This window comes from Nocardia pseudobrasiliensis NBRC 108224 (assembly GCF_001613105.1).
GTDB lineage: Bacteria > Actinomycetota > Actinomycetes > Mycobacteriales > Mycobacteriaceae > Nocardia > Nocardia pseudobrasiliensis.
In genome coordinates, this window is record NZ_BDBS01000019.1 from 1 (window position 1) to 54,261 (window position 54,261).

Here is a 54,261-nt window from a genome sequence, read left to right on the forward strand (position 1 = left end):
CGGCCGTCGAGCTCGAGGCCGTAGGCCCGGGCCGCGGCCACGGCCAGCGCGGCGAATCCGGAGGCCGACGAGGCCAGGCCCGCCCCGGTCGGCCCGTGATTGACGGTCCGCACCCGGGCCGCCCGCCGATCGCCCGCCAAATCCCGTACCAGGCCGAGGAATTCGATCACCTTCGCGGCGAAGGTGTCCGATGCGGAAGCCTCGCCCACGGTGACGGTATCGGCCGCGAGATCGTCGTCGACGGCTACGGTCGTGACGGTGGGAAATACGTCCAGGGTCAGCGACAGACTGCTGGTGACGGGCAGGCGCAGGCGCTCATCGCGCTTACCCCAGTATTTGATCAAGGCGATATTGGGATGCGCCGTCGCGGTGACGCCCGCGCTCATGGTCGACCCTCCGGATGCAGTGCGACGGTGCGGCATTGGCGGGCGCCCGCGTCGGTGAGGGCCGTACACAGCCGCCGCGCGGCATCGTCGCCGACGGCAAGGGCGATCACACAGCCGCCCAATCCGCCGCCGGACAGCTTGGCTCCCAGGGCCTGCGCGCGCAGGGCCGCGGCCACCAGGGTCTCGATCTCGGGGCAGCTCACCTCGAGCCGGGCGAGGATCTCGTGGGTCGCCGTCATCTTCTCGCCCAGCTCGGCGAACCGACCGGCGGCCAGATCGGCTGCGGCCGCGGTGGTTATCGCACCCGCGCGTTCCAATATGTCCGTACCGGCCGTTCCCAGCGCCTCGAGCCTGCGCCGCACCGCGGCCACCGCATCGCGGGTGCTGCCGTACACCCCGGTGTCGGCGACGACGAGGACGGGCCGGGCCGGGCCGTCGGCGACGGCCAGCGGCACGGATGTGCCGTGCTGGAACCAGATCGGGCCGCCCGCGCTGATCACGGTGCGGGCATCCACCCCGCTGGCCTTACCGTGTGCGACGGTCTCGGACCGCTGCACCAGTTCGAACATGGTGTCGCTGTCCAGTTCTCGGCCCCACAGCGACGCCACCGCCTCGATGATCGCGGCGGAACTGGCCGCGCTGGAACCGAATCCGTGTCCCGCCGGAATGCCGCTGTCGACCGCGACCAGCAGCCCGTCGTCGGGAACTCCGAGATATTCGCACACCGCCGAGACCGCCATTCGGGGCACCGCGGAGGTGTCGACCCGGGCCGGGGCGCCCGGCTGGTCGTCGACGGATGAGACCTCGATCACCACCGGGCCTTCGCGGCGGCGGGCCCTCGCGCCCACCGACAGCGACGGCACCGGCAGCGATATGGCCGGATGGCCGTACAGCACAACATGCTCGCCGAACAGGATCAGCTTCGCGCTCGCCCGCCCGCTGCCGACCGCGTCGGCGGCGGCTTCCGGCGTCCGGCTTCGCGCCGATCGGTCGGGTGAGATCAGCACACTATCCGGTAGCTGCGGCATATCCACTCTCCATCAACGTATTCACCCTCGAAGCGGCCGATCGGCCCACATCAGTACGCGTGGACCGCCTGGTAGATTCTGGAATGCTCGGCAATGCCCCGGAGCCGGAACGGATTATGTCCCTCCGCGGCCAGCACCACCTCCGAACCATCCTCCGGCAACGTCAATTCGCGCAGGGAGCGGTACTTTTCGTACGAGATCGGCTCGCGTCGGCTGATCGCGGCCTGATTCTCGGCGGTGCGCAGATGCCGACGATATCCCGGCGCCAGCGTCACCGAGAACAGCTCCGCCACACTGCCCGAGCCGTAGCTCAACAGCGCCACCGGACGACCGTCGAGATCGTCGGAATGGTCGAGCAGGGAAAGCAATCCGACGAACAGCGAGGCAGTGTAGCTGTTGCCGATAACCCGATTGTAGATCGTGGTCGGGGCGAGATCGGAGTGCACCCGCGCGGTGGTGGGCTCGATCCCCTTCATCTCCAGCAGTCGGGTGTGCGCCTTGTAGGCCATCTTGATGAATGGCTGGTGGTAGCAGAATCCGGCGAACTCGCCCACGCCGCGGCCGCCGCGGGCCTCGTAGTCCTTCCAGGCGTGTTCGACGGCCTCGAGATACGCGCCGATCGACAGTTTGCCGTCGACCAGCGGGGTGGACCGGTAATTGGGCCGCCAGAAGTCCTGGATGTTCGCGGTGTACAGCCCGGCGGTCTCCTCCAGCACCGCGATATCGGGATCCGCCGAAACCAGCATCGCCACCGCGGCCGCGCCCTGGGTGGCCTCACCGCCGGAGTCGATATCGTATTTCGCGATATCGCTGGCGATCACCAGGACGCGCTGTTCGGGGTCGCGGGCCACGATGCCCGCCGCGAGCTGCAACGCCGAGGCGCCCCCATAGCAGGCCTGCTTCAATTCCACCGCGCGACAGGCGGCGGGTAGCCCGAGCAGATCCTGTACGTAGATCGCCGCCGATTTGGACTGATCGATCCCGGTTTCGGTGGCCAGCAACACGGTTCGAATTCCGTCGACGCCGTGGCGGGCCACGATCTGCTGGGCGGCCGTGGCCGCCAAGGTGACGATGTCCTCGTCGAAGGCCGGAACCGTCTGGGCGACCTGTCCGAGGCCGATGTAGTACTTGTTGACGTCCACACCGCTGTGGCGCGCCAATTCGGCCAGGTCCATGACGTACCGTCCGGTCGCCATGGCGATATCGTGAATTCCGATGGTAGGCACCGTCACTGCCCCTTCTCTGAGACTGATCGTTCGAAGTCGAGATGGGTGCGCATCAATTCACCCGGATTCGTCTGCGCGGCCATCAGCGACAACTCTCCACACAGCACGGTGGCGGCGGTGATCACCGCGAGCCGCCGCGCATTACCACCGGGCTCCCGGTCCTCCCGGCAGCCCATGCGCGTGAGGTTCTCCTCGACGAAGTCCAAGGATTTGCCGTTGCCGACGGTACCGACGATGACGTTCGACAGCGTGCAGGAGAAATAGAGGTCCCCGTCGCGATCCTCGGCGTGCGTGATGCCCTGCGAACCCTCGACGATATTGGCCGCATCCTGCCCGGTCGCCAGGTAGACGCCCAACAGCATATTCGCGTAATGGGCGTTCGCGGTACGGATTCCGCCCGCGACGGTGGTGCCGATCAGATTCTTGCGGACATTGAGATCGGCCACCCGCGCGGCGGTCGTATGCAACCGCGCCTCGACCACCTCACGCGGAATCAGCAGCTCCGCAACGACATTCTTGCCGCGGCCCAGAATTCCGTTGACTGCGGAGACCTTTTTATCGGTGCAGAAATTTCCGGATACGGATCCGTAGCGGACGCCCGGCAGCGCCTGCACGATATGCGCGAGCAGGGTATCGGATGCGAGTGTGGTCATATTGTGACCGGCCGCGTCACCGGTGGCGAACTCGAATCGCAGGAACAGCAGATTTCCGACGATCTGATGGTGTAGCTCGAGCAGTTCGGCGTAACGGCTGCAGCCGGACACGATCTCGCGCAGCCGGGGCAGCTCGCCGACGAGCTGTCGGGCGGCGGCCAGTGCGGTCCCCGCGTCATCGGCCTCCAGCAGCACCGATCGCGTCATCCGCTCGTCCACCAGGGTGGCGACGATGCCGCGCTCGGTCAGGCGGGAGATCTTGGCGCCGCGGCCGACCGAGGGCCACAGCGGGGATTCGTAGGTGGCCAGCGGCACCTCGACCAGACCCTCGGCGACATTGCCGGAGATCTTCATCGGTCCAACCCAGCGCATCGGCACCATTGCGGCACTAAAATCATCGTTGTTCATCACAATCCGAACTACTCCTTGATACGCAGTGTCCAGTGGCTGCGCAGATCACCGTCGCGACCGTGAGCCACCCGCTGCACAGCACAGCATTGCTGTGACCTCTTTCCGATAATCGTCGGTATTCATAAAAACCACACGTACGAATCAAAGAATATTTCGATCGCGAACCCCCACGCTATAGCAGCTACTTGTCACAGCACCGATATTTCCGGCACGGAATGGCCGCCAGGACCATACACCTCGATATCGAATGTCGTCGAGACCCGACGAATTCCCGACCTCGTCGTCAGCGCACGGCGGCGACCGTCAACGTGGCGAGAACCGTGAGATGCACGGCGTATTGGGTGATCATGAATGCGCGATACGGGAGGCGACGACCGGCGCGGGTGCGGGTCCGGCGGGTCGTGGCGGCGATGACGCCGACGGCCGACGCGCCGACGGCCAGGGTGATCGCGGAGGGCAGGAGAATCGGCGCGAAGGTCGGGGTGATGGTCAGATAGCCGCCGGCGACGAGCACGGCGTTCACGATGATCAGCAGGCGCACCCGCGCGCCGCCCCAGCGGATCACGGGGGTCCGGCGGCCACCGGCCGCATCGCCCTCGACATCCGACAGATCCTTGGCAAGCGCCCCGACCCCGGCCATCCACAGTGACATCGCGCCACCGAGCAGCAGGACCGGCAGATCACCGTCGCGACCCGCGGCCTGCCAACCGGCCGCGTAGGTCAGCACTCCTCCGCCCAGTACCAGCAGCGCGGCCGTACTGCCGCGCCGTTTGCCGTAGAACGGCGCGGCCGAATAAGCGTAACCACAGGTCAGATACGCCAGGATGAGCAGCGGCAGCAACCCGTCCTCGTCGCTGATCACGCCGATGCCCAGCGCGAGCGCGGCGGTGGCCACGACCCCGCCCGCGGCGGCCGACAACGGCAGCGAACCGGCGCTGATGGGCCGGGTCGAGCCGTTCGCCCGGTCCTCGGCCACATCCATGACGCCGTTCAACACATATATGGCGAGCGTCGCGAGCAGCCAGGCCACGGCCGCGGCCCAGACCCGATCGCTCAGAATCGATGCGCCCAGTAGGGCCGCGGTGCAGAAACGCATCAGGACCATAACCTGAACCGAGGTCCTGGACTCCCGCAGAAAATCCTTCGAAAACCGTACCAATAGGGATGATGTCGCTTTATCGGCTATAAACTGGAGTGTGGAGACGCTCATCTGCATGTCGCATTATGCTATGGCCGTCAACGCCTGTCGAGGAGTCCGCGAATGCCACTGGAGGCCCAAAGGGAGTAAGGGTTTCGGACGCGGAATGCTACTTTCGCAGCATCTATTCCGCGACCGGGTCAGCTAACGTCCGCGACCGCGTAGTGTGAGCGCCACACGAGTATTTTTATGGGGAAGGGAGCATTGCCATGAGGGCTGATCAGCGCCGCGTCGCAATTGTGACCGGCGCCGGTGGGTGCCTCGGGGCGGCGGTGGTGCGCCGACTGCTGGCGCTCGGGTTCATCACCGCCGCGGTGGACCTGCGGGCCTCGTGGTGCGACACCTCACTGGACGCGGTCGGCCCCGGCGGGACCGGACTGTGGGCCTATGGCGCCGACCTGCGTTACCTGCACGAAGCCGAGGCGACGGTACTGCGCGTCGCCGAAACACTCGGCCCGCCAACGGTGATCGTGAATACGCCGTTCCCGGGACGCGCCGATTCCCTTCCGCGACTACGGGATTGGGAATCGGTGCTACAGGACCGGCTGCGAGCGCCGCTGCTGGTCAGCCGCGCCGCCGAGCCCTATCTGGCCCAATCCGGCCGGGGCCGGATAGTCAATGTGGCGCGGATCGATACCTCGACACCGCCGCGACCGGACGATCTGGTCGTTCGAGAAACCCTGCACGCGCTGACCGAGGCCCTGTCCCGTGAGCTCGGACCGCGCGAAGTACGGGTGAACACCGTTGTCGCGGAAATCAACTGCGCGACGCATGCGGCAACCTTCCGGCGAAGCTCCCGACCGGACCGGTGTATGAAAGCCGAGAGGGAGACCGCGGCCATGGTGGGATTTCTGGTGTCGGAGGCCGCCGGGAATATCTCCGGACGTTTGATCGAGACCGGCCATCCGCTGATCAGATCACCTCCGGAAGCCGGCACCCTCCTATGATTCGACGCCCGGATTCCCACTCATACGGTCGGGCGCTCCTGCGAGATCGGGATCCACAGGCTCACTCGGGTTCCACGGCCCGGAACGGAATCGATGTGCATGGTGCCGCCGATCAGATCGGAGCGTTCTTTCAGGATCAACAGGCCGTTACCGTGTCCGGCCGCGAGCACCGCCTGGGGGTCGAAACCCTTTCCGTTGTCGATGATGTCGGCATGCACCTCATGCGGTGCGATGTCGATGTGGACGACGATATTCGCCGCGCCCGCGTGGTTGTAGGTGTTGCGCAGACATTCCCGAACCATGATGAACAGTTCCTCGGCCACCGCGCCGGGAATCCAGTCGTCGCTCCCGTGCACCCAGATCTGCAACGGCGCACCCGATTGCCCCAGTGCCGCGGCGAATCCGCGCAGCGCGGTCTCCAACGATCCCGCGCCGCCGGGACGGCGCAGTTCGCTGACCAACTCGCGGCTGCGGGCGATCGTTTCCAGAATCGCGTCCTTGGCCAGCTGCACGTGTCGCGAGGGCTGCATCGGCGATTCCGAACTCTCCTCCGCCCGTTCGCATTCCAGCTCGTAGAGCTCGATCTGGCGCAGCGCCAGACTGATCGAATTACCGATGTGGTCATGTATTTCCCGAGCCAACCTGCGCTGAGCCTGCTCCTGCGCCTTGCGCATTCGCTGCAGCAGATAGCCGTCGTAGCCGATGGATCCGGCCTCCAGCCGCATTCCGATACCCTTCTGCAGGGTGCGAACGGCGGCGATCAACTCGTCTTGGGAGGCTCCCGACAGCGCGGCACAGTCGGCGAGGGCGGTCATGGCCACCTCGCCGAGAATGCCGCCGGCCCGCACCGAATGAATCGGGTGGACTCCCTGGCGAACTCGCTCGGCGCCCAGGTCGACGACATCGGTGAGATGGGTGACCTCGGAGCCACCCTCGGTGAGGCTGCGGACGCAGTCGTCGAAGATGCGCTGGGCCTGCAGTTCGCATTGCTGCCAGACTGTCTCGGCGACCAGGGGACTTCTGATCTCGGCGAGACGATCGTGGTACTGCGCGATCAGCCCGGGGATGCGTCCCACGAACAGATCCGCGAAATCGGTTGACAGGTCGGCCTCGGCACTGGACTTCCCTCCCGATCCACCTGTCGCGTCCCTGCCGATCACAGCCATGCCGCCCTTCTTGCGCCCCCCGGCCCCGGGAACCAGCATCCCGGACTCGGCGCTGAACTAGATCGAATGCTACCCGCGCGAAGTCCGTCTCCCGAAGATGAGCACCGAAAACTGGTGCGAATCAGCCAACTCCGTCTTAGATTAACTTACCAGTACGTAACACCTCGGGCCAGCCGCGAGCCCTCCGGAGCGGACACCATCTCGTGGGGGCGCGGGCCTGTCGCCGAAGCCGGCCTGCCATGCTGCACGGGTATGGATTTCCTATCGAAACCGCTGTGCCGCAAGACTGTTCGATAGTGGATGGGAAGGCATGTCGAACTATATCCCGGTGAGCGCCCAGCCGACCGGCGCGGATCGCACCGTTCTTGTCGACCAGGACGGAGTGACCTGCTGGGTGGAGCGCGTACCGCCCGATCGGTGCAGCAGCCTGCACCGTGACTCGCGCCCGTCGATCACCATAGTGTTCTCCGGCGGACCGGTCGAGGTGGTCGACGAGCGGGATCACCTGCTCACTCGCGCCGTGCTGACGAACGGACGGGTGATTCGCAGCGGCGAACTGCCCGCGCCGTACCGGCTCTGGAATCTCGCCGACCGGGCGCTGGTTCTGGTGGTCGTCGAACTGCCCGAGACGGCCCCGATGTCCTGAACCCGGATCCACGCGAACGACGCCCGGACACCGGTTCCGGCATCCGGGCGTGCGTGAATCCGCTATGCGGCGCTGTGTTCGACCGGCGCGCCGCCACCCGGCACGGCCGAGGTGTCGCGCGCGTTGATCGTGCGCAGGGCGGTCACCGCGGAGATCGCCGCGATGACGCCGCCGACCAGCAGCGCGAGTCCGAGTCCGGAGTTCAGCGCCTCCACCGGGTTACTGCCGTGCGCCAGTTGACTATTGGTGCGCGAGGTCGCCAACGCGGTCAGCACCGCGGTACCCAACGCAACGCCGATCTGCTGGAAGGTGTTCAGCAACGCCGCGGCCAGCCCGGCGCGATCCTCGGGTACGCCCGCGTTGGCCGCGGTGGTGTTGGCCACGAACACCGCGCCCGACCCGACCGCGGCTACCAGCAATCCGGGCAGCAGATCGTGTAAGTAGGAGCCGTCCACCGAGATACGCGACATCATCACCATGCCCAGCCCGACGACCAGCGCGCCCGCCACGGTTACCGCTCGGGCCCCGATCCGGGTGACGAGTTTGGAGAAGATCCCGGCCGTGATCATGATGGTGATGCTGAAGGGCAGGAAGACGAAGCCCGCCTCGAGCTGGCTGTAGCCGAGGACAGACTGGGTGTAGATCGCGAGGAAGAAAAACATCGGCATCCCGCCCGCCGACGACAGCAGCTGGGTGAGATTCGCCGCGGCCAGTCCGCGGATTCGGAAAACCGATAGCGGCATAACGGGATTCGCGACCACACGCTCGTTCACCACGAACGCGATGAGCAACACCACCGCCCCGCCCAGCTCGCCGATCGTGCGCAGACTCCCCCAGCCCTGATCCGGCGCCTCCGCCAGACCGTAGACCAGCAGCATGATCCCGCCGGTGGCCAGCGCCGTGCCGAGCAGGTCGAATCCGCCTCCGATCCGCTTGCCCCGGTCGCCGGGGATCAGCACCAGGGCGCCGACCAGAACCAGTACGCAGATGGGCACATTGATGAAGAAGACCCAGCGCCATCCGGGCCCCTCGGTGAGCAGCCCGCTGAGGATCACTCCGGACGCCGCGCCCAGACCGGCGACACCTCCCCAGGCGCCCATCGCGAGATTGCGATCGCGCCCCTCCGGGAAACTCGTGGTCAGAATCGACAGGGCCGCCGGCAACATGAGAGCGGCCCCGACGCCCTGCGCGAACCGGGCGCCGATGAGCAGCCCGCCGGTGTTCGCCATACCCGCCACAATGGCCGATACCGCGATGATTACGCTGCCTGCCATGAGAATTCGCCGCCGCCCGAGCAGATCGGCGAATCGCCCGCCCAGCAACATCAATCCGCCGTAGGTGAGCAGATAGCCGGTGATGAGCCATTGCACGGTCGACACCGACAGATGCAGCTCGCGCTGAATCGACGGGACCGCGACATTGACGATGGATATGTCAGCGAAATCGACGAACGCGCCGGTGCACAGCAATGCCAAGGTGAGCTTGCCGCGCGGGGTTGCCAAGAATCCCGAACTCTGTGGAGGTGCACTCAATGTCACTGCCCTTCTACGAGATTGCCGGTTCCCCAAAGGTACAAGCCGGAATCGACGCGCGTGAATACGCCCGATTTCATCTCTGGTTCCGCACGAGGTGGATGCCGTCGACCGCGGCGGAATGCTCGGCCACCGAGCAACCGCACAGACATGGCGAATGTCGCTGCGCCACCGCCATCAGACCGGTGACGACGACCGCATGGCTTTCGGCGGGCACATAACTCAGCAGCGGGCGCGGTCCGAGCAGTTCGGGCGGACCTGCCCAACTCCCGTCGGCGCGTTGGGTTCGGTCCAGATAGGACAGGGCGCGGGTGAGGGCGTCCTCCTCGATCAATCCGGTGTGCACCAGGCACGACAGCGCCGCCCCGGTCGCGCTGGCACAGCTGGGCTCGTCGGCGCGCTGCCCCCAGCCGCCGTCGTCGTTCTGCGCCGCGGCGACCTCTCGCGCCGCCGCCTGCACGGCGGGATGGTCGAAACCTATTGCGGCCCCGACGGTCTCCACAGTATGCGGGCGATTTCGGTACCCGCAGAGGAATTCCTCGCCGCGGGAGAAGCGCTCGGCCAACCAGCGGGTCGCCGCCGTCGTGGACGGCGCGCCGGACGCCTGATACCGATTCAGCGCGCCGACGACGCGGGCGACACAGTCGTCGGCGGGCACGTCCTTGGCGTAGTAGTAGGTGTTCCACAACCCGTCGGGTCGCTGTAGCGCCCGATACAGGCCGAGCGCCCGCTCGATTCGCTCCGGCTCGACGAGACCCTCCAGCGCGGACAGCGCGGCGGAGGTGGTGTCGAGATCCGGCTCGAGCGTCGGCGAGTAGGTGAACCCGCCGTCGTCGCGCTGCTGGGTCTGCACCCAGGCCACCGCGCGCGGCAGGCACTTCTCCCGGAACACCGGATGATCCCGCAGGGCCCAGATCGTGACGACGGTGTCCCAGCCGTGGCAGGGAATCAGCCCCCAGCCGCCGTTGTCGTGTTGCTGCGCGATCAGGAAGGCCCGGGCCCGCTGCAGCGCTTCGCCTTCGGGCTCACCGACGCCGAGTGCGAGCGCGGCCATGGCGGTGCTCACCGGCATGGCGGCGATGGAACCGTCCGGCGATTGCACGGCCTTGATCGTCGCGACGGAGTCGCGCACCGCCTCGGCATTGCCCACATGATGCTCGACCAGCAACCGCGCCGCGGCCACCTCGATCACGGTCCACTTCCGCAATCTGTCCCGCCGGGCGCTGTCGTAGCGGTCGGCCAGCTCCGCGCGCAACTGCGCCAGGCGCTCATCGGCGTCGCCGGACCAGATCGCGTCCCACTGCCCGGAGTGCAGCACCAGGGCCTGCAGCATGGCGGTGCGCCAGCGCAGCACCGGATTCTGCAGTTCGGGACGGTCCAGATTCAGTTCCACCCGTTTGTCCAGCACGATGTCGCGAATCGCGTTCTCGATCATGAGCGCCAACGGGTCATGCTGCAGCGAAACGGAATTCAGTGCCAGCCAGGTGCGCCCGGCGACGACGGCGGGGTCGGTCGCATCGGTCACGGCCAGCGCGTAGGTAGCCAGACCGGTCTCCAGGATGCGTGGATCGGGCGGAGTGATCCAGGCGCCGGACTCGTCCTGGGTGTCGATCAGATGGTCCACGGCACGGGTGAGGACCCGGTCGAGCGTTTCGTACACGGCTTTCTGCCTTTCGATCAAGGGCGCGGCGGGGTCAGTGGTCGCGTTCGAGCACCGAGCGAGCCAGTACGCGAAGGGGTTCGGCATAGTCGGCGCGCGGATACGCCCGCTCCAGGGCCGACAGCGCCGCGCGGGCGCGGGTCTCGGCCTCCGCCCTCGTCAACGACAGCCCACCGGCGGCCTCGACCAGCCGGGTGGCCTCCTCGATCTCCTTGTCGGAGAACGGTTCCGGGCGAGCGTAGAGTTCGGCGAGCTGATCGCCGGCGGCGGTGTGGGAATTGATCGCCGCGACCACGGGGAAGGACTTCTTCCGCGCGAACAGATCGGAGCCCTGACTCTTCCCGGTGACCGCGGCCGGACCCCAGATGCCCATCAGATCGTCGACGAGTTGGAACGCCAGGCCCAGCTGCCGCCCGAATTCGCGATAGTGCCGCGCGATATCCGCCTCGGCCCCGGCGGCGAGCGCGCCGAGCTCACACGCCATACCCAGCAGCGCGCCCGTCTTCCCCTCGATCATCGACAGGCACTGTGCCGGTGAGACATCCATGCGCCGCTCGAAGGCGAGATCGTCGGACTGCCCGCCGTAGAGTTCGAGGGTTCCCTCGGCGACGACGGCGGTCATCGCGCCGCACTGTGGATCATCGGAGAGCAGGCCGTGGGCGAGGGTCAGCAGCGCGTCACCCGCCAGAATGGCCTGGGCACTGCCGAATACGGCCCAGGTGGTGGGGCGGCCGCGCCGCAACTTGTCACCGTCCATCACATCGTCGTGGATGAGGGTGAAGTCGTGGATCAGCTCCACCGCCACCGCGGCCCGGCGGACGTTGTCCCATTCGGCGGTGCGCGGGCCGCCGACCGCCCGGGCGGCCGACAGTACGAACCCGGGCCGAAAGGCCTTGCCCAGCTTCTCGGTCGGCCGCTCGTCGGCGTCCCACCAGCCGATGTGATATCCGGCCATGCGCCGCAGCCGCGGGGACAGACCGTCGACCGCGCCGCGGTGCACGGGGGCGATCGCGGTGCGCACTTCGTGCACGATGGCGGTGGCGGCGCGCCGATTCGCCTCGGTGGTGAGGCTGCTGCCGAAGACATTGGCGTCGGCAGCCATCTCCAAACCGGCGAATTGCAAATCCGTCATAATGGTTCCCCTACCTTGCACAATCAGTGCGCAGATCCCAGTTGGACGAGTTCGCCCCGGTCGATTTCCGACGGCTCCCGCGGTTCGCAGATGACGACCGGGATATCCCGCTCGGTGCGGGTCTGATAGACGGCGAAGGTGTGGTGGCGCTTCACGATTTCCGGCCACAGCGCCGATTTCTCCTCGGGGGTCGCGGTGCGCGCCCGCCACGGCGAGATGGCCCCATCGATGGTGAGTCGAATATCGGGATTTGCCACCAGATTCCAGTACCACTGCGGATTGCGGTCCTCGCCCTCCTTGGAGGCCACCAGGATCACGCGGTTCTCATCGATCAGCGGTGCGGTGAGCATGCAGTCGCGCCACGCTCCGGATTTGCGGCCCTGCACGTGCAGCCGGACGAACGTCATCCCGACCTCGTGATAACCCCATCGACCGCCGCTGAGCTTCAGGCCGAGATCATGGGTGTTTCGAATACCCTTCAGGTACAGGTCGAACAGTTGATTGCGCTGCTTCTGCAGGCACGACGGCACCTTGATCAACGGTTCCCGGCGCCGCGACGTCAGCGCGACTTCGAGGGTGTCGAGCACCCGATTGAACGCGATTTCGAGCACGGGGAAACCGATCTGCCGGAAGACGAAATTCGCGGCGATCGGAATCGCGGCCTCGCCGGTGGTACGCCAGCGCACCCTAGTTCCGCCGGGCACCTCCGTGAAGGTGATCGAGCTGCCCTCGTGCCGAATGTCGGGGAAGCTGCTCTCGGCCACGTAGCTCATCCGATACGGCGGCTCGAAGGAGGTCACCCGCTCGACGCACTCGCCGAAGAGCCAGGTGACCTTGCGACGCGCGCCGACGCCGTGCTTGTCGTCCACTCCGGGATGGGTCCATTCACACCGCAACACGGCGAAGGACGCCCGGTACCGCGCCGGATCGGACATCCAGTCGAAGACGTGCTCGATCGGAGCCGCGATCGTTCGTTCCACAGTCAGTGTTTGCATGTTCGAAGTCCTGTCTCGTTGCTGTTTTCCCCGGAAGCCGTTCAGCCGAATTTCAGGAGCAGCCTTCCCAGCGCACGCTGATCGACCAGCGACAATGCCCGCAGTACCGGGACATATAGCGGTACAACTTCGGCCGGGCGCTGCCGAATCGCGTTCAATATCCATTCGGCCGCCTCGGGCGGTGTGAGGCCCGGCATTTTTCGATATTTCGCCGTCGGCGCACTCATCGCCGTATGCACCAGCGGAAAGTGCACCGCGGTCACCGCGATGCCGCGCTCGGACAGTTCCGCGTCCAGGCATTGACCGAAACCCGTGAGCGCCATTTTGGAACTGTGGTAGGCGGCGAAGCGCGGTGAGGTTCCGGTGGGCACGGTCCAGGTGCCGATATTGATCACATGTCCGTTGCCCGATGCCAGCATGGCCGGGAGCAGACCGATGGTGAGCTGCACCGGGCCGAAGTAGTTGAGCAACATCGTGCGGCGGAAATCGTGCATGCGATCCAGCGATTCGGCCACCGGCCGCCGAATGGAATGTCCGGCATTGTTCACCAGCACGTCGACGACGCCGACGTCCTCGCGCAACCAGTCCAACAGGTCCGCCACCGCGGTGTCGTCGGCCAGATCACAGGCGCGGTAGACCGCCCGCCCGCCCGCTTCGTGAATCTCCTCGCACAGTTGTTTCAATTCCGGCTCGCGCCGGGCCACCAGTACCACTCGCGCATCGGCCTCGGCCGCCGCGATCGCGGTGGCGCGGCCGATGCCGGAGGACGCACCGGTGATCAAAATCCGTTTCTCCGGCAGCCTTTCCAGATTTTTCGCGCGCAGCGAGGGCGCGGGACGACAGATCAGGGCAGCGATCTGCCCGGGCGAGGGCAGGCCGATACCGATCATGACGCACGTCCCGGGCCTCGCGTCGCTGTTTCGATCATTGATTCACCACGCTCTGGTCATGGAATTCGAAGCTGCTCCGAAATTAGCCCGAACGCCCGAATCGTGGATATAGCAGGGATTTGCATGGCAACAACTTGCTATACACCGGCGACATATTGTCACCGATGGAATCATTGCCCCGCCCCCACCCGAATATTAATCTCTGATCCGAGGCAGACCAATGCGCATTCGAAGAAGAACGCAAGAATTCGTGCATCGACTGGAATATGAGTATCGCCATGATTCTTCGCAACCACCGACTCATCTACGACCAGCTGCAGGAAACGGCGCCGCGCGCCAGGCCGTGGATTATCGATCACGCCTCGGCCGCGGTGCCGGTGATCGATGATCAGGTGGACCTGAGCGATGTCGCCGATGCCGCCGCTCGCACCGCCACCCTGTTCGAGAGCCTCGGCATCGAGCCCGGCGACTACTGCGCGGTGTGGCTGGACGCGCCCATCGATATCGCGATCATCGTCGCGGCCCTCACCGCCGTCGGGGGCATCCCGATCCTGTTGAGCCCCAAGCTCGACGCCGACACCGTGGCCAGCATGGTGGAGCCGGTGCCGGTCGAGCGCATCGTCACCACCGGTGACCGACGCGCCGCCTGCGCGGAGATCCAGCCGTTCGAGCGGATCCACGAGTGGGCCGCGCTGGCCGCCGAACTACCCGTCACCCGACCGCGCCGGACCTGCGCGGTCGCGATGCCCAGCACCTCCCCCTACGTGGTTACCCATACCTCCGGTACCACCGGTGTGCCGAAGCTGGTGCAGTACACTCGCCAGGCCACCGACAACCAGGGTTACGCCCAGGAGTTCATGGCCCCGCTCGGTGCGCCGACTCAGCCTGTCGCCGTGGCGGTTTCGCCGGTGCACTTCCGCGCCGTCTCGGGACTGCTGTGCGCGCTGCGCCGCAATGTGCGACTGATGGTGCTGGCCGACGAGTCCCCCCGTTCGGTCGGCCGCCTGGTCCGGCGCTGGAAGCCGATCTTCCTCGAGGCGCATCCCAACACGTTCATGGACTGGGAATCGTTGGCCCGCAACGGCAGTTTCGCCTCGGTGCGCTATTTCGTGAGCACCTTCGACGTCATCCACCCGCGCACCGTGCGGCGCATGCTGGCCGGGAGCAAACACCGCTTCGCCATCCTGCTCGAGGCCTACGGCCAGTCCGAACTCGGCGGCAGCGTGGGCACGGTGCACGTCAAGGGCCTGGTCGATTTGATCGGGCTGCTCCCCATACCGGTCAAGAAGCTGCTGGAAGGGCATTCGGTCGGCTGGGCCGCGCCCGGCTACGCCAGCACTCGCATCGTGGGACCCGACGGCGCCGAGGTGCCGGCGGGTACACCCGGGCGCATCCAGGTGCGCTCGGCCGGGCAGTTCCAGACCTATATCAACCGGCCGGAGGCGGCCAGTGCCAATCTGAGCTCGGACGGCTGGTGGGACACCGGCGATTACGGCAAGAAGACCCGCTTCGGCGAGCTGATCCTGATGGACCGGCAGGTGGAGCGGATGAGCCTGATCCCCAGCGGCATCGCCATGGAGGATGTGCTGCTCAGCCGACTGCCGTGGCTCGCCGAAGTGATCGTGCTGGAACACGATGATCGCGTGGTGCCCGTGGTCGCCGTGCGCGAGGGCCACCGCTTCGATGAGAAGGCCTGGCGGCGAGCTGTTTCCGGGCTGCCGAAGCTGTCGCTGCCGATCGTCTTCGACATTCACGATCTGCCCCGCACCGCTACCGGGAAGGTTCAGCGCGCCCGGCTGACCGCGCTCATCTCACGCCAGAGCCGATAGCGCCACCGCGTTTCAGGAGTTGATATGACCGCTCACATCGTTCCGCCGGCCCGAATCTCCCTCGGCGAGAAGGCCATGGCCTACGTCCGACTGGGGAAACTGAGGGTCTACCACCACTTCTATGCCTGGTTGCTGGCCGTGCTGCTGCTCGTGCACGAGGGTGTGTATCGGCCCGGCGCGGCCGTGGCGCTGGGCTTGATCCTGTTCGGCATGTACGCGATGAAGGTCGCCGGATGCGCCATCGACGATGTCGTCGGATTCCGCGACGGCTGCGACGAGCGCAACTACAGCAGCGGCGGACATCTGCCGAAGTCCAATAAGCCGCTGCTGTCGGGAATGCTCACCGAGCGGGAGGCCATCGTCTTCGGCGCCGTCACCAGCATTCTGGCCTTCGCGGCCGGAGTCGCGGTCTATCTGCCGCTGCGTGGGGATGTGCCGATCGGATTCCTGATCGGCTATCTGTTCATCGTGTCGGTGACCATCCAGTACTCCTGGCTGTTCAAGGTGAGTTACCGGCCCGGCGGACAGGAGTTCGCGGTGCTGGTCGTCTGCACGGCCGAGGTCCTCGGCCCGTATTGGCTCATCGCGCGGCACTGGACCGTCGACGCGGTCGCGGTCGCGGCACTGTTCGCGCTCGGTATGCAGCTGGTGTCGTCGTATGCGAATTACGGTGACCGCAAGGGCGATCTGGAATCCGGGCGGCGCACCATCTCCGCGCTGGCCCCCGCCCGCGTCTACTGGGGTTTGACGGCGATATTCTCGGTGCTGAGCCTGGTGGTGCTTTTCGTGCCCTTTACCGTCGGTTCCCTGAACCCGCTGCTGCTGATCTGTGTGGTGCCCGCACTCGTATTGCGCGCCATACAGATTCGCACCGGTCTGTTCCAACGTCGGATTCAGCAGGCCGTGAAGCTGGGTTTCAAGAACATCGATGCCATCGGCCTCGGCCTGGCGGTCGCACTGGTGCTGTCATGAACCTGCGACATACCGCCGAGATACTGCGATCGGTTCGAATACTCGCCGAACGAGGCATCATTCATCCGCGCCGTTTCGGAGCGGATCTTCAGGCGGCGAAGATCGCCGGACGATGCGGCCCGTTCCCCGCGATGATCAGCTATATGGTGCGCTATCACCCCGACCGCACCGCCCTCGTCGACGACCGCGGCGAGTTGAGTTTCGGTGCGCTGGACCGGCAGTCGAACGCCTTGGCCCGCGGCCTCGCCGCGGACGGGATCGGCCCCGGACAGACCGTCGGTGTGCTGTGCCGTGAACATCGCGGCCTGATCACCGCGCTGATCGCCACCGGCAAGCTCGGCCTGCGGCTGGTTATCCTGAACACCGGCTTCGCCGGACCACAGCTGCGCGATGTCGCCGCCCGCGAACAGGTCACCGTGCTGTTCCACGACGACGAATTCGCCGAGGCCGCGACCGCGCTGCCCGAGGGCGTGCGCCGGGTGCGGACCCGGGCCGACGATCCGCGCGCGAGCGGCCGGTCCGTGGACGAGTTGATCGCGGGCCAGCCGACACATCCGCTGCCCCTGCCCGACGAATTCGCGGGCCTGGTCCTGCTCACCAGCGGTACGACCGGAACGCCGAAGGGCGCGGCGCGCAAACGCATTTCGCCGCTGCAGTCGGCGCAGCTGCTCGACCGGTTCCCGATCACCGGCGGCGGCGCCACGGTGATCGCCGCGCCGCTGTTCCACGCGACCGGACTGGGCCAGTTCACCTTCGCCATGTCGCTGGGTAAGACCGCGGTGTTCGGGCACGGCAGATTCGACGCCGAGGCCACGCTCGCGGCGGTCGCCCGGCACCGCGCCGACACCCTCGCGGTGGTGCCCACCATGCTCGGGCGCATTCTCGACCTCGGGCCGGAGGTGCTTGCCCGCTACGATATTTCGTGCTTGAAGATCATTGCCAGCGGCGGCTCGGCCATCTCGCCGGGACTGTGTGAACGCACCGCCGCCGCCTTCGGCGACGTGCTCTACAACAACTACGGCGCCACCGAGGTCGCCGCGGTGTCGATGGCCACGCCGCAGGAGTTGCGCCGGGCGCCGGGCACGGTCGGCCGCCCGCCGGTCGGCGTGCGGGTGGCGCTGTTCGACGGCGACGGCGAGCCGATCACCGAACCGGACCGCCCCGGTTCCATCTACGTCGCCAACAGCCTGAGCTTCAGCGGCTACACCGACGGCCAGGACAAGCACCGCCGGGACGGTATGGTCTGCACCGGCGATATCGGCCATTTCGACGCCACGGGACTGCTTTTCGTCGACGGTCGCAGTGACGACATGATCGTGTCCGGCGGCGAGAACGTCTATCCGGCCGAGGTGGAGAATCTCCTCGCCGACCGCAGCGATATCGCCGACGCCGCGGTCGTCGGCGTGACCGATCCGGATTTCGGCCAGCGCCTGCGGGCCTTCGTGGTACCGCAGCCCGGCGTCGAACTGGATCCCGACGAGATCCGCCGACATGTGAAATCCCAATTGGCCCGCTACAAGGTCCCCCGCGACGTCATCATCCTCGCCGAGATACCCCGCAACGGGTCGGGCAAGATCGTGCGTCGACGTCTGGCCGAGCTGCCGATACCGTAGTCGCGCAGCGCATACGTAAACGCCCGATATTCCTTGTGCGACAAGGAGTATCGGGCATTTTACGCGGTCTGCATTCGAAAACTCCGGCCTGGTTGTCATCACAGACCGGAGTTCGATGAAGTCCCCCTGAACGATCGAGAACGTCCTATACGGGGAAATCAGGAAGCGATATCGACCTTGCTGCGCAGGCCCTCCGCGAAGGTGCGCGCGCCCGCCAGATCAGCGGCGTTCGGCTGCCCCTTGCGGATCCCACCGACGATCATCAGCGGCCACCAGGTGTCGTATCCGAAGCACGAGAAGGTGTCGACCACCTCGTAGCCCTTCTGCTCGAGGCGACGCACGAACTTCTGGCGGTAGCGCCGGAACGGCGGCTCCGGAAAACCACTGGTGTTGAACACGAAGGCCTTGCGGCGCTGCGCCGGGGGCAGCGTTTTGACGAATTTGCGCAGCTCTCGATAGAAATTCATACCGTATACACCCGAGCCGAATCCCACAAAATCATAGGTGGCGAGCTCGGCGGCGGTGATCTCCGCGGGATCGACGACACGAGCGCCCAGCACCTCACCGATCACATCGGCGACTTTCTTGGTGTTCCCGTGGGACCGTGACCTGCATACGATAATTGTCTTCATGCCAATGCTCCTTGCTTTCTCGAATTCATGGTCATACTGATCATATCTGGCCACGCGCTCGGGTCCACGTTGGTTCCAGCGGCTCCCGGTAGAGCTTAACGATGAGACGCGCGATATGAAATCATCCGATCGGGGTATCGCATGCGCCTTTCGAATCAATGCGCAGTTGGGCGGGGTCGCCCGGCTGGGTCGACACACCGATCGCGCCCGCCGACGTGGGCGGTTACCCCGATCCGCACGACTCACACCGACATCGATGGCACAGAGATAATTTCCTCTCGATTTGTCCATGTGATCCATATCACAATTGACTCGACCGGCGTAGAAGTGTCACGCTTTTTCTGCGGCACCGCTGTGCCCACATTCGCATCACCGATGTAAGACCGGCGCGATATCCTCTTGTCGTTCGCCCGCTCGGTATGCATTTCCGCATCCCCTCCACTGCATCGGCATACGGCTATTTCCTCGTTACTGACACGAGAATTCCGACAATCTCGAGGATTTATGGAATGAATGCTGATATCGCGATCGCCCCTGCATACGGATTGGAAGGTCGGCATACGCTCAGTATCAGCCCGCTGCCACCGCCCGCCGAGATACGCAGCGAATATCCGATCGACGAAAATATCGCCGCCGTCGTGCGCGACGGCCGCAATACCACCCAGGACATACTCACCGGCGCCGACGACCGCCTGCTGGTGATCGTGGGTCCCTGCTCGGTGCACGATCCGAGCGCCGCGCTGGACTACGCGAGCCGACTGGCCGCCAAGGCCCGGGAACTCGCCGACGACCTGCACCTGGTGATGCGGGTGTACCTCGAGAAACCGCGGACCACCCTCGGCTGGAAGGGTCTGCTCAACGACCCGCATCTCGACGGCACCTTCGACTTCGGCGCCGGGCTGCGCCTGGGCCGACGCCTGCTGATCGACATCACCGCCCTCGGCCTGCCGGTGGCCTGTGAATTCCTCGATCCGCTCACCCCGCAGTACTTCGCCGATCTGGTGACCTACGGCGCCATCGGTGCCCGCACGGCGGCCAGCCAGGTGCATCGGCAACTGGCCAGCGTGCTGCCGATGCCGGTCGGCATCAAGAACGGCACCGATGGCGATGTCCAGGTGGCCGTCGACGGCGTCCGCGCCGCCGGGGCCGGGCACGTCTTTCCGGGCATCGACCTGCAAGGCCGCTGCGCGCTGATCCACACCACCGGCAATCCCGACTGCCACGTCGTCCTGCGCGGCGGCGCGAGCGGCCCCAACTACGACGCCACCGCGGTCACACAGGCGTGCCTGCGGCTCGAGAAGGCGGACCTGCCACAGCGGCTCGTGGTGGACGCCAGTCACGGCAACAGCAACAAGGATCACAACCGTCAGGTCGACGTCGTCGCCGATATCGCCAACCGCATCGCCGCGGGCGGCGCCAGCGTCGTGGGCCTGATGCTGGAGAGCTTCCTCGTCGCGGGCCGTCAGAACCTCACCCTGGGCGACGCCGCCGCGCTCACCTACGGGCAATCCATCACCGACGCCTGTCTGGGCTGGTCCGACACCGCCGCTCAGCTCGACCGTCTCGCCGCCGCGGTCGCCACCCGCCGCGCCCTCCGCAGCGGCGCGGCAGACGCGATGTGAGGCGAATCATCAAGGAGGACACCGTGCTCAGCAGTACCTGTCTACAGTGGCCCGGCGCGGGAGATATCGACAGCTTCCGCCATCCGGCGCTGGTCGAACGTGATCGCGAGGTCGAGGAGATCCGCAATCTGGTCGAGGATCCACGGGTTCGCCTGCTCACGCTGACCGGACCCGCCGGGGTGGGCAAGAGCCGACTGGCACAGGAGGCGTTGTCGCACAGTCGATCCGCCGCCGCCCGCAGTATCGCGGTGGACCTCGCCGATATCGCCGATCCCGAGGACGCCTGGCGTTGCGTCCTCGCCGCCTTCGGGGAACGCTTCGACGACGGCTACCAGATCGCCGGTCCGACAATGATATTGGATGCCCTGCAGGCGGCCATCGGCTCCTCGCGGACCGTTCTGCTGCTGGACAACTGCGATCCGGTGGCACGGAAGATCGCCCGCGAGGTATCCCTGCTGCTGCGGCGCTGCCCGAATCTGCTGCTGGTGGCGACCAGCCGGGTCGTACTCAATCTGCAGCGCGAATACGTGCTGTCGGTGCGGCCGCTGCGGACCCGATCCGATTCGGGTCCGAGCCGCCCCGCCCTGTCGGCGGCCACCCAGCTGCTGCTGGCCGGTATCGACAGCAGCTATCGCGGCTCGGCGGCGAATCTGTTGGTACTCGACGAGATCGCGCACGAGGTCGACGGCGTGCCGCTCGCGCTGGAACTGGCCGCGGTCACGATCAACCGGATCGGCCCCGCGGCGGCGCTGCGGCTGATCCGCACCGGCGCGGGCATGACCCCGCTGCCCTATGCCGATATCCCGGCGCGACACCGGTGCACCGACGACGCGGTCGCCTGGGGGTTGCGCGATCTCGACGCCCGCGCGCTCGATGTGCTGCTGCATCTGTCACTGTGTGAATCGGCGGTCGATCCGGATACGCTGGCGACGCTGGCCGGTCTGGACGAATCCGTCGGGGGAGCAACGACTCTGACCCCTCTGATCGAGCACAGCCTGCTGCGCCGGGTCGTCTCCGACGCCGGGTCCCCCAGCTATGAGTTGATCGGCATCGTCCGCGCCTACTGCCGCCGACTGCTGGAATCCGATCGCGTTCGGCGCGAACGGATCCGGCGCGAGCATGTCGACCGCTGGCACGAACTGGCCCGCCGGATGGCCCACGACCTGGCGCGACCGGATCTGCGGGAGACCGCGCTGACGCTCGCCGAACGACATGTCGGCGACTTCCGCGCCACCGTCGCGGGTTTGATCGAGATGGGGCAGCCGCAGCGGGCCGTGGAACTCGCCGCATCGCTCGAGGAGGTGTGGATCCGATTCGGGCGGTTCACCGCGATCGAATCGTTGCTGACCGATCATCTCGGCGATCGGTCGAACCCCGAATCCATGTCCGGCGCATTGGAATTGCTCGGCGACTGGGCATTGCGGACCGGCCGACCCCAGCGGGCGATCGACATGTTCACCCGGGCCGCGACCGAATACCGCCGCCGCGCTGACGCCGAAAGCGAACATCGGATCGCCGCACGGCTGGGCCTGGCCCACCTCGAGGACGGCCGCCCCGACCTCGCGGGCGAGCAGCTGCTGTTCGCCCGGGATCACGGTGCCGAGCTCGGCGAGGTCGCCGATATCTATCTCACCGCACTCGCACTGCCCGAACCCGCCGGACAATCCGACGGCGATCACTCTCGGCTGTGGGAACGGATCGAACGACTCGATCCGCGCGACCGGCTGCGCGCGTACAACACCCTCGCCCGTGGACAGCTGGGCGCCGAAACCGCGCACCGGGCCCTCGAGCTGTTCCGCCGCGTGCTGCGGATGCCGGAGATCGAGGGGCATACCCTCGAGACACTCACCGCCCTGGACGGCTGCGCGGCCGCCTACGGCTGCGCCGGTGAGAAATTCGGCGAACTGGCCGCGCTGCTGTTCGGTTCGGTACACCGCATCCGCAGCGCGCACACGATCCCGATGCCCGAGGATATCGGCGACGACGAGATCGAGGCCGCGCGCCTGATTCGCCCGGAAACGAACCGCGATCTACCGGATATCGTCTCGTGCGCATTATCGGGGCCGCATATTCCGGCCTGTTCCGCCTCACCGCTGGACGCCTTGACGAAAAGGCAGCGGCAGATCGCGTTGCTGGTGGCCGACGGCCTGACCAATCGCATGATCGCCAGTCGGCTCGGCATAGCCGAATGGACGGTGATCAACCATCTGCGCCAGGTGATGGCCAAACTGAATTGTCCCTCCAGATTGCATGTGGCGCTGGTTGTCAAAGGCGACAAGGACTTGCCATTGCCCGACGCGAAATCGTCGGTAAGCTCGAATTTAAGGCAAATCCACTAGATATTCGAGGGAATTGTGGTGACGGACCTCAGGGTGGGATATAAGGCATCGGCGGAGCAATTCGGTCCGCGCGAACTCGTCGAGCTGACAGTGTCGGCCGAGCAGTACGGTCTGGACAGCGCCATGATCAGCGATCATTTCCAACCGTGGCGGTACAACGGCGGCCATGCCCCCTTCTCGCTGGCGTGGCTGGCCGCTGCCGGTGAGCGCACCAGCCGCATCCTGCTGGGCACCTCGGTGCTGACTCCGACCTTCCGCTACAACCCGGCCGTGATCGCCCAGGCCTTCGCGACCATGGCGTGCCTGTACCCGAATCGGGTGACGCTTGGCGTGGGCACCGGTGAGGCGCTGAACGAGATCGCGACCGGCTACAAGGGCGAATGGCCCGAGTTCAAGGAGCGATTCGCGCGGCTGCGCGAGGCCGTCGACCTCATGCGCGCGCTGTGGACCGGCGACCGCACCGATTTCGACGGGCAGTACTACCACACCGTCGGCGCGTCGATCTACGACGTGCCCAAGGGCGGCATCCCGATCTACGTCGCCGCGGGCGGGCCGCTGGTGGCCCGGTACGCCGGTCGCGCCGGTGACGGTTTCATCTGCACCTCGGGTAAGGGGATGGATCTCTACACCGAGAAGCTGATGCCCGCGGTGAAGGAGGGCGCGGACAAGGCCGGGCGCTCGGTCGAGGACATCGATCGGATGATCGAGATCAAGATCTCCTATGACACCGATCCCGAACTGGCGCTGGAGAACACGCGCTTCTGGGCGCCGCTGTCGCTGACCCCGGAGCAGAAGCACTCGATTACCGATCCGATCGAGATGGAGGCCGCCGCCGACGCGCTGCCGATCGAGCAGATCGCCAAGCGCTGGATCGTCGGCTCCGATCCCGACGAAGTCGTCGAGCAGATCCGTCCCTACGTCGACGCGGGCCTCAATCACCTTGTTTTCCACGCCCCGGGCCACGACCAGGCCCGCTTCCTCGAGCTGTTCGCCAAGGACATCGCACCCCGGCTGCGCGGACTCGGCTAGCCATCCGATCAGCGAAATCGACAGGACTCACAATGCTGACATTGACGGTAGAGCGCGTCATCGCGGCCCCGCCCGAGCAGGTCTTCGACTGGTTCGCCGACTCCGAGAACTTCGCCGCGTCGCGAGCCGTCGTGCGCCACAAGCTGGTCGAGCCCGCGGTCGATCTACCCTACGGCGTCGGTTCGGTCCGCACCGTCACCTGGTTGTTCGGCAGCTACACCGAGCGCATCACCGTTCGCGACGCACCGAAGAAGATCGGCTGGCTGGCCGAGAAGGGCATTCCCGGTGTCCGGCATCTCGGCGCCGAGCTGACCTTCACCCCGGTGCCCGAGGGCACCCGGGTGGTGCTGACCTCCGCCGTCGAGGTGACGATTCCGTTCGCCGTCGAATTGCTGACCCGCCGCCTCGGACTGCCGATGCTGGCGGCCGGATATCGCGATGTGTTGCGCACGGCCGATATCGCGCTGACCTCCCCGCGCAAGACGCCGCGGCTGGGTCGCCCGAACTGGCTCACCAAACCGCGAAACTACATCTTCGACCAACTGCTCATTCTCATCCGCACCATCCACCACTCGATCCTGAAGGCCAGCGGCGGGCGAGTGGGCAGCACATTGTTCGGTATGCCCGTCATCGAGGTCCATGTCACCGGCCGCGCGACGGGGGCGCGCCGCACCGTATTGCTGTGGGATCCGATCATGGATGGCGAGCGGGTCATTCTGGTGGCCTCCAAAGAGGGTGACGATCGCAATCCGGAATGGTATCGGAATCTGCGGGCCAACCCGACGGTAGAGGTGACCATGAACGGTGTCACCGAATCGTGGGTCGCGCGGACCGCGAATGCGAACGAAAAAGCCGAATTGTGGCCGAAGATCGTCAAGGCTTATCACGGATTCGCGGTTTGCCAGACCCGCACCGCCCGCGAGATTCCGGTCGTCATCTGCGAACGGCCCACGAATTCCGTCACGTAATTCCGCCGCGACGACGACGGGTTTTCGGTACGTGCTGTCGCGGCCGATATTCGAGAGGAACTATTCGTGAATCGCATCGCCGTCCTCGGCACGGGGGCATATCTTCCCGAGCGCGTCGTATCGAATATTGAAGTGGGCGCCGAAGCGGGGGTCGACGACGAGTGGATCGTCCGCAAGACGGCGATTCACCGGCGTCGGTGGGCCACCGCGGACCAGGCGACCTCCGATCTCGCGACGCGGGCGGGCGCGGCCGCGCTGGCCGCCGCGGGCATCGGCGCCGGTGATCTGTCGGCGATCGTGGTCGCCACCTCGACGCCCGATCATCCGCAACCGCCCACCGCGGCCTTCGTCCAGCACAACCTTTCCGCCCGCCAGGCCGCGGCGTTCGATCTGAATGCCGTGTGCTCGGGATTCATCTTCGCGCTGTCGGCCGTCGAGGCCGCCGTCGAGCGGGCGGGCGGCGGATACGGGCTGGTGCTGGGCGCCGATATCTACAGTCGCATCCTGGATCCGACCGATCGCCGCACGGTCACGCTGTTCGGCGACGGCGCGGGGGCCGTGGTGCTCGGCCCGCGCGAACAGGGCGGCATTCTGCGGGTCGCCCTGCACACCTTCGGCGAATACACCTCGATGATCCAGGTTCCCGCGGGCGGCAGTCGATACCCCCGTGATCCGTCCGGAGACATCGCGGAATCGCCGTATTTCACCATGGACGGCCGCGGTGTCCGCGAATTCGTGCACGACAATGTGCCATTGCTGGTCAAGCAGTTCCTGCACGACTCCGGCGTGGCGCCCGACGAGGTCGACCATCTGATTCCGCATCAGGGCAACGGCGTCATGCTGGCGCAGCTCGCGGAGGATCTGATGCTGCCGAACGCCACGCTGCACACCACGGTCGCGGACTACGGAAATACCGGCGCGGCAGCCATTCCCGTCACCCTCGACCAGGCCGCGCGCACCGGATCCCTCCGTCCCGGCGACAAGGTGTTGCTGATCGGATTCGGAGGCGGCATGGCGGTGGGACTCACTCTCCTCGAATGGTGATCCAATGTCCGAACTGCCTTTACGCATCGCGGTGGTCGGCGTCGGCCCGCGCGGTCTGAGTTTCTTCGAACGCCTCTGCGCCAATCTTCCGCGCGACGCCGCCGGCATCGCCGCCGAGGTCTATCTCATCGACTCGACCCAGGTCGGCCCCGGAGCGGTCTGGCGCACCGACCAGTCCCCGCAGCTGCTGATGAATACCGTTGCGGCACAAGCCACGATATTCACCGATGCCAGCGTCACGATGGAGGGACCGGTCGTGCCGGGCCCCAGCCTGTACGAGTGGGCCAATTTCCTGGCGAAGGTCGGCAATTTCGCCGACCTGCCCCCGCAGCGATACGAGCTGGCGTGCCGCTTCGAGCCCAATACCTATCCGCCCCGGGCCGTTTACGGCCACTATCTGCGCTGGGCCTTCGAACATATCCGCGATCGGTACGCCTCGCGTGTGCGGACCCATGAAATCACCGCCACGGTCACCGATCTCCGCGACGACCCGGCCGGTCTGCAGGAGCTGACGCTCAGCACCGGCGACCGAATCACCGGGCTGCATGCCGTAGTGCTCGCCCAGGGGCATGTCGCGCCGCGCCCGACCGCGGACACGTCGGTGGCGACGCCACCGCCGGGCTCGCGGGTCGTCCACATCGCGCCGGGCAATGCCGCCGATGTCGACATCGATCGAATTCCCGAGCGTGCCACCGTCATTGTGCGCGGTCTCGGCCTCACCTTCTTCGACTACATGGCCCTGTTGACCGTCGGCCGCGGCGGTTGCTTCAAGGAGACCGATACCGAGGGGATCCTGGAATACCTTCCCTCGGGACACGAGCCGCTGATCGTGGCCGGATGCCGCCGCGGCGTCCCACATCAGGCGCGCGGCGAGAATCAGAAGGGCGTCGACGAACGACACGTTCCGACCCTGCTCGGTCCGGACCGGATAGCGCAATTGCGCGACCGGGCAGCGCTTTTCGGCGATGTTCTGTTCCGCCGGGATGTGTGGCCGCTGGTGGCTCGGGAGGTGGAGTCGGTCTACTACTCGCTGCTGCTGGCCGACCGGATCAGCCCGCGAGAACTACGCTGGTTCCGCAGTCGCTACCTCGAGGCGCCCACCGATCGCGGTGCGGCCGATGTGCTGGCCGAATTCGGTATCGACGCGACGCAGCGCTGGGATTGGGCCGCCGTCGGTGATCCCGTCGGCGGCCGCCGCTTCGACAGCGCCGAACAGTTCCACGACTGGCTGCTGGATTATCTCGACGCCGATGTGCGCCATGCGCAACTCGGCAATGCGCGAGGTCCGGTGAAAGCGGCTCTGGACGTGTTGCGGGACTTGCGCAACGAGATCCGATTGATCGTCGACCACAGCGGTATCACCGGCCGATCCTATCGAGACGACCTCGACGGCTGGTACACGCCGTTGAACGCCTTCCTGTCCATCGGCCCGCCGGCGGCACGGATCGCGGAACTGTCGGCACTGATTCGGGCCGGTATCGTGCGGATCATCGGGCCGGGCATGCGGGTGAGCTACGACGCAGCCGCCGATCGCTATATCGCGCGATCGGACGCGGTCGACGGGTCGACGGTCACCGCGACCGTACTCGTGGACGCGCGACTGCCCGAACCGAATATCCAGGACACCGGCGACGAGCTGCTGCTCAACCTGCTGCGGCGCAATGAGATACGCGTATTCTCGGTGGCCGACCCGGACGGTGAGCACTATCGGACCGGTGGCGTCGAGGTGGCCCCGGAAACCCATGCGCTGCTCGACGGCACGGGGCGTCCGCATCCGCGCCGATACGCGGTGGGCGTGCCCACCGAAGCCGTGCACTGGGTCACCGCAGCGGGTCCGCGCCCGGGCGTGAATTCGGTGACCCTGTCGGACAACGACGATATCGCCCGCGCCGTGATCGCCGCCGAGCGGCTCGCTCCCGCATCGATAACCAACTGACACACAACACAAAAGTCGGGATGCCGGATATCCGGCATCCCGACTTTCGGCGTTTCACCACCCGGCTAGATACGCACCCTCGCCGGATCCCCGGCCAATGCGGGGGTGCGGTCACTGCGGTCGATCAGTCGACCGATGAGCGCGGCCAGTACCGCCGGACCGTCCTGGGACAACACCGATTCGGCGTGGAACTGCACCGAGGCGAAGCGCTCGCCGCGCAGGGCGTACACCTCGCCGGTCGCCGGATCGCGACTCACCTCGATCGTGCCGAGTACGGAATCGAAGACGTCGAGACCACTGCGGGCGACGAAGGTGTTGTAGAAGCCCGCGCGCACCGGCACACCGAACAGCGAGAACTCCCGGCCTACACCCTGATTCGGCCGCTCCAACCGGTCCACCTCCAAACCGAGTGCGACACAGAGAATCTGATGGCTCAGACAGACCGCCGCGAACGGCAGATCGGCGGCCAGCACTTCCTGTACGCGCCGACACATCGCCCGAATACGAGGATCGTGCGTGTCGGTCGGATCACCGGGGCCCGGCCCCAGCAGCACGAGATCGTAGGCATCGAGCTCGATTTCGGCGTCGTAGTCGACGATCGTCAGGTTCAACCCGAGCGAGCGCAACATTGTCGCCAGCATCGTGGTGAACTTGTCGGCCGCGTCGATCAGCACCACCGAACCGCCCGTAGCCGCGGGCCCGCCGATGCGGCGGTGTTCGGCGTCGGCGAACCAGAACTGAGAGGCGACGGTATTGCGGCTGCGCAGGGCCGACCCGATGATCGGGGTCGTCCCCAGCTGCTTCGGCGAGTCCGCGGCGGCCCGGCCGCGGAGCAGACCGGCCGCCTTGGCATGGGTTTCGTGCATCTCACCATCGGGATCCGAATTGCGCACGAGCGTCGCGCCCACCCCGATGCGGGCCCGGCCCTCGGCGTCGACCACTGCGGTGCGGATCATGATGGCCGAATCCATTCGAATGGATCCCGCGGGATCTCGATCGATGAGGGCGATCACACCGCTGTAGTAGCCGCGTCCGGTCCTCTCGTACCGGGAGATCACGTGCGTGGCGCTTTCCAACGGCGAGCCCACCACCGTGGGTGCGAACATGGTCTCCCGCAACACTTCCGCGACGCCACATTCGGTCCGGCCGCCCAGCACATATTCGGTATGCGCCAGATGGGCCATTTCCTTCAGATAGGGACCGCTCACCGTGCCGCCCGCCGGGCACAGCGCGGACATCATCTTGAGTTCCTCGTCGACGACCATGAACAGCTCGCCGTTCTCCTTGTCGTCGGCGAGGAATTCCAGCAGACCCGGCACGGTCGGACCGGTCGGCGGATATCGGTAGGTACCGCTGATCGGATTCATCGATACGGTCCGATCCTCCAGCTGCGCATGGGCTTCCGGGCTGGCGCCGACGAAGGTCCGGGTGCCGGTGTGCACCAGAAAGGTCCAGTACGCGCCCCGTTCGCCATCGAGCAGCCGACGGAACAGGCCCAGTGACGCGCGCAGATGATCGGGACCGAGGGAGCCGATCAGCGAGCGGCTGATCACGAAATTGGATCCCGCCCCGGTGCCGATCTCATCGGCCAGCACGGCCTGCACGATCCTGCGATAGTCCGCGTCGGAGACGTCGAATTGGAAATCGGCCGGATCGATGGCACGATCGCCGACCACGCCGGGGCCGAGGGCGGCCAGAACCGTTGCGCGATCGCTGGTCTCGCGCTCGCGCACCGACATGGCCAGCAGCGGCGCTCGATCGTCGTTGCACGGGTAGCCGCGCTCGACGATCTGCCGATACGGAATCAGCACCAGCAGATCGGAATCCGCCGCGGCCGAGCTCACATCGTCGAGCCCGGCCAATTCGGTGACTCCGCCGCGCATGATGTCGATTCCGCCCGGTCGCTGCACGATCGCGAAGGGCTGCCGCAGGTCGGCGAGCAGACGGTCCAGCAGCGACCCGTTGTCCGCTACCGCCATGTCACACACCCACTTCGGCATCCACACCGGCCTGGGCGGCGGCCACCAACTCGGCGGTCGTCCGCACCGCGGCACAGCGCGCGGCCGCGTATTCGAGGGTCAACCGATGGTCGTCCTCGGTGAAATCGGCGACGGCGTCGGCGGCCAGGAAGGTCTCGACATCGTGGGAGTAGGCGTCCAGCGCGGTCGTCAGCACGCCGACGTGGGCGTAGACGCCGCAGACGATGATCTGGTCGCGGCCGTGCTGTTCGAACAGCTCGCGCAGACCGTTGCCGTGGAACGCGCTGTATCGCCACTTGGTGAACACTCGATCCTGCGGCCCGGGCGTGAGCTCGGAAACGACCGCGCGATCGGCCTCGTCCGCGGTCATGCCCGGACCCCAGATATCGCGCAACAGCCCTCGTTCGGCGGGGGTCATCGAACCGGGCTGCGCGGTATAAGCCACGACCGCCCCGGCCCGCAGATACGCCGCGCGCAACGCCGCGATATTGGCGACCAACTCCGCGTACGGTGAGCCACCGGCCCGCAGCGCGCGCACGAAATAGTTCTGCATATCGTGGATCAACAGCACCGAACGCTTCGGCTCGATTTTCCAGTCGACCACATTCTTCGGCAATTCTTCCGGAATCGGCATGCGATATGAAATGGTGTCGGGAATTTCACCGAACATCATGACTCCTCTGATCTCGAGAGTTCGCGCTCAGCTGCCGAGGGTCGCACCGCCGTCGACGACGAGCTCCTGCATCGTGATGTGCTTGGCCCGATCGGACAGCAGGAATTCGACGGCGTCGACTATGTCGTCCGGATCGGCAATACGGCCGAGCGGAATTCCGAGGCGGAACTTCTCCGGAACACCGGCGATCGTCGCCGCGGTGCGATCCTCGCCCTCCCAGCTGGTCTGCAGCATCTCGGTTCGGGTGGACCCCGGCAATACGACATTGCAGCGGATTCCGTACTGCGCAGCCTCGAGTGCGGCGCATTTCGCGACCATCGTCGCGGCCGCTTTGGACGCCGCGTATGCGGACATGGCCGCGCGCGGGGTACGCGCCGCATTGGACGATACGGTCACGATCGCGCCGCGCCGACGGGGAATCATATGGGCCACAACCGCCCTGATCATCCGGAAGACTCCCGAGGCGTTGACCGCGAACATTTCCTCCCAATCGGCGTCGCGCGCTCCGACGACATCGCCGACCCGCAGAATGCCCGCCGCGTTCACCAGGTAATCGATCGGGCCCAGATCGCGCTCGACCTCACCGACGAAGCGTTCGACATCGGCGGAGTCGGTGACATCGCCCTGAACGAAGACCACGTGGCCGGGGATGGAACGCAGCGCCTTGGACGCGTCGGTCATCCGATCGACCGCGACGACGGTCATTCCCTGGGCCGCCAGCCGATGGACGATCCGGCGGCCGATGCCGCCCGCCGCGCCGGTCACCAACGCGATATCCGACGCCCCTGATTTCGAGGCCTTATCCGATCCGGGCATTCGATTCACCACTCACATAAGTCTCGGCATGATGATTCCACTGGAAGTCTCGGCGGCCGCCGAGTCGAATTCAATTTATCCGGATCGGATCGCACTGCGGTATAGCAAAAACCTGCCAGACCAAAATTTTCGACGTCACTCAATTACATCAGAATGATCGCCGGGGACGGAAAGTCCCCTAACGCTGCAGCCGATTCGTATGTCGGCGCGAAATCAAACCACGTTCCGCCGCGCGATTGACGGCGTCGATGCGGGAGACCGCCTCGAGTTTGGCGAAGATGTTGCGCAGATGTCGCTTCACCGTGGCCTCGGTGACGCCGAGCCGGGTGGAGATCTGGCGGTTGCTCAGCGCCTCGTCCACGAACATCAGCACCTCCTTCTCGCGGGCCGACAGACTGCCGGAATCGTCCGGCTCGGCGACGCGGACCCGCAGACTCTCCGGCGACACCGACAGCGTGACCGTGCGCGGGCCGTCGTCGACCGACTGCCGGATCGCGGAGAGCAGGGTGTAGCGTCCGGCGCCCTTGTGCAGGTAGCCCCGCACACCCAGGGACAGCAGCTGCTGTACCAGCTGCTGCGCGTCGTGCATGCTCAGCACGATGATCCGCAGGGTCGGATCCTGGGCCAGCAGGCGGCGCACGGTATCGGGCGGATCTCCCTCGGGCATCTCCAGATCCAGCAGCAAGACGTCCGGGCGATGCTCGGCGGCCAACTGCAGGGTTGCCGTCCCCGAACCCGCCTGCGCCACGATCTCGAAGTCGGGCTCGGCCCGTAACAGATCGCACAGCGCCTCGCGCAGCAGCGTGTGATCATCGGCCACGAGAATGCGAATCTTATCTTGACTCATACGCTGTGCGACTCCTGCTCTGTCGGGAAACCTCGCCGTCTTCGATCGGCCGTGAGCACGCCGGTGTTCCGAACGGAGAATCACCATCCCACCCCTTCTCACTGTCGAGCTTTGCCAATGAACCCCCGGACGGCATCGAGCTGTCTGGATACTAACCGACCCCACTGACAGCCCGCAGGACGATTGTCGGGAAAAACCCTGGTACCGAGGGCATTTCCGCTGGCGGGAGTCTTCCTGACCTCCTTCCGGAGCGGAAACCACTGCGCGCGTTGGCATCCACCACCATCGATGCCACGAGTTCTGGTGGCACTAACCTTGTGGTGCGTGAAAATCGTCCGAAAGTGGCAGCGGGATACCGGACCGGACGCATACGGCGAGAACGGCCGTCCCCACGTAAAACACTGCGCCGCAGCTCTTTTCGATTAGCAGCCGAAGACGCGATATCGCAGGATATTTTGCTTGACAATATCCTGTCAGACGAGGCCAACCATCTTGTCCCTCACTCACGCCGACGTGGACCGCTGGATGCGCCGACCGCCGCCGAACGCCTGCGGCCGGGCCGATCACGCGCACGCACACACCCCACGGCACTACAACTTTCAGCTCGAGGCCCTATCCCAAGACGGATTGGCGGTCCGAGCTCCATCGGGTGTGATGTAAAAGCTACAGCGACGTTGTCGAGCGAGTTCATTGAGGGGATGGATACAACATGGTTGAACTCAGAATTCTCGGTCCGCTGGAGATCGAAGGCGCTGCCGGTGTACCGAGGCTCGACTCGTACCGACAGCGCGCGGTACTGGGCCTGCTCGCTCTGAATGCCGATCGCGTGACCTCCACGGAGAGTCTGATCGAGGCGGTGTGGGACGGGCGGCCGCCGGCGACCGCGCGCGCACAAATTCAAATATGTATTTCGGCATTGCGTCGCGTACTCACCGAGAACCGTTGCCAGATGGGCATCGAGACCCGCGCGCCGGGGTATCGACTGTTCCTCGATACCGCCGTCCTGGACAGCGCTCGATTCGACGAATTACTTGTCGAGGCCGCCACACAGGAGGAACGGGAGAATCTGCCCGCCGCGCTCACCGCACTGCGAACGGCCCTGGGATTATGGCGCGGACCCGTGCTGGCGGATGTGCCCAGCGAATCGATACAACGCATCGGCTATCGGCTCGGCGAACGGCGGATGGCCGCCGAATTGTCGCGTTTCCGAATAGAACTCGCACTCGGCCGGGATTTGGAGGTCATTCCCGATCTGCAGGCTTATATCGAGGAGCATCCGCTCTGGGAGGATGCCTACGGCTATCTGATGCTGGCACTGCATCGAAGCGGCCGATCGGCCGAGGCGCTCGCGGTCTACCGCAAGGCGCGCACCACGCTGATCCAACAGGTCGGGCTGGAACCCTCCGGTCAATTGCGCGGTCTGGAACAAGCGATCCTCGAGGGCGGCCAAACACTGCCGCGCTCAGAACTGTTCGAGCCGTTCCGTCGCGCCGGTTGATCCGACCGACTCGCCCGGACCGATCAGATCGAAGATCTCGGACAGATCGTATTCGGCCCGGCCCGGCCGACCGTAGCGGGTCAGCTTGCCGCGGCTGGCCCACTTGCGGATCGTCTCCGGTTTGACGCCAGCGGCCAGCGCGGCGAGTTCGGTTGGCACCAGGCGCCGTTGCGCCGACTCGGTCATGCCACCGACTCCCCACGCCCCACCGACTCCCCACGCCCTCCGGCCCGGCGCCGCGGCCCGACCCGCTGATCCAGCGCCAACCACTGATGCGGCTGCCAGGTATGCCCCGCCGGACAACTCACCAGCCGATTACCCCGCCCGTTCGCCGACAGGTCGGCATACACGGTCTCCTCGCACCCCGCGCGATTACACGCGCCCAGCGCGATCCGCTCCGACCCCGGATCGATGGCCCGCTCGGCCAACCCGCACACCGCACCGAATTCCTCGATGGCATCGCCGATGGCCGGATGCGCCACCAGCCAATCCCGGTACGAGAGCAGAAAATTCACAAGCGTAGGCACATCCCGCCGAGGCCGCCGCGGCGGACGCACCTCATCGACCACCAGCGCCGCCCACGACGCCGCCAGCGCCAAAATCTCGGCCCGAGCCTCGACCAGAGCATCCCGCAGCGCAATCCCCTGCCGCCGCCCGCCCCGAGCCCGAGCCACCCGCCGAGTCCGCTCCCCCTGCAGCAATTCCCCACACCGCGCATGCAGCACCGGCAACCGCGCCAACAACTCGACGAACTCCCCCCGACACCCCGCGCAAACCCGACCCCCCTCCCCCGCCACCCCACGACAGTCCAAATTCTCACACAGTGCCTGCGACATACCTGCTCCCCTCGAACGCTGTCCTCAAAGGCACCCCCCACTCTCACAGACACCCGCATCCTCCGAATATCCACCGCCTTTCGCCCGGCGATAGCGCGAAACCGCTTGCAGCACAGCCTGATACCCCCACCAAACCCCACCGCCGCCAAGCCCCGAGTTTCGGTGGGCCGAGAAGGAAATAACCCAGAAAAGAACCGACTGGTCGATTTGCTAGCAGATTGCGCAACGCCTCGAACTACCGAACGAAATCATTCGACAAATGCTCGGTATGCGATAACGGACTTGGTGGGCGCAGAGGGGTTCGAACCCCCGACCGCTGGTGTGTAAAACCAGCACGGCAAAATTATCCACAATCATTAACGACCTGCGACCATTCGTCTCTCGAAAGCCGCAGAACAGCGCTTCTTTGCCGATCAAGGTCGGGACTCGGAAGACATAGAAGACCACATCAGCACACCGGCCTGCCCCACGTTCTGCCCTGCGATCAAGTTCAGATGCCCCACGGGTAATCGACATCGGCAACTCGCCCGGCCGGTGTCCGTTCACCACCAAGACGGTACAAATGACAGGCGAGGAGGTCGGCGGTGCGGTGAAACATGGTTCCCGCCAAGCGAAGCGCCGCCGTACCCCTGGCCTCAGGGCTCGAGGTCGGTCACACCGTTACCGGTGGTGATGTCGAACGGCACCGAAACCTGGTCGTGCGCGATCAGCCAGGTGTCGCCGACCCTGCGCATCCCGTAGGTGACCCGGACCCACATGCCCTGCGCCGCTTCGCCGTTCTGCAGGGTGCCGTGCAGGCGAGCGAAGGCGTGCCCGAATGCCACGTTCCCGTCCACGGTGAACGTCAGATCGCGAATCTCGTAGACCACGGTTACGAAGAACCGGAACACCTTCGCCCAGTTCTCGAGTTTCGCCTCGATCCCGGCATGCACCAGTGGCGGCTCGACATCGAAGGACACCACGTCGGTCGTGTACAGCTGCCGCAGCGCCTCGAGATCCTTGGTGCGCAGCGCTTCGACTACCTCGTCGATATGGCGGCGGAGCTCAGCTTCGGCGCGGTCGACTCGAGCTTGAAAATCGTTGGCTGTAGTCATGATTCGTTTCCTCTCAGGAATGGCTGGGGACGTCGTCGATGCCCGAAAGTGCTTTGTCGGTCGTGTCTATTGCTTTGCCGGATGGGTGATTTCGGCCCGCATGCGTTCCTGCGGCGTCCCGATATCCCAAAACCGAGCGATGCCCTGGGCATCCTGATACGCGCCGGTGCCGCCGGTGATGGCCATATCGAGTGGACTCTCGCCGGTGACGTAGAGCGATTGCAGAGTCAGCGTTCCCTGTTCGAGCCTCGCCGTGAGCACGCACTGGTTGGTGACCTTGGCGCCGTCGACCTGAATGACCTGGCACGAACCCCCGCCCTGCCCGATCCGACGGCCGTCCTCGAGCAGCCAGCTCGAATACACGGAGAGATCACCCACGCTGGTGCCGGTCGGCGGTAGGTCGGAGATCGCGTATTGGTCGCTGTTCTCGACCGCGAGTTCCAGGATCTCGGTTTGCTGCGACGGGCTCGCCGCGCTGGTCTGCGTCCCGCAGGCGCTGAGCCCGACACCGGCCAGCAGTGCTCCCGCGACCGTCACCGCGATGGATTTCCTCGGTGCTTGGATGGCGTACATAACTTCTTCCTCGTCTTCGGTTGTGACCGACAAGGAAGAAGCTATGACGCAGAAGTTATCCTGGCTAAGACCAATATCGCTATGGCGTTATAGCGCCCGGGGTATGCGACCTGTTGGCTGTCCAGTTCCAGTCGGTGATCGTGCCGCGCAAACCACGGGCGGCGGCCGAGAGATGGCTGCCGCTGCCCCAGTACAGGGTGAGCGTCCGGCGGCAGTGCGGGTCGTCGACGGCGATCCATGCGGCGGCGGTGCTGGGCATCGAGCGTTTGGCCAGGTCGGGGACGAGGCCGATGCCCAGTCCGGCCTTGACGAGTTCGCCGATGACGCTCAGCTCGTCGCCCTCATAGACGATCCTCGGGGTGAGGCCCCGGGCGGCGAAGAGCTGGTCGAGCAGCTTGCGCTGCCAGTGTCCCGCGCCGGCGGCGATGAAGGATTCCTCGCTGAGTTCTTCGACGGTCACCGAATTCCGTTCCGCGAGTGGGTGATCGAGAGGAACAGCCAGCCAGACCGCCTCGTCGAGGAGCTGCACGGCTTCGAGGCCGTCGGCGTGGATCGACTGGGAGGCGACGCAGAGGTCGACGTCCTGGGCCAACAGGCGGCGGGGCATCTCCGCGGCGGGTATCTGGTGCAGTTCGACTTCCACGCCGGGATGGGCCCGCTTGAAGACGGCGAGTGGCCCGATGAAGGTGAGGAAGGTTTCCGAGGCCAGTCGCACGGTGCCGAAGCCGCCGGTGGTTGCCTCGCCGACGGCGCGGCAGCCCGCGTCGAGTTCGCCGAGCGCGCGTTCGACGTGGTCACGGAAGAGCTTTCCGGTGTCGTTGAGCCGCAGCCGCCCGGCCCGATCGAACAACGGGGTGCGTAGCTCGCGCTCGAGCCGGGCAATGGTGCGGCTCAATGAGGGCTGGGCGACGCGGAGTTCGTCGGCCGCGTGGCTGAGATGTTCCAGGCGCGCAACCACGAGGAACTGTCTGAGCGAATTCAAATCCATGGCCTACTCCCTCGTTATACCCGAGCGATCATAACGCCATAGCGATACTGGTCTTAGCTATGAGAACAAATAGGTTATAGCTTCGGCTCGAATAACGCGATTCGAGACGGAGCGAGGAAATGCCGGTTCCAACCGTGGTGCACCTGCACGGCGGCCGGACTCCGGAGACCTCCGACGGGGTATCCGACCGACCTCGTCCTGCCCACGAGCTGGCCGGACCCCACCCACGACATGACCACCGGCCACGGCAGTGGTCATGTCGTGAGCGACATGGAGAGCATGGGTGACTCGCGGGCGGTGGTCAGCAGCATCGAGGCCCATTTCGGTTGACCGAAGATGAAACACAAGCGATCAACCGCGAAATCGCTGCTGCCGCGACGAAAACCACGTTCGAACAGATCACTGACAACATCGCAACCGAACTCGATGTGCCGGTCCGGGAGCCGATAGCCGCGCTGAGCGATCAAGACCTGGAGATCATGGACCGCGAGATCGCGCTCGCGACGATGCTCCACCAAAGCACACCGCGAAGCAGGTGGGCGACCGAACCCGCTCGTGCGTCCGATTGGCCGATATCTCGCTGGTACTCCTGACCTACCAAGTTACTGCGTATCGGTGTTCGGGTTGGGCATGCGGAATAAAGGATTACGCTGGCCGGAACGCACGGACGCAGGCACACCCGGCAGTCGAGAACCCGGGCCGGAACCGGCGTCGTTGATGCATACGAATCAATCCAAGCCGCGGGAGACCAACTCACCCGGCGCCCGCAACCGTCGATAAGTGCTATCGACTGCTCAGCGACTCGATGAAAGCGGCCCGCAAAGCGAACCTGATCATCGAGAACCCGTGCATCGACGTCACACTGCCCAAGCCGGGGCCGAGCCCCGAGCGGCACCTAGAGGACGACGAGTTCCTCGCCCTGCGTGAGCCTCTGGAGCCTTTCGACCAACTCGTGATCGATGTGCTCGTCGGTACCGACATGCGGATGGGTGAGGCCCAAGGACTCCATAAGGAACATATCGACCTCCGCCGCAAAATCATCAGTGTCGAATGGGCGTGGGATAAAGAGGCCAAGCGCCTCAAGGCACCCAAGGACCATGAGCGACGAACAATCCCTATCGGCGAAACGTTGACGGCAACTCTCATCGCGGTAATCAAGCGTGACGGCCTCGGCTCACCGGCCCCGGTGCGGTACGTGACCGGACGATCAGTTCGGAGTGGATTGTTACTGGCGCACACCGAGGGTCGGCCGTTCGATCAGGACAACTTCGGCAAGCGATTCCAAGCCGCACTACGAGTCGCATGGGTCGGCGAGGGTGACGACGAACGCCGCTTGGGCAAGGTGCGGCCGCACGATCTCCGTCATACCTACGCAGGCCGTCTCGTGCGCGCTGGCGTACCGCTACAACAAGTACAGAAGCTGCTTGGGCACGCCTCGATTCGGACGACTCAACGCTACGCAAGCCTCGCGGACAGCCAGTGGGAGAACGTCCGAAACATCCTCGGCTGAGTCGAGTGCCCCATGTTTGCCCCATGGTTTCCCTTGTGGGGCAGTCCGAGTCGGAGTTGAACAGCGTGAATGCGGTGGGCGCAGAGGGGTTCGAACCCCCGACCGCTGGTGTGTAAAACCAGTGCTCTACCACTGAGCTATACGCCCTGGGAACCTCGCCCGGCGGGCGGAGGTTGGGGCCGGTCCGGTGGACGCGGCGGTTTACGAATCTAACGCAGTGAGCGCTTTCTCCCAAGCCGCCTGGTCACGGGGCTCGCCGGGGGCGTTCTCTTCGGCGAAACGGATGATGCCGTCCTTGTCCACGACGAAGGTGCCGCGGTTGGGGTAGCCGGATTTGTCGTTGAAGACGCCGTAGGTTTGGGCGACCGCGCCGTGTGGCCAGAAGTCGGAGAGCAGGGGGAAGGTGTAGCCCTGTTCGGCCGCCCAGATCTTGTGGGTGGGCGGGGGGCCGACGGAGATGGCGAGGATCTCGGCGTTGTCGTTCTGGAACTTCGGCAGCTCGTCACGCACCTTGCACAGCTCGCCCTGGCAGATACCGGTGAACGCCAGAGGGTAGAACACGATCAGTACGTTCTTCTGTCCGCGGTAGCTGGACAGGGTGACGTCCTGGTTGTTCTGATCCTTCAGCGTGAAATCCGGCGCGACCGTGCCCACTTCCAGCGGCATGCGCTGTCCTCCCTCTGTTCGTCGCGACGACGTCCGCCGGGTGGCATCGCACGACGCCACCCCGGCGGAAACCTTAGCCAAGGCAGCGATCAGCGCTGCTTCGAGGGCGTCTTGGGCTGCGTCAGCTTCGTCCCGGTCCAGGTACCCAGGCTCACGGGCGTGGTCGCCGTCAGCCCAGCCGGGGTCGCCGACTCGCCGATCTCGCTGGGATCCACATGCCCGGGCTGGCCGGTCTTGGGAGTGAGCACCCACACCACGCCGTCATCGGCCAGGGGGGTGATGACATTGAGAAGCTCGTCGACCAGGTCGCCGTCGCCGTCTCGCCACCACAGCAGCACGACGTCGACCACCTCGTCGGTGTCCTCGTCGAGCAACTCTGCTCCGATGGCCTCCTCGACGGCCGCCCGCAGGGCATCGTCGGTGTCTTCGTCCCAGCCCAGCTCTTGAACCACCATGTCGTGCGTAATGCCAAGCTTCTGAGCGTAGTTCTGCGCGTCCGCCGCGGCGACCACGGTGGTGTCCTCCTCAACTCCCGACAGTTAGGTCATTGCAAGCGAACATGGTTATCCGCCGCAACGCAAGCCGATCCGGCCAATTATCCATGGAAATGTCGCGTGCACATGGCGAAAATCAGCGGGCCGGGCAGGCGTTGCGGACCGCGTTGAGCGCGTCGTTCACCCGTTTGCTGGCATCGTTGAGCTGGCCGACCGGCGCGGTATAGGTCATCTTGCGCGTCTCGGCGGCCAGCCCTCGTGCGGCCACGACGTAATCGGTGAACTTCTGCGCCAGATCCGGCGGCAGCGCGTCGCCCGCGGCGCTCACCCGGCCCTCGACCGTCTTCGCGGCGTTCTCGAGCGTCTCCGCCGACGCATCGCGCTTGGCGTCCTGATCGGGCGCGTTGTTGTCGTGCGCGTCGACGAATTCGTTGTATTTGCTCACCGCCACGCCGGTGGTGTCGCGGAAGGGAGTGCAGTTGTCGCTCACCGCCTGCGCCAGCGCGGCGGCCTTCCGGGAGGAGGTGGCCGCCGCCGACGAGGAGGCCATCTCGGTCCGGTACGCCGCGGCGTCGGACTGATTCACGGTGGCGGTACCGTGGACTGCGTTGGAACAACCCGCAACCACCAGTCCGGTGCCGACCGCGACGGCCGCGCACGTCAACCCGAACCCACGTGGGTTCAGCAGTTTCATCATCTCCCCGCTTCTCGATGCCTCGACGGTTTCCGATGGCGGCGCATGCGGGATCGGACGCTGGTCTACGGGCTGCCACCTCCGGGCCCGTCGCGCTCTACCCGCGCCGCCTAGCGAACGGTACTGGATTTCCGACTGACATGATGACCGGGGACGCATCATCGACAAGGATGTGAGATGCGCCCCAACCGCAATCGACGGATAGCCTCTGCCTACCACCGGAGCTACCCGGGGTCAGCGCCATCGTCCACCCCTGTACGAGGAGCATTGATTTTGACAGACCTGATGCACCCGATGTCGTCGAGTTCCGTACCCAACGGCGCTGCCGCCGAAGCGGGATCGCCCCGCACGAAGCCGGGCGCGCGTGTGCGGGTGATCCGTGAGGGTGTGGCGTCCTACCTACCGGATATCGATCCGGAAGAGACCGGCGAATGGCTGGAGTCCTTCGACGAGATGCTCGATCGCGAGGGCCCCGGCCGCGCGCGCTATCTGATGCTGCGCCTGCTCGAGCGCGCCGGTGAGCGCCATGTCGCCATTCCGGCGCTGACCTCGACCGACTACGTCAACACCATCCCCACCGAGAACGAGCCCTGGTTCCCCGGCGACGAGGAGGTCGAGCGCCGCTACCGCGCCTGGATCCGCTGGAACGCCGCGGTCATGGTGCACCGCGCGCAGCGACCCGGAATCGGTGTGGGCGGCCATATTTCGACCTACGCCTCCTCGGCGGCGCTCTACGAGGTCGGCTTCAACCACTTCTTCCGCGGCAAGGACCACTCCGGCGGCGGCGATCAGATCTTCATCCAGGGTCACGCCTCGCCCGGCGTCTACGCCCGCGCCTACCTCGAGGGCCGGCTGAGCGAGAACCAGCTCGACGGCTTCCGCCAGGAGTACAGCCACGGCGGCCCGGGCCACGGCCTGTCGTCGTATCCGCATCCGCGCCTGATGCCCGACTTCTGGGAATTCCCCACGGTCTCCATGGGTTTGGGCCCGATGAACGCGATCTACCAGGCGCGGTTCAACCACTACCTGCACGACCGCGGCATCACCGACACCTCCGATCAGCACGTGTGGGCCTTCCTCGGCGACGGCGAGATGGACGAGCCGGAATCGCGCGGCCTGGCGCATGTGGCGGCGCTCGAGGGTCTGGACAATCTGACCTTCGTCATCAACTGCAATCTGCAGCGCCTCGACGGCCCGGTTCGCGGTAACGGCAAGATCATTCAGGAGCTGGAGTCGTTCTTCCGCGGCGCGGGCTGGAACGTGATCAAGGTCATCTGGGGCCGCGAGTGGGACGCGCTGCTGAGCGCCGATCGCGACGGCGCGCTGGTGAATCTGATGAACTCCACCCCCGACGGCGACTACCAGACCTACAAGGCCAACGACGGCGCCTATGTGCGCGAGCACTTCTTCGGCCGCGATCCGCGCACCAAGGAACTGGTCAAAGGTCTGTCGGATCAACAGATCTGGAACCTCAAGCGCGGCGGCCACGACTACCGCAAGATCCACGCCGCCTACGCCGCGGCGCTGGCGCATCAGGGCCAGCCGACGGTCATCCTGGCCAAGACCATCAAGGGCTACGGCCTGGGCAAGCATTTCGAGGCCCGCAACGCCACGCATCAGATGAAGAAGATGACGCTGGACGACCTCAAGGCCTTCCGCGACGTACAGCGAATTCCGATCACCGATGCGCAATTGGAGGCGGATCCGAAGCTGCCGCCGTACTATCACCCCGGCAAGGAGGATCCGGCGATCCAGTACCTGCTGGACCGCCGCCGCACCCTCGGCGGATATCTGCCCGAACGCCGGTCTGTGGCAAAGCCTCTGCAACTGCCCGGCGACGAGCCCTACCGCTCGGTCCGCAAGGGTTCGGGCAAGCAGAACGTGGCCACCACGATGGCCTTCGTCCGGTTGATGAAGGAGCTGTTGCGCGACAAGGAGATCGGCAAGCGGATCGTCCCGATCATTCCGGACGAGGCCCGCACCTTCGGCATGGACTCGTGGTTCCCTTCGTTGAAGATCTACAACCGCAACGGCCAGTTGTACACATCGGTCGACGCGGAATTGATGCTTGCCTACAAAGAGAGTCAGGTCGGGCAGATCCTGCACGAGGGCATCAACGAGGCCGGATCGACCGCGTCGTTCACCGCGGCGGGCACCTCCTACGCCACCCACGGCGAGCCGATGATCCCGCTCTACATCTTCTACTCGATGTTCGGATTCCAGCGCACCGGCGACGGCCTGTGGGCCGCGGCGGATCAGCTGGCGCGCGGATTCGTACTCGGAGCAACCGCCGGGCGAACCACGCTGACCGGTGAGGGTCTGCAGCACAACGACGGTCATTCGCTGCTGCTGGCGTCGACCAATCCCGCCGTGCTGGCCTACGACCCGGCCTTCGCCTTCGAAATCGCCCACATCGTGCGCGACGGACTGCGCCGGATGTACGGGGGCGGCAAGCCCGCGCCGGAGACGACCGTGCTGCCGGGGACGAATCCCCATCTGCCCGAGGACAAATTCGGCGGGGAGAACATCTTCTACTACATCACCCTCTACAACGAGCCCTACGTGCAACCGGCCGAGCCGGACGATGTGGACGTCGAGGGTCTGCTCAAGGGCATCTATCTCTACAAGCGCGGCGGCGAGGGCGAGGTGCGCGCGCAGATCATGGTGGCGGGCGTGACCGTGCCCGACGGCCTGCGGGCCCAGGAGCTGCTGGCCGCGGAGTGGGGCGTACAGGCCGATGTGTGGTCGGTGACCTCGTGGAGCGAACTGCGCAAGGAGGCCCTGGCCAAGGAGATCGCCAACCTGCGCAATCCGGCCGCCGACGCCGGAACTCCCTATGTCACGCAGGCGCTTTCGCGGGCACAGGGTCCGTTCGTGGCCGCCTCGGACTGGATGCGCTCGGTCCCCGATCAGATCCGCAAGTGGGTCCCGGGCGACTACACGACCTTGGGCACCGACGGTTTCGGCTTCTCCGACACCCGCCCGGCCGCGCGCCGGGTGTTCAACGTCGACGCCCAGTCGATCGTGATCGCGGCCCTCGAGGCCCTGGGCCGCGCGGGAAAGATCGACCAGGCCAAGGTGGCCGAGGCCGCGGCCCGCTACCGCATCGATGATGTGGACGCGGCCCCGACCTCGGACAGCAACGAGGAACAGCTGGCATGAGACATGTGGGTGTGTCGTGGGCGGCACGCCCATATGTAGGGGGTATGTGGCGGCCGAACTGCCGCAAGGGAATATTGCATGGTGGAACGTAAACCGCCGCGGCCTCGGCGGATCTCCGAGGGCACGTCCGAGCACCACGAGGTCTATCTGCCGACGGGTGCGCTCTCGCCCAATCGCCAGACCCGAGATCCGTTGCCGGACACCCTGCTCAAGCGGGTGCGGCAGCTGTCGGGGCGACTGTCGACCGAGGCCATCGCGTCGATGGAGGATCGACTGCCGTTCTTCGGCGATCTGGACGCCGCCCAGCGGGCCGGGGTCCAGATGCTGGTGCAGACCGCGGTGGTGAACTTCCTGGAGTGGCTGCAGGATCCGGAAAGCGATATCCGCTTCAGCCTGGACGCGTTCCAGGTGATTCCGCAGGATCTGGCCAGAAGGCTGACCCTGCGCCAGACCGTGGACATGGTCCGCGTGGCCATGGAGTTCTTCGAACAGTGGCTACCCGCCCTGGCCCGCAACGATCGGCAGCTGGTGGCGCTCACCGAGGCGGTCCTGCGCTACGGCCGCGAACTCGGCTTCGCCGCCGCCTCGGTGTACGCCAGCGCCGCCGAATCCCGCGGCGCCTGGGACACCCGGCTCGAGGCCCTGGTCGTCGACGCCGTGGTGCGCGGCGACACCGGACCCGAAATGCTCTCCCGCGCCGCGACTTTGAACTGGGACGCCACCGCGCCCGCCACGGTGCTGGTCGGTACGCCGGTCAACGATCAGGTCGCGGTGGTCGGCTCGGTGCACACCATCGCCGCCCGGCACGGGCACGCCGCGCTGGCCGTGGTGCAGGGTTCGCGGCTGGTGATGGTCGTCAGCGGCAATCTCGGCGAGGGCGGTTATCTGTCGCCGTTCCTGGGCGAGCTGCTGGCCGAGGTCTTCTCCGACGGTCCCGTCGTGATCGGCCCGACCACCCGGACCCTGTCGGCCGCGCATATCAGCGCGGTCGAGGCGATGGCCGGAATGGAGGCGGTCGTGGGCTGGCGCGGCGCCCCGCGCCCGGTGCACGCCTCCGAACTTCTCCCCGAACGCGCGCTGCTCGGTGATCGCGCTGCGGTGGACGCTCTCAACGAGTATCTTGTGCTACCGTTGGCCGCCGCTGGATCGGCTCTGTCGGACACTCTCGACGCCTATCTGGATTGCGGCGGGGCCGTCGAGACCTGCGCGCGGCAGCTGTTCGTTCATCCAAATACGGTCCGCTACCGCCTCAAGCGTATTGCCGACATCACGGGCCGAGATCCGGTGAATCCCCGGGACGCGTACGTCCTCAGAATCGCCGCGACAGTGGGTCGATTGACACGAATGCGTAACGAATCGCCCACATCTGCCACAGAAGACACGTCGGACACCTTTTACGAAGATCGCGTGTAACACCGGACCCGAGGCGGTCGATCGCGACAACCCACGTGCCGTTTTGTGGAGACCACACAAAAGCGATCCTCGAGCTTCATTCGCGTCGACATCTCCGGATCGGGGTTGCACAGTGTTGTGTATAGAACGTGATCGCGTTGTTCGCCCCAGGACAGGGCTCTCAGAAACCCGGCATGCTCGCGCCTTGGCTCGATCTTCCCGGCGCGCGTGACCGTATCCAACTCTGGTCACAGGCCTGCGGCCTGGACCTGCTGCGGCTCGGCACTACTGCCACCGCGGAGGAGATCACCGACACGGCGGTGACTCAACCCTTGGTCGTAGCCGCGGCGCTGCTCGCGTACGCGGAAATCCCGTCGGAAGCACTTCCGAGGGATACGATCGTCGCCGGACATTCGGTGGGCGAACTCGCCGCCGCTGCGGTCGCCGGAGTCATCTCCGCAGATGACGCCGTGCGGCTGGCCGGAATCCGCGGTGCGGAGATGGCCAAGGCGTGCGCGCTCGAACCGACCGGAATGTCCGCCGTGCTCGGCGGTGATGAGGCCGCCGTGCTCACCCGGCTCGCCGAGCTCGACCTGATTCCGGCCAACCGCAACGCGGCGGGCCAGATCGTGGCGGCAGGCCGGCTCGATGCGTTGGCGCAGCTGGCGGACAACCCGCCGGAGGGTGCGCGGGTTCGCGCACTTCCCGTCGCCGGAGCGTTCCACACGGGATTCATGTCCCCCGCGCAGGACGCTGTGACCGAGGCCATCGCTCGGATCACTCCCGGTGAGCCGACTCGGGTTCTACTGTCGAACTTCGACGGAAAGCCGGTCGACTCGGGCAAGGACGCCATCGAGAAGCTCGCCGCACAGGTGACCCGGCCCGTTCGATGGGATCTGTGCACCAAGACTCTCCGCGCGGCGGAGGTGTCCGCGGTGGCCGAACTGCCACCGGCCGGAACCCTCGTCGGTATCGCCAAGCGGGAACTGAAGGGCACACCGAATCTGGCACTGAAGACGCCGGAAGATATCGCTGCGTTGGCGGAGTTGTCGACAGTCTCGGCAACAAGCTAGCTTTCGTCGCGGCCCGCAACGATGCGGACCCGACCGAGCCCGATCGAAACAAAAGTCGGGCTCATACCGAAAAGTTAAACGGACCCCAGAGAGTAACAAGAAGGGAGCCACGAAGTGGCCGCTCTGACCCAGGAACAGATCGTCGAAGAACTGGCGAAGATCATCGAAGAGGTGACGGGCATCGAACCGTCCGAGGTGACCTTGGAGAAGTCCTTCGTCGACGACCTGGACATCGACTCGCTGTCGATGGTCGAGATCGCGGTGCAGACCGAGGACAAGTACGGCGTCAAGATTCCGGACGAGGACCTCGCGAGCCTGAAGACCGTCGGTGACGCGGTCGCCTACATCCAGAAGCTCGAGGCCGAGAACTCCGAGGCGGCCGCGGAGCTGAAGGCCAAGTTCGGCGCCGGCGAGTAAGGGCCGACAACGTGACCACTCCTTCCACCAAGAACGGGAACTTCCCCAACGTCGTCGTAACTAGCCTGGCGGCGACCACGTCGATCGCGGGTGACGTCGATGCGACGTGGAAGGGACTCCTCAACGGCGAGAGCGGTATCGACACGCTCGAGGATTCCTTCATCGAGGAATACGACCTGCCGGTTCGTATCGGCGGGCACCTCAAGGTCAACCCGGACACCCTGTTGAGCCGGGTCGAGATCCGTCGCATGGCGTATGTCGAGCGGCTCGCGACCGTGCTCGGGCGCGAGGTGTGGAAGAACGCCGGCAGCCCGGAGGTCGATCCCGAACGACTCGGTGTCGCGATCGGTACCGGACTCGGCGGCGGCGATGCCCTCGTCGATTCGGTCGACAAGCTGAAGACCGGCGGCTACCGCAAGATTTCGCCGCTGGCCGTTCAGATGGTCATGCCGAACGGTCCTTCCGCCGTTGTGGGCCTGGAACTTCAGGCTCGGGCGGGAGTGGTCACACCGGTGTCGGCATGCTCCTCGGGTTCCGAGGCCATCGCCAACGCCTGGCGGATGATCGTCATGGGCGACGCCGATATGGTCGTAACCGGCGGTGTCGAGGGTTATATCGACTCGGTGCCGATCGCGGCGTTCTCCATGATGCGTGCGATGAGCACCCGCAACGACAATCCGAAGGCGGCCTCGCGTCCGTTCGACAAGGACCGCGACGGCTTCGTCTTCGGTGAGGCCGGCGCGCTCATGGTCGTCGAGACCGAGGAGCACGCCAAGGCGCGCGGCGCGACCATTCACGCGCGTCTGCTCGGTGCGGGCATCACCTCCGACGGCTTCCACCTCGTCGCCCCCGATCCCGAGGGCAGCGGCGCCGCACGCGCCATGATGCGCGCGATGCAGACCGCCGGGCTGGACGCCAAGGACATCACCCACATCAACGCGCACGCGACCGCCACCCCGATCGGCGATACGGCGGAAGCGAACGCGATTCAGAAGGCCGGCGTCCAGCACGCCTCGGTCTACGCGCCCAAGTCCGCCCTGGGCCATTCGATCGGCGCCGTCGGCGCCCTCGAGTCGGTGCTCACGGTGCTCAGCATCCGCGACGGCATCGTGCCGCCGACGCTGAACCTCGAGAACCAGGATCCGGAGATCGATCTGGATGTCGTGCACGGCGAGGCTCGTCGTCAGGACATCGAGTACGCGATCAACAACTCGTTCGGATTCGGTGGGCACAATGTCGCGCTCGCCTTCGGCCGGTACTGATATCAGGTAGCGGTTCCCGACCAAGCGATCCCGGTGGAGTTTCCTCGGAAACTCCACCGGGATAACGACATTCGAGGAGATTTCGCGATGACCATCATGGCCCCCGCCGCGGCGGACGCCACGACCGATCCCCGTGATCCGCTGGGTCGGTTGCAGCGCTTCTTCGATCCCGGAACCGTTCTGCCGCTCCATCCTCGTGACCGCTCGGGCGTCCTGGCCGCCATCGGTGAGATCGACGGTGTGCGCACCGTCGCCTACTGCTCCGACGCCACCGTGATGGGTGGCGCGATGGGTGTCGAGGGCTGCAAGCACATCGTCGACGCGATCGATACCGCGATCGACTCGAAGATTCCCGTGGTGGGCATCTGGCACTCCGGCGGCGCTCGCCTGGCCGAGGGTGTGGAATCCCTGCACGCGGTCGGCCTCGTCTTCGAGGCCATGGTCCGGGCCTCCGGCCTGGTCCCCCAGATTTCCGTGGTGGTCGGCTTCGCCGCCGGCGGCGCGGCCTACGGCCCCGCGCTCACCGATATCGTGATCATGGCCCCCGAGGGCCGCATCTTCGTCACCGGACCCGACGTCGTCCGCTCGGTCACCGGCGAGAACGTGGATATGGCCACCCTGGGCGGTCCGGTCACCCACGGTAAGAAATCCGGCGTCAGCCACATCACCGCCGATGACGAGGCCGATGCCATGCATCGCGCCCGCCGACTGGTTTCGATGTTCGCCGAACAGGGCGAATTCGATCTGGTGGCCGCCGAACACGGCGATGTCGACCTGCAGGCCATGCTGCCCGCCTCGGCTCGCCGCGCCTACAACGTCAAACCGGTCATCAACGAACTGCTCGACAATGTCGACGGCGAATCCTCCTTCGAGGAGTTGCAGGGCGGCTACGCCCGCTCGATGGTCACCGGAATCGGCCGCCTGGCCGGGCGCACGGTCGGCGTCCTCGCCAACAATCCGCTGCATCTGGGTGGCTGCCTGGATTCCGAAAGCGCCGAGAAGGCAGCGCGTTTCGTGCGGCTGTGCAACTCCTTCGGCATTCCGCTGGTCGTCGTCACCGATGTGCCCGGCTATCTGCCCGGCGTCAGCATGGAGTGGGAGGGCGTGGTGCGCCGCGGCGCGAAGCTGCTGCACGCCTTCGCCGAGGCCCGCGTTCCGCGCGTGACCCTGGTGACCCGCAAGATCTACGGCGGCGCCTATATCGCCATGAACGCCCGATCGCTCGGCGCGACCGCGGTGTACGCGTGGCCGGGTTCCGAGGTCGCCGTCATGGGCGCCAAGGCCGCGGTGCAGATTCTGCACAAGAAGGCCCTGGCCGCGGCCCCCGAGGAGGAGCGTGAGGCCCTGCTCGAGCGGCTGACCGCCGAGCACGAGCAGATCGCGGGCGGCGTCGCGCGCGCCCAGTCGATCGGTGTCGTCGACGAGGTGATCGATCCGGCCAAGACTCGCTCCACCATCGCCGCCGCACTGGCCTCGGCCCCGGCGAAGGCCGCGCACCACAAGAACATTCCGCTGTAAGCGGTTGTGCCACGAGGGCGGGCGGCCTGCGGGCCGCCCGCCCTCGTTCGTACGGTCACGCCATGGTCGGATCCGGATCGTCGGAATCGCCCACCACATCGAGCTCGATCAACATCAGCGCGACCGCCTCCGGGGTCGGGATGATCGTGCCCGTGGTGTTCACGACCGTCCATCCGCCGCCGAGGCGGCGCAGGCGCACCCCATCCACCCGGCCGTGCTGTCGACCGCTGGCCGCGATGCGACCCACCTCGTCGAAGATGCGCACGACATCGTCGGGATGCGGAGTATCGCGATCGTCGACCATGCCCTTCCACTGGATCCGCGGCACCGGATCGGTGATCCAGCGGATCAGCCGCACATCGCGCACATCGGCCAGCACCAGGTGGCGGCGGCCGTCGGAACCGTGTCGTCCGAGTGCGGTCAGGGCGGCGCCGTCGAGCGAAACCTGTTCCGGTGCACGGTATTCGGTGACATCCTGGATCAGGCCGCGCCAGCAGTGCTCGTCGCCGTCGGGGCCGTTGCGCAGCGCCAGCCGATAGCGGCGCAGCTCCGAGCCGAGGCGCGCGGTCACATCGCCGACCCAGCGCGTGCTCGGCGCGGGTTCGAGGGTGCGCAGGATCAGGTCCATCGACCCGTCGAACCGTTCGACGTAGCGAAATGCCTCCGGCACAGTCCAATTGACCCGTTCGGGCGGCAGCTTCCAACCGAACGGCTTGTCGCCCAGTCGAATCGATCGCGCTTGCGCCGAATACCCGAATGCCGCAACGGCATACGACTCGGTCATCGCTGCACCCGGTGCGCCCATCCGAACCTGCACCCCGTGCACGCGCCCGTCCGGACCGGCGATCGGACCGGCCAGCACGCTGCGATCCTCGCCGTCGCGTCCGGTCAGCCGCGCCAGCACGGACTCACGGCGATCGTGCGCCTGCTCCACGATCCGCAGCCCGCCCGGCGGCAACAGCCGCACCGGCGAGCGCCAATCGGTCAGGCGATCGTCCACCGCGAGGACCGACCAATCCCCGCGCTCCCCCAGGGTTTCGATGAGAACCCGCACTTCCTCCATGGCAGAACTCCCCTTCTGTCGTGTGCGGGACACTCTGCCACAGGCCCGGGCGTCGGGCAGAATGCCCGGCACGGGGTATGCGGTGGAGGCGGCACGACCGGAAGACCCGCGGGCCCGTGCGGTCGGGACACTCCGTCACAGGCCCCGGGCGTCGGGCAGAATGCCCGGCACGGGGTATGCGGTGGAGGCGGCACGACCGGAAGACCCGCGGGCCCGTGCGGTCGGGACACTCCGTCACAGGCCCCGGGCGTCGGGCAGAATGCCCGGCATGGGGTATGCGGTGGAGGCGGTTCGAGCGGAAGACCTGCGGGCCTGCGCGGCGGTGCTGGCCGAGGGGTTCGCCGATGATCCGGTGCACTCGTTCATCTGGCCCGAGGCCGAGGTCCGGCACGCGATACTGCGCAGCTACTTCGAGATCTCGCTGCGCTACAGCCATCCCCTCGCCGGATTGCGGCTCGCGCGCGGCGATTCCGACCGCCTCGCCGGCGTCGCCTGCTGGCATCCCCCGGACTGGTCGCAACCGACCGCGGCCCTGTTGCGTTCGCTGCCGCCGCTGCTCGGCTGCCTGCGGACGCGGCTGCGAGCGGGGCTGACCATCCAGCACGCGATCGAGCGGTCGTATCCGAAGCAGCCGCACTGGTATCTGAACACGCTGGCGACCACTGGCCCCGTCCGCGGCCGGGGCGTGGGCCTGGCACTGCTCGCCGAACGACTCGAGGTCTGCGATCGAGACGGGCTCGACGCCTATCTGGTCTGCACCCGCGAGACCACGATCGGCTATTACGAGCGAATCGGATTCACCGTCACCGGCCCGGTGCCGGTTCCAGGCGGACCGACCCTGTGGGGCATGCTCCGGCCCGCTAACTAGACCACGTCCCGCCGCAACCACGTGACCTCCGCCCCTTCTCCCCCACTGCGATACGGCTCGAGTTCGTCGTCCCACGCGGTGCCGAGCGCGTAGGCGATATCGGCGGCGGTGCCGAGCGCGTAGGCGATATCGGCGGCGGTGCCGAGCGCGTAGGCGATATCGGCCACAGTCCCGAGCACGCAATCGATACCGGCCGCAGTCCCGCGTCGGTATGACGACCCCACTCCCGGGCCGCGCGCACGATCGCGCGCAGGCGCATCTCGCCGACGATTACATCCCCGCTGGCGCTTGTCGGCCCCGACCACAGACCCAGGCCCGGGACGGAACTGAGCGTTCACCATCGACGTAGCGAGCAAGCTCATTCTTCGACGCATGCGGTGGACAGCCCACGTTCAGGCGCGGTCCGTCAGCAGGCCGGCCCAGCGGCGGTTCGGGTTTGCGCTACCCGTGGCCGCGCACATCCGATCAACCGTGCTGCCGAATGCCCGTGCGCGAAGCCTAGCCTCGGTCGAACTCTCCGGCTTCGACACCTGTTGTGAACGCCGCCCACTCGCCCGACGCGAAGACGAGCGCTGGACCAGCGGGATCCTTCGAATCACGTACGCCGACCAAACCACCGTCGAGATGGGCGATCTCGACACATGCGCGGTCGGTCTTGCTCCGGCTCGACTTGTACCAGGCCGCTCCGGATAGATCGATGCTCACTCCGAATGCTCCCTTGCGATAGCCAAGATCAAATTCCTGCTCTCGTTCGCGTCCAACGCTATACGCCGAATCCTGGTGAGCGCATCCCGATATTGAGTGAGCTCCACTTTCCGCTCCAGGTACAGATCACCTACGAACCCCTCGACGTACACCACGGGAGGCTCTTGCAGCTTCGTGGATCGAAGCTCGAAGAAGTCCAGCCAGACGAACGAACCAGCCACCGGCCCGATGGCGTTGGCAATCGCGAACGGCGCCACCCGAATCGTGACATTAGGACGGTCTCCGATCTCGACCAGATGGCGCAGCTGGTCCGCCATGATGCTTCTGTTCCCAATCACCTGCCGCAGACTGGCTTCGGACACTATCGCTTCGAACTCGAAGTTCGGATCTGTCAGCCGCTCCTGACGACGCATCATCAGGCTGATGCGCTGCTCGATCTCCTCCGTCGTCCAAGCGGGATTCTCAGCCCAAGCACCTCTCGCCGATACTCCGGCGTCTGCAGATGTCCCGGCACAAGGTTGAGACTCCATATCGTCATTCGTCGGGAGGCATCCTCCAGGCCCATATAATGATCGAACTCCGACGAGATCTCATCCGCGTAGGCCCGCCACCATTTTTCCACCCGCCTTGCGCGCCGACCGGACCTCCTCCCCGAGCGCCAGCAGGAACCGACGCTCACCGTCACTCACCCCCAGTCTGTCGCAAATCGCGTTGATCATCATGCTCGGAACATTGTGCTTCAGACCGTCTTCCAGCCGACCATATGTCTGCGGTGACGTCTCCGCCGCCTTCGCCACGGCATACTCCGACAGCCCCGCCCGCTTCCGATACTTCTGCAACAGCCGACCGAGAGCTCTGCTGGCAAGCGTCGAACCGCTCATTACTCAGCCTTCCTAGTCAGTCGTAGTGAAATTTGGAAATAATCCCAATGGAATATGCGACGAACCGTGCCGAAAGGCCGTGCCAGAACTCCCACCCCGCTCGCACGCAGAGTATCACTGGACATGCGACGAAAACCATGTACAGAACATCATTCACTCTGCGCCACAACATATTTCACACTCGCGAGGAGGAGCGCCGACAAAACACTCCAATTACATACAACTGCACACCGGCGACGACTCGGAACCAGCACGTCGCGAATTCGGTGCGGCCCCCTTGTTCCGGCGACAACCTGGTGCTCCGGCGACGGTATGACGATCGACGAGTCGGGGCGTATGTTGTTGCAGGAGCAGCTTTTTCGAAGCCCGAGTATGGCTTGAAGCCCTGTCCTGCGCGCGGGACGGAATCAATCAGAGTGCCCAGTTGTCACCGGCGGACCGTCACCGCCGATGACGACTCGGCATCGACTGGCCAGTTCGGGACGATCGCCTGACAGACGCTGACTCATTTCCGAATCAGACCCAGACCACGCGACCATGCCCCGCTCCGAGTGCGGGACGAATGGGCCGTCCGTGTCGAGAGGTTATCCGGATCTGGTGCGCTCGGATCGTTGTGCGGGAGTGAGATATTCGTGGGGGTGGTGGTAGTGATTGATTCGCGGCCGTCGACTGGGGTCGATATGCGTCGGCGGGGTCCAGCGAGTGCGGCCCGCGCAGGGGTGTCCGGGCGGTGTGGCCGTGGTTGTCCAGTTCGTATCGGCGCGGCCGACGAGCCTGTGGTGTGGTTCGCAGGCGAAGGTCAGCTGATCGACGTCGGTGTGCCCGCCATCGGCCCATTCGTTGCGATGATGGGTCTGGCAGAGGTAGCCGGGTTTCGCGCAGCCGGGAAAACTGCACCCGATATCACGGGCGTGGAGCACGATCCGCTGATCAGCTGTGGCAATACGTTTGGTGCGGGCGAGGTAGAGCGGGCGACCGTCCCGATCATCGAACAGGGCAAGATAGTGGTGGGCGTGAGCAGCCAGGCGCAAAGCATCACCGAGCGACAACAGCGCGCCACCCCCGGTAGCCACGGGAGGACCGGTGACATCACTGATATCAACCAGCGAACCCATCGGCCCCGCCCGACCCGACGAGCGAGCCACACCCACCGGATCTACCGGAATCACCGCATCTGTCGAATTCGCCACGCCACCCGGAACTATCGCATCCTCCGAGCGATCCGCGAAACCCACCGCGTCCACCGAATCCACCGCCTCCCCCGGAGTCACCACACCACCCGAAACCACTACAGCCTCCGAGCGATCCGCGAAACCCACCGCATCTACCGAATTCGCCACATCCCCCGAATCCGCCACACCACCCGAATCCGCCACGGCCTCCGGCACAATCACATCC

50 protein-coding genes, 1 tRNA gene and 2 pseudogenes are annotated in these 54,261 nt (G+C 65.9%); 20 read left to right on the forward strand and 33 right to left on the reverse strand.

What is annotated here, in order from left to right; genetic code table 11:
- The 5 genes from NP4_RS16410 to NP4_RS16430 form a co-directional block, all read right to left on the reverse strand.
- Positions 1 to 386 (reverse strand): GHMP family kinase ATP-binding protein (locus NP4_RS16410; protein WP_444980121.1); only part of this gene is annotated, 386 nt, incomplete at its 3' end.
- Positions 383 to 1,414, reverse strand: coding sequence for a mevalonate kinase (mvk, locus tag NP4_RS16415; RefSeq protein WP_114755669.1), 1,032 nt, complete (start codon positions 1,412 to 1,414; stop codon positions 383 to 385). The genes NP4_RS16410 and mvk, both read right to left, overlap by 4 nt.
- 50 nt (positions 1,415 to 1,464) lie before the next feature.
- Positions 1,465 to 2,640 (reverse strand): hydroxymethylglutaryl-CoA synthase, encoded by a 1,176-nt coding sequence (locus NP4_RS16420; RefSeq protein ID WP_062505337.1) that lies wholly within the window; start codon positions 2,638 to 2,640, stop codon positions 1,465 to 1,467.
- A gap of 2 nt (positions 2,641 to 2,642) precedes the next feature.
- The gene (locus NP4_RS16425; protein ID WP_114755668.1) at positions 2,643 to 3,701 is read right to left on the reverse strand and encodes a hydroxymethylglutaryl-coenzyme A reductase family protein; all 1,059 of its coding nucleotides are present in this window, start codon (positions 3,699 to 3,701) and stop codon (positions 2,643 to 2,645) included.
- A gap of 286 nt (positions 3,702 to 3,987) precedes the next feature.
- Complete coding sequence (locus tag NP4_RS16430) at positions 3,988 to 4,800, reverse strand: UbiA family prenyltransferase (RefSeq protein WP_169813746.1); 813 nt, start codon at positions 4,798 to 4,800, stop codon at positions 3,988 to 3,990.
- A gap of 311 nt (positions 4,801 to 5,111) precedes the next feature.
- Between NP4_RS16430 and NP4_RS16435 the strand changes: the two genes are divergently transcribed.
- Positions 5,112 to 5,849, forward strand: coding sequence for an SDR family NAD(P)-dependent oxidoreductase (locus tag NP4_RS16435; RefSeq protein ID WP_082875923.1), 738 nt, complete (start codon positions 5,112 to 5,114; stop codon positions 5,847 to 5,849).
- A gap of 20 nt (positions 5,850 to 5,869) precedes the next feature.
- Here NP4_RS16435 and NP4_RS16440 read toward each other — a convergent pair whose 3' ends face one another.
- Complete coding sequence (locus NP4_RS16440) at positions 5,870 to 7,015, reverse strand: sensor histidine kinase (RefSeq protein WP_114755702.1); 1,146 nt, start codon at positions 7,013 to 7,015, stop codon at positions 5,870 to 5,872.
- A gap of 310 nt (positions 7,016 to 7,325) precedes the next feature.
- Here NP4_RS16440 and NP4_RS16445 point away from each other — a divergent pair, with 310 nt between their 5' ends.
- On the forward strand, positions 7,326 to 7,661 hold the full coding sequence (locus tag NP4_RS16445) for a hypothetical protein (protein ID WP_067998624.1): 336 nt from the start codon (positions 7,326 to 7,328) through the stop codon (positions 7,659 to 7,661).
- Between the two features lie 62 nt (positions 7,662 to 7,723).
- Here NP4_RS16445 and NP4_RS16450 read toward each other — a convergent pair whose 3' ends face one another.
- From NP4_RS16450 to NP4_RS16470, 5 genes are all read right to left on the reverse strand, one after another.
- Complete coding sequence (locus NP4_RS16450) at positions 7,724 to 9,163, reverse strand: MFS transporter (RefSeq protein ID WP_245997884.1); 1,440 nt, start codon at positions 9,161 to 9,163, stop codon at positions 7,724 to 7,726.
- A gap of 106 nt (positions 9,164 to 9,269) precedes the next feature.
- Positions 9,270 to 10,853: a prenyltransferase/squalene oxidase repeat-containing protein gene (locus tag NP4_RS16455; RefSeq protein ID WP_067998625.1), complete on the reverse strand. Its 1,584-nt coding sequence runs from the start codon at positions 10,851 to 10,853 to the stop codon at positions 9,270 to 9,272.
- A 34-nt stretch (positions 10,854 to 10,887) separates the two neighbouring features.
- The gene (locus tag NP4_RS16460) at positions 10,888 to 11,985 is read right to left on the reverse strand and encodes a polyprenyl synthetase family protein (protein ID WP_082875925.1); all 1,098 of its coding nucleotides are present in this window, start codon (positions 11,983 to 11,985) and stop codon (positions 10,888 to 10,890) included.
- Positions 11,986 to 12,008: 23 nt separating this feature from the next.
- Positions 12,009 to 12,980 carry a nitroreductase/quinone reductase family protein gene (locus NP4_RS39950; protein ID WP_082875926.1) on the reverse strand — a complete coding sequence of 324 codons (972 nt, stop codon included), beginning with the start codon at positions 12,978 to 12,980 and terminating at the stop codon, positions 12,009 to 12,011.
- 41 nt (positions 12,981 to 13,021) lie between these two features.
- Positions 13,022 to 13,870: an SDR family NAD(P)-dependent oxidoreductase gene (locus NP4_RS16470; protein WP_067998627.1), complete on the reverse strand. Its 849-nt coding sequence runs from the start codon at positions 13,868 to 13,870 to the stop codon at positions 13,022 to 13,024.
- A gap of 278 nt (positions 13,871 to 14,148) precedes the next feature.
- On the opposite strand from NP4_RS16470, the gene NP4_RS16475 reads away from it, so the two are divergent.
- Genes NP4_RS16475 through NP4_RS16485 form a run of 3 tightly spaced genes read left to right on the forward strand, consistent with a single transcriptional unit; the run spans position 14,149 to position 18,284 of the window.
- Complete coding sequence (locus tag NP4_RS16475) at positions 14,149 to 15,699, forward strand: class I adenylate-forming enzyme family protein (RefSeq protein ID WP_245997883.1); 1,551 nt, start codon at positions 14,149 to 14,151, stop codon at positions 15,697 to 15,699.
- A 24-nt stretch (positions 15,700 to 15,723) separates the two neighbouring features.
- Positions 15,724 to 16,671 carry a UbiA family prenyltransferase gene (locus NP4_RS16480; protein ID WP_067998629.1) on the forward strand — a complete coding sequence of 316 codons (948 nt, stop codon included), beginning with the start codon at positions 15,724 to 15,726 and terminating at the stop codon, positions 16,669 to 16,671.
- Positions 16,668 to 18,284, forward strand: coding sequence for an AMP-binding protein (locus NP4_RS16485; RefSeq protein WP_067998631.1), 1,617 nt, complete (start codon positions 16,668 to 16,670; stop codon positions 18,282 to 18,284). The genes NP4_RS16480 and NP4_RS16485 overlap by 4 nt, the downstream gene beginning before the upstream one ends.
- 158 nt (positions 18,285 to 18,442) lie before the next feature.
- Here NP4_RS16485 and NP4_RS16490 read toward each other — a convergent pair whose 3' ends face one another.
- Positions 18,443 to 18,916: a flavodoxin family protein gene (locus NP4_RS16490; RefSeq protein ID WP_067998632.1), complete on the reverse strand. Its 474-nt coding sequence runs from the start codon at positions 18,914 to 18,916 to the stop codon at positions 18,443 to 18,445.
- A gap of 509 nt (positions 18,917 to 19,425) precedes the next feature.
- On the opposite strand from NP4_RS16490, the gene NP4_RS16495 reads away from it, so the two are divergent.
- From NP4_RS16495 to NP4_RS16520, 6 genes are all read left to right on the forward strand, one after another.
- Positions 19,426 to 20,538: a 3-deoxy-7-phosphoheptulonate synthase gene (locus NP4_RS16495; RefSeq protein WP_067998634.1), complete on the forward strand. Its 1,113-nt coding sequence runs from the start codon at positions 19,426 to 19,428 to the stop codon at positions 20,536 to 20,538.
- Between the two features lie 23 nt (positions 20,539 to 20,561).
- Positions 20,562 to 22,877, forward strand: coding sequence for a helix-turn-helix transcriptional regulator (locus NP4_RS16500; protein ID WP_147287965.1), 2,316 nt, complete (start codon positions 20,562 to 20,564; stop codon positions 22,875 to 22,877).
- Between the two features lie 18 nt (positions 22,878 to 22,895).
- The gene (gene fgd / locus NP4_RS16505) at positions 22,896 to 23,906 is read left to right on the forward strand and encodes a glucose-6-phosphate dehydrogenase (coenzyme-F420) (protein ID WP_067998638.1); all 1,011 of its coding nucleotides are present in this window, start codon (positions 22,896 to 22,898) and stop codon (positions 23,904 to 23,906) included.
- A 41-nt stretch (positions 23,907 to 23,947) separates the two neighbouring features.
- Positions 23,948 to 24,874 (forward strand): nitroreductase/quinone reductase family protein, encoded by a 927-nt coding sequence (locus tag NP4_RS43195; protein ID WP_169813747.1) that lies wholly within the window; start codon positions 23,948 to 23,950, stop codon positions 24,872 to 24,874.
- A 66-nt stretch (positions 24,875 to 24,940) separates the two neighbouring features.
- Positions 24,941 to 25,918 carry a 3-oxoacyl-ACP synthase III family protein gene (locus tag NP4_RS16515; RefSeq protein WP_067998641.1) on the forward strand — a complete coding sequence of 326 codons (978 nt, stop codon included), beginning with the start codon at positions 24,941 to 24,943 and terminating at the stop codon, positions 25,916 to 25,918.
- 4 nt (positions 25,919 to 25,922) lie between these two features.
- Positions 25,923 to 27,854 carry an FAD/NAD(P)-binding protein gene (locus NP4_RS16520; RefSeq protein WP_067998643.1) on the forward strand — a complete coding sequence of 644 codons (1,932 nt, stop codon included), beginning with the start codon at positions 25,923 to 25,925 and terminating at the stop codon, positions 27,852 to 27,854.
- Between the two features lie 65 nt (positions 27,855 to 27,919).
- Here NP4_RS16520 and NP4_RS16525 read toward each other — a convergent pair whose 3' ends face one another.
- From NP4_RS16525 to NP4_RS16540, 4 genes are all read right to left on the reverse strand, one after another.
- Positions 27,920 to 29,833 (reverse strand): anthranilate synthase family protein, encoded by a 1,914-nt coding sequence (locus tag NP4_RS16525; RefSeq protein ID WP_067998644.1) that lies wholly within the window; start codon positions 29,831 to 29,833, stop codon positions 27,920 to 27,922.
- Between the two features lies 1 nt (position 29,834).
- Positions 29,835 to 30,506 carry an isochorismatase family protein gene (locus tag NP4_RS16530; RefSeq protein WP_067998647.1) on the reverse strand — a complete coding sequence of 224 codons (672 nt, stop codon included), beginning with the start codon at positions 30,504 to 30,506 and terminating at the stop codon, positions 29,835 to 29,837.
- 27 nt (positions 30,507 to 30,533) lie between these two features.
- Positions 30,534 to 31,322 carry a 2,3-dihydro-2,3-dihydroxybenzoate dehydrogenase gene (locus tag NP4_RS16535; protein WP_067998649.1) on the reverse strand — a complete coding sequence of 263 codons (789 nt, stop codon included), beginning with the start codon at positions 31,320 to 31,322 and terminating at the stop codon, positions 30,534 to 30,536.
- A gap of 178 nt (positions 31,323 to 31,500) precedes the next feature.
- Entirely contained in the window at positions 31,501 to 32,169 is a 669-nt protein-coding gene (locus NP4_RS16540; protein WP_067998651.1) for a response regulator, read from the reverse strand.
- A 709-nt stretch (positions 32,170 to 32,878) separates the two neighbouring features.
- Between NP4_RS16540 and NP4_RS16545 the strand changes: the two genes are divergently transcribed.
- Positions 32,879 to 33,667: an AfsR/SARP family transcriptional regulator gene (locus tag NP4_RS16545; protein ID WP_067998653.1), complete on the forward strand. Its 789-nt coding sequence runs from the start codon at positions 32,879 to 32,881 to the stop codon at positions 33,665 to 33,667.
- On the opposite strand, the gene NP4_RS16550 is transcribed toward NP4_RS16545, so the two are convergent.
- From NP4_RS16550 to NP4_RS16580, 6 genes are all read right to left on the reverse strand, one after another.
- Positions 33,632 to 33,853, reverse strand: coding sequence for a transcriptional regulator (locus NP4_RS16550; protein WP_067998655.1), 222 nt, complete (start codon positions 33,851 to 33,853; stop codon positions 33,632 to 33,634). The genes NP4_RS16545 and NP4_RS16550 overlap by 36 nt on opposite strands.
- On the reverse strand, positions 33,850 to 34,341 hold the full coding sequence (locus NP4_RS16555; RefSeq protein ID WP_147288041.1) for a hypothetical protein: 492 nt from the start codon (positions 34,339 to 34,341) through the stop codon (positions 33,850 to 33,852). Before NP4_RS16555 ends, NP4_RS16550 begins: the two co-directional genes overlap by 4 nt.
- Positions 34,342 to 35,138: 797 nt before the next feature.
- Positions 35,139 to 35,597 carry a YybH family protein gene (locus NP4_RS16565; protein ID WP_067998659.1) on the reverse strand — a complete coding sequence of 153 codons (459 nt, stop codon included), beginning with the start codon at positions 35,595 to 35,597 and terminating at the stop codon, positions 35,139 to 35,141.
- A 66-nt stretch (positions 35,598 to 35,663) separates the two neighbouring features.
- Complete coding sequence (locus NP4_RS16570; RefSeq protein ID WP_067998661.1) at positions 35,664 to 36,170, reverse strand: allene oxide cyclase barrel-like domain-containing protein; 507 nt, start codon at positions 36,168 to 36,170, stop codon at positions 35,664 to 35,666.
- Positions 36,171 to 36,249: 79 nt separating this feature from the next.
- A complete protein-coding gene (locus NP4_RS16575) occupies positions 36,250 to 37,158 on the reverse strand; it encodes a LysR family transcriptional regulator (protein WP_067998664.1) in 909 nt (302 codons plus the stop codon).
- A 254-nt stretch (positions 37,159 to 37,412) separates the two neighbouring features.
- Positions 37,413 to 37,673 (reverse strand): hypothetical protein, encoded by a 261-nt coding sequence (locus tag NP4_RS16580; protein ID WP_067998665.1) that lies wholly within the window; start codon positions 37,671 to 37,673, stop codon positions 37,413 to 37,415.
- A 290-nt stretch (positions 37,674 to 37,963) separates the two neighbouring features.
- Between NP4_RS16580 and NP4_RS16585 the strand changes: the two genes are divergently transcribed.
- Positions 37,964 to 38,668 carry a tyrosine-type recombinase/integrase gene (locus tag NP4_RS16585; protein WP_067998668.1) on the forward strand — a complete coding sequence of 235 codons (705 nt, stop codon included), beginning with the start codon at positions 37,964 to 37,966 and terminating at the stop codon, positions 38,666 to 38,668.
- A 75-nt stretch (positions 38,669 to 38,743) separates the two neighbouring features.
- Here NP4_RS16585 and NP4_RS16590 read toward each other — a convergent pair.
- The 4 genes from NP4_RS16590 to NP4_RS16605 form a co-directional block, all read right to left on the reverse strand.
- A tRNA-Val gene (locus NP4_RS16590) sits at positions 38,744 to 38,815 on the reverse strand.
- 54 nt (positions 38,816 to 38,869) lie between these two features.
- A complete protein-coding gene (locus NP4_RS16595) occupies positions 38,870 to 39,334 on the reverse strand; it encodes a peroxiredoxin (protein WP_067998670.1) in 465 nt (154 codons plus the stop codon).
- Between the two features lie 89 nt (positions 39,335 to 39,423).
- Positions 39,424 to 39,846: a DUF3052 domain-containing protein gene (locus NP4_RS16600; protein ID WP_067998672.1), complete on the reverse strand. Its 423-nt coding sequence runs from the start codon at positions 39,844 to 39,846 to the stop codon at positions 39,424 to 39,426.
- A gap of 118 nt (positions 39,847 to 39,964) precedes the next feature.
- Complete coding sequence (locus NP4_RS16605) at positions 39,965 to 40,525, reverse strand: Rv2240c family protein (RefSeq protein WP_245998348.1); 561 nt, start codon at positions 40,523 to 40,525, stop codon at positions 39,965 to 39,967.
- 291 nt (positions 40,526 to 40,816) lie between these two features.
- On the opposite strand from NP4_RS16605, the gene aceE reads away from it, so the two are divergent.
- From aceE to NP4_RS16635, 6 genes are all read left to right on the forward strand, one after another.
- Positions 40,817 to 43,684: a pyruvate dehydrogenase (acetyl-transferring), homodimeric type gene (gene aceE / locus NP4_RS16610; RefSeq protein WP_174556139.1), complete on the forward strand. Its 2,868-nt coding sequence runs from the start codon at positions 40,817 to 40,819 to the stop codon at positions 43,682 to 43,684.
- Between the two features lie 78 nt (positions 43,685 to 43,762).
- Positions 43,763 to 45,097, forward strand: coding sequence for a PucR family transcriptional regulator (locus NP4_RS16615; protein WP_067998674.1), 1,335 nt, complete (start codon positions 43,763 to 43,765; stop codon positions 45,095 to 45,097).
- A 128-nt stretch (positions 45,098 to 45,225) separates the two neighbouring features.
- Positions 45,226 to 46,149, forward strand: coding sequence for an ACP S-malonyltransferase (locus NP4_RS16620; protein WP_082875929.1), 924 nt, complete (start codon positions 45,226 to 45,228; stop codon positions 46,147 to 46,149).
- 114 nt (positions 46,150 to 46,263) lie between these two features.
- On the forward strand, positions 46,264 to 46,566 hold the full coding sequence (acpM, locus tag NP4_RS16625; protein ID WP_062505319.1) for a meromycolate extension acyl carrier protein AcpM: 303 nt from the start codon (positions 46,264 to 46,266) through the stop codon (positions 46,564 to 46,566).
- 11 nt (positions 46,567 to 46,577) lie between these two features.
- Positions 46,578 to 47,828, forward strand: a complete 1,251-nt coding sequence (locus NP4_RS16630; protein ID WP_067998679.1) for a KasA/KasB family beta-ketoacyl-ACP synthase — start codon at positions 46,578 to 46,580, stop codon at positions 47,826 to 47,828.
- Between the two features lie 87 nt (positions 47,829 to 47,915).
- Positions 47,916 to 49,346, forward strand: a complete 1,431-nt coding sequence (locus NP4_RS16635; RefSeq protein ID WP_067998681.1) for an acyl-CoA carboxylase subunit beta — start codon at positions 47,916 to 47,918, stop codon at positions 49,344 to 49,346.
- A gap of 55 nt (positions 49,347 to 49,401) precedes the next feature.
- On the opposite strand, the gene NP4_RS16640 is transcribed toward NP4_RS16635, so the two are convergent.
- Positions 49,402 to 50,409 carry a GAF domain-containing protein gene (locus NP4_RS16640; RefSeq protein WP_067998683.1) on the reverse strand — a complete coding sequence of 336 codons (1,008 nt, stop codon included), beginning with the start codon at positions 50,407 to 50,409 and terminating at the stop codon, positions 49,402 to 49,404.
- A 268-nt stretch (positions 50,410 to 50,677) separates the two neighbouring features.
- Here NP4_RS16640 and NP4_RS16645 point away from each other — a divergent pair, with 268 nt between their 5' ends.
- On the forward strand, positions 50,678 to 51,277 hold the full coding sequence (locus NP4_RS16645) for a GNAT family N-acetyltransferase (RefSeq protein ID WP_067998712.1): 600 nt from the start codon (positions 50,678 to 50,680) through the stop codon (positions 51,275 to 51,277).
- Here the strand turns inward: NP4_RS16645 and NP4_RS43365 are convergent.
- The 6 genes and pseudogenes from NP4_RS43365 to NP4_RS16665 form a co-directional block, all read right to left on the reverse strand.
- A pseudogene (locus NP4_RS43365) lies at positions 51,274 to 51,622 on the reverse strand (DUF3145 family protein); the annotation flags it as partial. The gene NP4_RS16645 and the pseudogene NP4_RS43365 overlap by 4 nt on opposite strands.
- 153 nt (positions 51,623 to 51,775) lie before the next feature.
- Positions 51,776 to 51,982: a DUF397 domain-containing protein gene (locus NP4_RS16650; RefSeq protein ID WP_067998686.1), complete on the reverse strand. Its 207-nt coding sequence runs from the start codon at positions 51,980 to 51,982 to the stop codon at positions 51,776 to 51,778.
- Positions 51,979 to 52,512, reverse strand: coding sequence for a DUF5753 domain-containing protein (locus NP4_RS16655; protein ID WP_147288040.1), 534 nt, complete (start codon positions 52,510 to 52,512; stop codon positions 51,979 to 51,981). Before NP4_RS16655 ends, NP4_RS16650 begins: the two co-directional genes overlap by 4 nt.
- A pseudogene (locus NP4_RS43370) lies at positions 52,497 to 52,547 on the reverse strand (hypothetical protein); the annotation flags it as partial. The gene NP4_RS16655 and the pseudogene NP4_RS43370, both read right to left, overlap by 16 nt.
- Before the next feature lie 25 nt (positions 52,548 to 52,572).
- Positions 52,573 to 52,863, reverse strand: a complete 291-nt coding sequence (locus tag NP4_RS16660; RefSeq protein WP_082875932.1) for a helix-turn-helix domain-containing protein — start codon at positions 52,861 to 52,863, stop codon at positions 52,573 to 52,575.
- Positions 52,864 to 53,447: 584 nt separating this feature from the next.
- Positions 53,448 to 54,261: HNH endonuclease signature motif containing protein (locus tag NP4_RS16665; protein ID WP_169813748.1), on the reverse strand; the 814-nt coding region annotated here is incomplete at its 5' end.

Coding starts and splice junctions, on each gene's coding strand:
- mvk (WP_114755669.1), bottom strand. CDS start 1,414: ATGCCGCAGCTACCGGATAGTGTGCTGATCTCACCCGACCGATCGGCG.
- NP4_RS16425 (WP_114755668.1), bottom strand. CDS start 3,701: ATGAACAACGATGATTTTAGTGCCGCAATGGTGCCGATGCGCTGGGTT.
- NP4_RS16430 (WP_169813746.1), bottom strand. CDS start 4,800: ATGCGTTTCTGCACCGCGGCCCTACTGGGCGCATCGATTCTGAGCGAT.
- NP4_RS16435 (WP_082875923.1), top strand. CDS start 5,112: ATGAGGGCTGATCAGCGCCGCGTCGCAATTGTGACCGGCGCCGGTGGG.
- NP4_RS16440 (WP_114755702.1), bottom strand. CDS start 7,015: ATGGCTGTGATCGGCAGGGACGCGACAGGTGGATCGGGAGGGAAGTCC.
- NP4_RS16445 (WP_067998624.1), top strand. CDS start 7,326: ATGTCGAACTATATCCCGGTGAGCGCCCAGCCGACCGGCGCGGATCGC.
- NP4_RS16460 (WP_082875925.1), bottom strand. CDS start 11,985: ATGACGGATTTGCAATTCGCCGGTTTGGAGATGGCTGCCGACGCCAAT.
- NP4_RS39950 (WP_082875926.1), bottom strand. CDS start 12,980: ATGCAAACACTGACTGTGGAACGAACGATCGCGGCTCCGATCGAGCAC.
- NP4_RS16470 (WP_067998627.1), bottom strand. CDS start 13,870: ATGATCGGTATCGGCCTGCCCTCGCCCGGGCAGATCGCTGCCCTGATC.
- NP4_RS16475 (WP_245997883.1), top strand. CDS start 14,149: ATGATTCTTCGCAACCACCGACTCATCTACGACCAGCTGCAGGAAACG.
- NP4_RS16480 (WP_067998629.1), top strand. CDS start 15,724: ATGACCGCTCACATCGTTCCGCCGGCCCGAATCTCCCTCGGCGAGAAG.
- NP4_RS16485 (WP_067998631.1), top strand. CDS start 16,668: ATGAACCTGCGACATACCGCCGAGATACTGCGATCGGTTCGAATACTC.
- NP4_RS16490 (WP_067998632.1), bottom strand. CDS start 18,916: ATGAAGACAATTATCGTATGCAGGTCACGGTCCCACGGGAACACCAAG.
- NP4_RS16495 (WP_067998634.1), top strand. CDS start 19,426: ATGAATGCTGATATCGCGATCGCCCCTGCATACGGATTGGAAGGTCGG.
- NP4_RS16520 (WP_067998643.1), top strand. CDS start 25,923: ATGTCCGAACTGCCTTTACGCATCGCGGTGGTCGGCGTCGGCCCGCGC.
- NP4_RS16525 (WP_067998644.1), bottom strand. CDS start 29,833: ATGGCGGTAGCGGACAACGGGTCGCTGCTGGACCGTCTGCTCGCCGAC.
- NP4_RS16530 (WP_067998647.1), bottom strand. CDS start 30,506: ATGATGTTCGGTGAAATTCCCGACACCATTTCATATCGCATGCCGATT.
- NP4_RS16535 (WP_067998649.1), bottom strand. CDS start 31,322: ATGCCCGGATCGGATAAGGCCTCGAAATCAGGGGCGTCGGATATCGCG.
- NP4_RS16540 (WP_067998651.1), bottom strand. CDS start 32,169: ATGAGTCAAGATAAGATTCGCATTCTCGTGGCCGATGATCACACGCTG.
- NP4_RS16545 (WP_067998653.1), top strand. CDS start 32,879: ATGGTTGAACTCAGAATTCTCGGTCCGCTGGAGATCGAAGGCGCTGCC.
- NP4_RS16550 (WP_067998655.1), bottom strand. CDS start 33,853: ATGACCGAGTCGGCGCAACGGCGCCTGGTGCCAACCGAACTCGCCGCG.
- NP4_RS16565 (WP_067998659.1), bottom strand. CDS start 35,597: ATGACTACAGCCAACGATTTTCAAGCTCGAGTCGACCGCGCCGAAGCT.
- NP4_RS16570 (WP_067998661.1), bottom strand. CDS start 36,170: ATGTACGCCATCCAAGCACCGAGGAAATCCATCGCGGTGACGGTCGCG.
- NP4_RS16575 (WP_067998664.1), bottom strand. CDS start 37,158: ATGGATTTGAATTCGCTCAGACAGTTCCTCGTGGTTGCGCGCCTGGAA.
- NP4_RS16585 (WP_067998668.1), top strand. CDS start 37,964: ATGAAAGCGGCCCGCAAAGCGAACCTGATCATCGAGAACCCGTGCATC.
- NP4_RS16595 (WP_067998670.1), bottom strand. CDS start 39,334: ATGCCGCTGGAAGTGGGCACGGTCGCGCCGGATTTCACGCTGAAGGAT.
- NP4_RS16605 (WP_245998348.1), bottom strand. CDS start 40,525: ATGATGAAACTGCTGAACCCACGTGGGTTCGGGTTGACGTGCGCGGCC.
- aceE (WP_174556139.1), top strand. CDS start 40,817: ATGTCGTCGAGTTCCGTACCCAACGGCGCTGCCGCCGAAGCGGGATCG.
- NP4_RS16615 (WP_067998674.1), top strand. CDS start 43,763: ATGGTGGAACGTAAACCGCCGCGGCCTCGGCGGATCTCCGAGGGCACG.
- NP4_RS16635 (WP_067998681.1), top strand. CDS start 47,916: ATGACCATCATGGCCCCCGCCGCGGCGGACGCCACGACCGATCCCCGT.
- NP4_RS16640 (WP_067998683.1), bottom strand. CDS start 50,409: ATGGAGGAAGTGCGGGTTCTCATCGAAACCCTGGGGGAGCGCGGGGAT.
- NP4_RS16645 (WP_067998712.1), top strand. CDS start 50,678: ATGGGGTATGCGGTGGAGGCGGTTCGAGCGGAAGACCTGCGGGCCTGC.
- NP4_RS16655 (WP_147288040.1), bottom strand. CDS start 52,512: ATGGAGTCTCAACCTTGTGCCGGGACATCTGCAGACGCCGGAGTATCG.
- NP4_RS16660 (WP_082875932.1), bottom strand. CDS start 52,863: ATGAGCGGTTCGACGCTTGCCAGCAGAGCTCTCGGTCGGCTGTTGCAG.